This window comes from Spirosoma spitsbergense DSM 19989 (assembly GCF_000374085.1).
In the GTDB taxonomy this organism is placed as follows: domain Bacteria; phylum Bacteroidota; class Bacteroidia; order Cytophagales; family Spirosomataceae; genus Spirosoma; species Spirosoma spitsbergense.
In genome coordinates this window covers 1-46,368 of record NZ_KB893578.1, presented here as the reverse complement: position 1 = coordinate 46,368, position 46,368 = coordinate 1, and the positions used below count along the sequence as shown (strand labels likewise).

The window sequence follows — 46,368 nt, the reverse complement described above, 5'->3', positions numbered from 1 at the left end:
TTGGTAAAGGTGGTCACGAGTCGCTTATCGAGCGACTGATTCAGTTGGTTTTCAATGGGTTGGAGATACTGACGGACTTTTTGGGTGATGAAGTCGGCAGCGGTTGCATTTGCGGTTGCATTTTTTGCTGCGGTATGGTTATTTTGTTCTTGTGCTTGGCACATAATAAGGCCTCCTTTCTGGCTTTGGCGTTGTGGTGATGCTCAAAGCTAAGAAAGGAGGCCCCTTGTTGTCAACCCCCTAAAATTCGGGATGACTCATGTTTGCGTTTTTATGGGGATACCAGCTCAATTAATACGTTTTCATCAGGGTGGGCAATTTTGCCATTTCGTACGGCACCGTCCCCGGGAAATCCGTCACTTGGAACCTTCAGCCTAAAAATAGTCTACATTTTGTACGTTTCCTCGACCTGTTCTGTAACTGTTATTTTCAACATAAACCGCTGGCCGGGTTAACGAAAGTTGCGGCAGTAGGGGGTGTCTATCTTCCAGTGACCGCCTACCCTATACAAGCGATATCTTGAATCATATACCATTCTTTTTCCATTATCCCGGTTGCCACCCGAAACCGTACTTCCTCCCTGGTCTTTATCAAAAATATGGACCTCTCCATCGGTTGTGGTGACTTTCATCGCTAAAAGAAGCGAATCCCCAACGTGTTGTAATTGGCCGATTTCATAGGATTTAAGATTTGAATAAAATGCTATCTGGACAGTTTGATTAATATCCATGTCAGGTCTAAGCTTGGCGAGCTTGATTTTACAAGAATCGGATAAATAGCTTGCGGCTCGTGGGTAATTTTTGTCAATCAAAGCACCATAGTAGTTTTTAAAGGTATGGCGGGCTGAGCTACAACCGATATGTAGTCCAGCAATCATTATCAGTAACAGTTTCGCCGTGAGTCTATTCATAAGGGTAAAAGTCAAAATTTACATTTCGCTGCTATACTAGAGTGTTTAGGGGTTAAGAAGCTTTGAACCGACAATATATAAAGTAAGTCCCGGATTTTCCGCGCGGTAGCTGCCATCCGGAACAGCGCAAGCCCCCTGGTGTACAGAACAGGCAGGTTGAGTCGTATCGAACGCGAAAAAGCAGCTGCAACAAAAGTGAATGGTGAAAAATAAGAAAGCTCAGAGTTGACTGATGGCCATTGGATTACCAGAAAAGCCTTAACTTTTCCCGCTTTAAGTTTTCCTTTGGTCCGTTTTTCGCCTACCTTTATATCCCGTAACGACCTAAACAGGGTTTAATCATGGCGTCTACGGGACTTAAATCCGCGAAATATATTTTTGTTACCGGCGGAGTAACTTCATCACTTGGCAAAGGCATTATTGCCTCTTCATTAGCCAAACTTCTTCAATCCAGAGGGTTAACGGTAACGATCCAGAAATTCGATCCGTACATCAATATCGACCCCGGAACCCTCAATCCGTACGAACATGGCGAATGCTACGTGACCGACGATGGGGCCGAGACGGACCTCGATCTTGGTCACTACGAGCGGTTCCTGAACCGGCCGACCTCACGGGCAAACAACATCACCACCGGGCGTATCTACAACAATGTTATCACCCGCGAACGCCGGGGCGATTTCCTGGGTAAAACGGTGCAGGTAGTGCCCCACATCACTGATGAAATCAAACGGAACATCCGACTACTGGGTGATACCGGTGAATACGACATCGTTATTACCGAAATTGGCGGTTGTGTGGGCGATATCGAGTCGCTGCCGTTTGTGGAAGCCGTTCGCCAGTTGAAATTTGAACTGGGTGAAAAAGATACGCTCGTTATTCATCTCACGCTGATTCCCTACCTACGGTCGGCGGGTGAGTTGAAAACCAAACCCACCCAGCACTCGGTCCGGATGTTGCTCGAAAATGGAGTTCAGCCCGACATCATCGTTTGTCGTACCGAACATCCCCTGCCGCAGGAAATTCGGAGGAAGATAGCCCTGTTCTGCAACGTACAGGTCAGTTCGGTGATCGAAGCGATTGATGCCGAAACGATTTACGATGTTCCCCTGCTCATGCAGAAGGAGCGGCTCGACCAGCGGGCGTTGTACATGCTGGACATCTACAATGACAAAGATGCCGATCTGGATATCTGGAAAAGTTTTCTGGGACGGCTGAAAAATCCGGGTGATATAGTTCGTATCGGGCTGGTGGGCAAGTACGTTGAGTTGCACGACGCCTACAAGTCGATTGCCGAATCCTTTATTCACGCGGGAGCCACCAATGAATGCAAAGTGGAACTGGAGTGGATTCAATCCGAAACACTAGTCGATGAGCACCACTGTGCCGAGGTACTGAGCCAGCTGGACGCGGTCCTGGTAGCACCCGGCTTTGGAGAGCGGGGAATTGATGGGAAGATCAATGCCGTGCGCTACACGCGGGAACAGGGTATTCCGTTCCTGGGTATTTGTCTGGGTATGCAGATGGCTGTCATCGAATACGCGCGCCACGTCATGGGCATTGAGGATGCCCATTCTACGGAAATGGAGCCGCACACACCCAACCCGGTCATCAACATGATGGAAGATCAGAAGACTATTACCGACAAAGGGGGGACTATGCGGCTGGGTGCCTACACCTGTAAACTCAAGCGGGATTCACTGGCCTATCAGGTTTACGGACATACTCAGATTAGCGAACGGCACCGGCACCGGTACGAATTTAACAACGAGTACGCCACAGCGTTTGAAAAAGCGGGTCTCCGGCCAACGGGCATTAATCCCGAAACGGGGCTGGTCGAAATTGTGGAGTTAGCCCGGGAAATTCATCCGTGGTACGTAGGCGTGCAGTTCCATCCTGAACTGAAAAGTACGGTACTGAACCCGCATCCGCTGTTTGTACATTTCGTAAAAGCGGCCCTTGCCTATAATCAGCAAAAACGACGGGAGCCTGCCGATAGAACCACCGTTCCTGTAGAAACAGCAGACGCGGTTGATTAAGCGGCCGGATTGCCGTACTTTTGTAAAAAAAAGTCAGCAAGTCGTAAGTCAGCAACGGGGCCGCCCGTGCGGTCGTAAGTATCTTTTCATCTTATCACCTACGACTTACGACCGCACGGGCGGCCCCGTTGCTGACTTACGACTAAAAACTAAATGGATCGTAATCAACTCATCGGCATTGTTCTAATCATGGCAATGTTGGTTGGCTACCAGCTTCTGGTACCAAAACCTGCGCCCGGCGTGGATTCGCCTGACCCGGCTCAGACCGCACAACAAGCCAAGACTACCCCACCAGCGGCTGTTACTATAAAAGCAGAACAACCCCTCGATTCTGCTGCTGCTAAAGCTAAGTTTGGTGATTTTGCCGCCGTCGCATCCGGGGAAACCCGCGACATCGTTGTCGAAAACAAAGACGTCAGCGTAACGTTCAGCACGCTGGGAGGCCAGGTGACGGAAGTAGTCCTGAAAAACTACAAAACGTACGACGGTAAGCCACTGGTCCTCATTGACCCAAAAAGCAGCCGGACCGGGCTGGATTTGCCCACTACTGGGGGGAAAGTCGATTTACGCAAACTGTATTATCAGACGACGGCCCAAAGCGGTACCGTAGCCGGACAGCCCCAGCAAATCACGTTCCGGGCCGAGATAGCCCCTGGTGAGTCGGTAGAGCAGGTGTACACCATGCCGGTTGAGGGATACGTGCTCGATTATGCGTTAAAGCTGAATGGGCTAAGCAGTACGGTTACCAACGATAACATCCGGTTCTACTGGGTGGATGAGATGCGGCAGTACGAAAACGACCTGAGCAACAACCGCCGGGCGGCCACCATCAACTTCCTCACTGCCGACGAAAGTTTTGAAAACCTGAAGGAAGGAGAAGCCAATGACGATATCAAAGCCGAAAAGCCCGTTCAGTGGTTTACCATCAAACACAAGTATTTTCTGTCTGGCTTCGTGGCGAAGAACGCGCCCTTACCCACGGCTGAGTTCAAAACGATCGTTAACCCCGCTGATAGTAGTGTGGTGAAGACGGCCACGGCGGATGTAACGCTGTCGATGGCCGATGTAAAAGCGGGTAAAGGCCAGTATAAGTTTTATTTTGGCCCCAACGATTTTCAGCGGCTGGGCAGCGTAGCCCCGGAATTCGACCGGAACGTGTACCTGGGTTATTCCGTACTGAAGCCCATCAACAAGTACTTTTTCGTACCGGTTTTCAACTTTCTGGAGAAATTCATTTCGAACTACGGCTTACTGATTATTGCGCTGGTCGTGTTCGTAAAGCTGATTTTAACACCGTTAACCTACAAATCATACGTCAGTATGGCTAAAATGCGGGTATTGCAGCCAGAACTGAACGAGATGAAGGAACGCGTGGGCGATGATATGACCAAGCAGCAGGCCGAGCAGATGAAGCTGTATCAGGAAGTAGGCGTTAGTCCGCTGAGTGGCTGTGTGCCGGTGGTGGCTACCATGCCCATTCTGTTTGCGCTGTTTATGCTGTTTCCGAACCTGATTGAGTTGCGACAGAAATCGTTTCTGTGGGCCAGTGACCTCTCTACCTACGATGCGTTCATCAAATTTCCGGCCATCCCCTTTATTGGTAGCCACCTGAGTTTATTTACCGTGTTGATGACGGCTTCATCCATTGCGTACGCCTATTATAATAACCAGACAACCCCCACACAGCCGGGGCCGGTGAACATGAAGGCGATGAGTTACGTATTCCCGCTGATGTTTATGTTTGTACTGAACTCGTATCCGGCCGGTCTGACATTTTACTATTTCGTCTCGAACGTAGTAACCATTGCGCAGCAGCAGCTCATCCGCCGATTTGTGGATGAAGATAAGATCAAGGCAGTGTTGGACGAAAACAGGCGGAAAAATGCGGCTGGTGAAGGGAAAAAGCCGGGTGGCTTCCAGGCACTGTTGCAAAAGCAACTGGCAACCGCCGAGGAAGCCCGGAAGAAAGCCGACGAAGCCCAGCGGAAAGCGAAATCGAAAAAATCATAGAGGCTACATACCACTGAGTAATAATACGCAGTAGTATAGGGAAATAATTTATTGCATTTTTTGTTAACAGAAAGCAACGCAATGGCGTTGCTTTCTTGTATTGGCAAACGAAACATGACAACTAAATCGTGTTGGTATAAAGGAGGGAGTATCTATCTGCTTTTGTGGTTGATGGCTCGGGTAGCTACGGCTCAAATTGCGCCCGATGCACAAAAGCGGTACAACGCGGCCGTTAAGCTGTTGCAGGCGGGTAATTACGAACGGGCGAAGACAGATCTGAATGCAATTATCCTCCAGCGCGGGCCATTGGCTCCCTACGCCAGCTATTACTACGCACTGGCCGCCTTTCGGCAGAAAAATATCAGTCAGGCCCGGCTGATGCTCCTGCAACTGATGGAGGTATTTACAGACTGGCGTAAGATGGATGAAGCCCGTTATCTGTTAGCCGCCAGCTACATGGAACTGGGTCAGTACGAAGAAGCCCTGAAGGTGAGTCAGTTGATTAGCGATTCGGGGCTATTGACCCAGCTGCCGAAACTCGAACAGAATTTCATTCCGCGTATTACCGATCTGGACCGGTTGAAGAAGCTGAATAAAGCCTACCCGAGCAATCGAACGATTGGCCTGGCGTTGATTGACCTGATCCAACGGAAGTCCAGCGATAAAGATGATCTGGAACTGTCGGACCAATTAACCAATCGGTTTGGGGTGCCCGGCTTAGCTACTGCAACAACGCAACCAACACCCAGCACCGCTGGGGCACCCAATCGCCCGTCGATGCCCGCCCGTACTAACCGTCCGAAAGGGTACTATAACGTAGCGGTCATGTTTCCGTTTCGACTGGATGGTTTCGAGAATGACAAACGCGGGCGATCAAACCGGTACGCCTACGATTTGTACACTGGTATTAAAATGGCTAAGGCCAAGTTGCAGGAGGAAGGTATTACGGTCAACCTGTTCGCCTATGATCTGGACAATGACCCCAACAAAGCGTTGGAAGTGGTCAACAGCCCGGCTTTTGCCCAGACGGACCTGATTATCGGGCCCTTGTACGTAGAGCCTAACCGGATTGCGTCGGCTTATGCCAATCAGAACGGCATTTTGCTTCTGAACCCAATGGCCACCAGTAGCGAGCTGGTGATGAACCAACCCATGTCGTACCTGGCTCAACCCTCCCTAAACCAACAGGCATGGAAAGCGGCCGCACAGGCCAACAATCTGGGTGGCAGTCGTAAAGTAGCCATTTATTTTGGTACATCCCGCAAGGATTCACTATTGGCGCAGGCTTATCTGGATGAAGTTCGGCAGCAACGCTATCAGGTTGTCGACTTTCGAAAAGTAACCGGTAACGCGCAGTCGATAGCCGACGCCATGGTTCTTACTGCCCCTGGCAGCAAAACGCTGCCAATCAGCACGACTACGCCTGCGGCTCCCATTAGTCTAGGGCATATTTTCTTTGCCAGCAGTAACGAAAACGACGGTGCCCGCCTACTGGATGCCCTGAGCCGCCGGAAAGTAAACGCCCCCCTCATTGCTACAGCCTCGTCTTTTGACTTCTACCGGAATTCAGCGAATACGTTTAACCGGCGGGATTTGTATCTGGTTTACCCCGACTTTATTGATGCTTCCCGTGAGCCGGTCGTCGAGTTTGAGGAGCAATACCTGGAAAAACGCCATACTATCCCCTCTGTTTTTGCCAGTGAGGGCTACGATATGATGCTTTTCTTCGGCCGTCAACTGGCCAGAAACGGCTTACAGCCCGGTAACCATGCTTCCCTGCGCTCTGATACCGACGATTATCTGCTATCTGGTTTTGATTACACTCAATCCAATGAAAACCAGGTTGTTCCCATCGTAAAGTACGAAGACGGGCGACTGGTAAAAATTAATTAGTGAATGGATGAATGAGTGAGTGAATGAGCGAATAGTGAGCAACACTAATCCACTAATCCAGCCATTCACTCATTCATCCATTCGCTCATTCACTCATTATGAATAAGAGCGAACAGTTATTTGACAAAGCGAAAACGCTGATTCCCGGTGGCGTAAACTCACCCGTTCGGGCGTTTCGGTCCGTGGGGGGTACGCCCCTTTTTATTAAATCAGCCAAAGGGCCTTACCTCTACGACGAGGATGGACGGCAGTATATCGAACTGATTAACTCCTGGGGTCCCATGATTTTGGGGCATGCCTTCGAACCCGTTGAGAAAGCTGTCAGGGATGCTATTCAGTATTCGTTTTCGTTCGGTGCTCCTACCCGTAAAGAGGTAGAAATGGCCGAATTAATTACGAACATGGTCCCTTCCGTCGAGCAGGTTCGGATGGTCAATTCTGGTACAGAGGCTACGATGGCCGCCATTCGGGTGGCCCGTGGATTTACGAATCGCGATAAGCTCATCAAATTTGAAGGGTGCTACCATGGCCACGGCGATTCTTTTCTGATTGCGGCTGGCAGCGGTGCTATGACGATGGGTATCCCGGATAGTCCCGGCGTGACCAAAGCGACAGCGGCCGATACGCTGACGGCTCCCTACAATGATCTGGCTGCCGTCGAGACGTTACTGGCCAATAACCACAATCAGGTGGCAGCCATCATTCTGGAGCCAGTGGTGGGGAACATGGGCTGCGTGTTGCCCGAACCGGGTTTTCTGGAAGGGATTCGTTCCCTGTGCGATCAGCACGGCGTAATTCTGATTTTCGACGAGGTGATGACGGGTTTCCGGCTGGCCAAAGGCGGAGCGCAGGAGCGATTTGGTATCAAACCTGACCTGACTACCCTGGGTAAAATTATTGGCGGAGGGATGCCGGTTGGTGCCTACGGTGGTCGCGCTGATATTATGCAGATGGTGGCTCCCGCCGGTCCGGTTTATCAGGCTGGTACGTTATCTGGTAATCCGATTGCCATGTCGGCAGGGCTGGCTATGCTGCACCACCTGAATGAGCATCCGGAAGTGTATACCCGGCTGGATGCCATTGGCGAGAAGCTGACAGCGGGTTTTAAAGCCGGTTTGCAGAAGGCGGGGTTGCCGTATACCATCAACCAGATCGGCTCCATGTTTACGCTGTTCATGACCGGGCGGCCGGTGTCGAATTTTTCGGATGCCAAATCATGCGACGTTGCTTTGTTTGGCCGCTATTTTCACGCCATGCTTGAGCGGGGCGTGTATCTGGCCCCCTCGCAGTTCGAAAGCCTGTTTGTGTCCGTTGCCCTGACCGACGACCTGATCGATCAGGTTATCCAGGCGAACGAAGAAAGCCTGCTGGTAATGAACAATGTAGAATGAATAATGGATAATGTTGTTCTACCAGAGTAGTGATACAGCCTCTATTGTTCATTCTACATTGTTTATTATCCATTAAAAGTATGCTCTTCTCCGTCATCATACCCGTCTACAATCGACCCGACGAACTGCGCGAATTACTGAGCAGTTTAACCCGGCAGACGTATACGAACTTTGAGGTGGTAGTCGTGGAGGATGGGTCGACGATAAAGGCCGACGAGGTTGTGGCTGGCTTTGCCGATCGACTGGACATCCGGTATTTTTTTAAGGAAAACTCAGGGCAGGGATTCACCCGAAACGTTGGTTTTGAGCAGGCGAGGGGCGATTACTTCGTTATTTTCGATTCGGACGCCCTGATTCCTCCGCACTACTTCGCCGTGGTGGAGCAGGCGCTGACGGGGAAGTCGGGCCGTGAGGATGGTCTGGCGATTCCGGTACTCGAGGCCTACGGTGGTCCTGATGCAGCCCACCCGGATTTTACCCCTATCCAGAAAGCCATTAGCTATTCGATGACGTCCACGTTCACCACCGGCGGGATTCGGGGAAAGGGCAACAACCTCGGCGGTACGTACCATCCCCGCAGTTTCAACATGGGGCTGTCGCGAAAGGTATGGGAAACGGTGGGCGGCTATAAACTGACCCGCATGGGGGAGGACATCGAGTTTGCCATCCGGGTTATCGAGCATGGGTTCAAAACCGGATTGATCCCCGATGCCTTCATTTATCACAAACGCCGGACAAATTTTGGTCAGTTTTTCCGGCAACTACGTTTTTTTGGCCGTGCCCGTATCAATATTGCCCGGTATTATCCCGGCGAGTTGAAACTGGTGCATACGTTCCCGGCCCTGTTCACGGTGTTCCTTTTGCTGATACCTGTTTGGGCCTTGATTAGCCCGTTGCTGTTTGGTCTGGCGTTGGGGATGATCGGGCTGTTCGCTATACTGATTCTGATTGATGCTACCCGGAAAGAGAAAAGCGTGAATGTTGGCCTGTTAAGTGTAGGAGCTGCCTTTGTGCAGTTGACTGGTTACGGAATCGGTTTTATGCGTGAAGGCTGGAAACGACTGCGTGAGCCAACCCAGTTTCGGGAAACAGGGGCCCATATCGACTATCCTTCCTGATGAGTGGAGAGGGGGCGGGAAGAGGATTTAATGTTAATAAATTGTTAACCAAATGAAGTGACCACGTGTTATTCCAGTAACCGATAGTCAACGTACCCGTATGACCAAGCTTGCCAAGCCACCCGGCCAACAGTTAGTAAAGCGCATGAGTACCCGAACAAAAGCCCTGATTGTAGGGCCACTGGGCTTACTGCTTTTTAGCGTGGGTCTGTGTGTTTTTGGTACAGCAGTAGCATCCTATCAGGTAGGGGCTCCGTTTAGGCAGTGGTTCCTGTGGGGCGTGTATGGTTTGATTCTATTAAATGGAGGCCTGCTTCTGTTTGGGCTGGCAGTTCGTTACCGGGTTCAACTGGATTACCGCCGGTTTGTCCGGCAGGAGCTTAAAAAGCGCGACAGGGAGTGGGCCCGGTTCCGTCCGAAACGAAAAATCCCGTCGGGTAAGGACGGGATTTAATGCGAACGCCAGTCTATAAGTGATTACGGGCTTACGCTGCTTTTTTCTCCGCAAACGAGGCCTTGATGGCTTCTACATCCACGTTTTTAATGGTTGGTTTCCGTAGCAATTGTTTGATTGCATTGACCTTGTTGTTTGCAATGGCCCGGTTCCGACGTGCCTTTCGCTTTAATTCTGTTACTGCCATGACTATATACGTGTTTACTATGTTTGTCTAATGGGGGCGCTGGAACGCCGGTCGCCAAAGCGATTAGTCCGCAAAAGTAGGGTTTTTTACCGACAAAGTAAACGGAAATGCTTGTTTTTCGGTCTACTGCGTAATTTTGCACCATGCAAAAACCAACCTTGCCCAAGGGTACCCGCGATTTTGGCCCGGAGCAGATGCGCAACCGGCTTTTTATATTCGATACCATTCGCCAGACGTTCCAGCGTTTTGGCTTTCAACCCCTGGAAACACCCTCCCTGGAAAACCTGTCTACGCTGACGGGTAAGTACGGGGATGAAGGTGATCAGCTTCTGTTTAAAATCCTGAACTCCGGTGATTTTGCCGCCGACCTGACCGAAACGGATTTACAGGCAGGGGCTAAAAAAATGACACCGAAAATTGCCGAAAAAGGGTTGCGCTACGACCTCACCGTTCCCTTTGCCCGGTACGTAGTCATGAACCGAAATGCCCTGACTATGCCCTTCCGGCGGTATCAGATGCAACCCGTCTGGCGGGCCGACCGGCCCCAGAAGGGGCGTTACCGGGAATTTTACCAGTGCGATGCCGACGTGGTTGGAACGGATTCGCTAGTATGTGAAGCCGAAATTGTTCTCATGATTCACGAAGTATTTCGCAATCTGGGGATAGACAACTTCACCCTAAAGATGAATAACCGCAAAATTCTGGCGGGTATTGCCGAGGTCATTGGTGTGCCGGGTGAGGAAGCAACGCTCAGCGTAGCGATTGACAAACTGGATAAAATCGGGAAAGAGAAGGTACTGGACGAGCTTCGGGGACGTGGGTTTTCGGAAACAGCCATCCATAACCTGGAGCCATTATTCGGCTTTCTCAATCAGGAAACAGGTTTGGTGCTGGAACAACTGCAAAACTGGCTTTCTGGATCGGAAACGGCCAGCCGGGGCATGGCCGAATTGACGGAAACGCTTCAGTTCGTGCGGCAGTACGGCCTGGCAGATAGTCGGGTAGAGATTGACCCAACCCTGGCGCGGGGACTTTCTTACTATACCGGGGCCATTTTTGAGGTAAAAGCCAATGACCACGACGGCGTACCGGTATCGATTGGCAGCGTCAGCGGGGGCGGGCGGTACGATAACCTGACGGGGGCATTCGGGATGCCGGGCCTGTCGGGGGTGGGGATTTCGTTTGGCGTCGACCGGATTTACGATGTTATGGCTGAACTGAATCTGTTCCCGGCTGGTACCGGTCAGGGCACCCGGGTGCTCATCGCGCCATTTGATGCGGAAGCCCGTACGGTAAGTTTATCCCTGCTGAGTCAGTTACGGGCTGCTCAGGTAGCGGCCGAACTGTACCCCGATCTGGTTAAAGTGAAGAAGATGCTCGATTATGCCAATGCGAAGGCCATTCCCTACGTCGTACTCATTGGGTCGGATGAGGTGCAGACGGGCCAATTATCCCTAAAAAACATGCTTACCGGAACGCAGCAGCAGCTATCGGCGGAGGAGATTGTCGCTTTGGTGAAAAGGGAGACTAGCGTATAAGCTATTACTGAAATGCATCCGTCAGCTGGTTCTTCTGCTAGCTGACGGGTGGGGCTTCTATTTCCAGATCAACAGTATCTGGCCAATTTCAATGGTCGTGGACGTTAGATTATTCCAGGCTATCAAATCCTTGACGTCTACTTTGTTCTGGAGTGCAATACGGTACAGTGTTTCTCCCGCGTGAACGGTATAGAAGGTAGCTTTCCGGGTAGAGGGCGTACCCGTCGGCCTGGTCGGTGGTGTAGGGCGGCCCGGCTTCCCCTGGGCTTTGGGCATAGTGGCGATGACCGCTGGTCTTTCCTGGCTATAGGCCACAATCAACTGCTGCCCAACCCGGAGCGGAATTTTCTCCGACAGGTTGTTCCACGTATAGAGCTGCCGGAGGGTGATGCCGTACAGATTGGCAATGGCGTAGTACGTCTGACCCGGCTTGACAATGTGCCATTTTCGCTTCTCTGCCATCTCGATCCGTATCGTATCCCGCTGCATCAGCGAATCAGGAGTCATTGACTTCCGGATAGGCTTCGTTTTTTCTGCCCCCCCCGAATCCACAGCTGGTTTATCGACTGCTTTTACCTTGTCTACGGCCACTGCTACTGCCGGTCTGTTGACCGGAGCCGTTACGCTATCCGCTGTCTTATCGGCTATTTTGGGGATTACCTGCTTTGGTTCAGGCCGGGCAGATACCGTGTCCCGAACCGATGGTTTGGTGACGATGGGTTGCGGTATGGGTATGGATTCTTCGGGGGGGAGTTGTACGTATTCTACGGGTTGGTTAAGCGGCCGTTGCGTTTGCAGCCAAACGATCCGTCCCCGTTGCAGCCGCTGGGCCGTCGTCATCCGGTTGAATTTGGTAAGTGAGGCCAGCCGAACCCCGTATATGTTGGCTATTTCCAGCAAAGTCTGATTCTTCTGCGCTACGTGAAAGGGGATTTTAGCTCGTTTGGCTTTTCGCTCGAGGTAATAGATCAGGCCGGGATGAACAATATCCTGATTGGCATTTAAATCGTTGTACTGCAGGAATTTGTCAATGGAAATGCCGCCGTAGTAGGCCAGCGTAATAAAGTTATCGCACTGTTGGGCCTGGATACCCTTTCGCTCGTTTATTTCGTAAAAAACGGCTTCTGACCGAAAGCCATCTTCCTGTTTGTTGATCTTGATCAGAATCGGAAACCCAATTGCCAACTGGCGCAGGTTCCTGAGGCCCGGCTCGGCCAGTGCCTGAACGGTTGTAAATTCGTCGGGGGTTACCCGAATCAGTACTGTGTACTTTCTATCCGTCGGGACAACCACCGTTTTGAGCCACTGATTGAAGGGTGTCAGGCGCTCGATGTCGACGCGCAGTCGATTGGCAATGTTTTGAAGGGATTGTCCTTCGCCGTACTGGTAGGTATACAGAATGTAGCTCACCGCCGGGCGGTAGGTTGGTTCTTCGTATTGGATCACTAATTTACGGGCCAGAATTTTCCAGAGCAGGGGTGGACTCTGCGGACCTGGCATGATATACCCAGGATCCGTCGGCTCGATAACTTCCTGACTGGTATTTCCTTTGAGGTAACGAATCAGGGCCAGTACGTAATTGTTTTTCAGGGTTTGTAAACGCGCTAAGTCCGCTACGGCTGCTTCGGCACTAAGGATGGGGTGGTAGCGTTCATCCACATTGGAATCCATTCGAAGCCGAAGGTCAGTCGCATACGAACGCGACAACCCCCAGTATCCCAGCGTATCTATATCGGAAAAAGGCAGGGCCACGAAGCGGAAATCATCGGGTAGGGTTGCTTTGGTAAACAGTGGTTTCAATAACGGGTTCAGTTGCCGGAGGGCACTGATGTCAGCCTGGATAATCCTTGGCTGCGCGTACAGACGCTGTACTTCCTGCTGAATCTGGATCCGGCCCTGCTGCGTCAGATGAACAGGCACGCCGGCAAAGGTCATTTCTTCCGGTACATCGGGTAGCGACTGTCCGGACAGACTACTGAATTGACTTAGCCACAGTAGTAAACCAAGAGTACTGCCAACCCAGCGTCCTATATCGTTCAGCATCAGTAATCTGTAGCGGGGGAGGGGGGAGAGATTTCTCAGGCCATCTATTCCTGCTTCACTGGAGCAGGAAGGAAGGTCTTTTTCAGGGTAGGTAAGGGAGCCGGAAACGGAAATCACGCGGTGCATGAGGGTTAAATTAGTTTTCTGCCACCTGCTCGATGGCGTATACGTCAGTAGCGTTTGTCCCATATCCTTGCCTTGTGGGGGTATACACGGATTGTATATACGTTTGATAGTCAGGTATGGCCGTTCTGACGCCGGTGCCGGTTATATACAGGCAGAAGGGCTAAACGCAGCAGAACCACGCTGGTATCAGCACTAACAAACGGGTTATTGAACGGATTGACAGGTAGAAGTGGGTAATCTCGAATGGAAACCGGCGTAAAAACGAAAAAACGTTTCATGCTTAAAAGAGTATGTGGTGTCATAACGCTACCCATATCAGCGTTGGCTGTTAACTGGATGAGTATACTTCATCAATGAAAAAGAATGGCCAAAACTACTGCATTAAACGGTTGGAAACAAATCAAATAGGTTGGAAATCAGTTAGTTACTGTTGGCTATAATGACTATAGCTCTACTTAGTAAATTTATTTGATGATTAATCACCTGTTCATATATAGTGTCTGAGTAGTTACTTTCCCGTAAAAGTACTGTTTTTGCGCAGATAAAATGCATTTTACCACTTTTATGCCTGATAAAGGGGATAGCATGAAAAGCGGATGGACAGATTCCGTTTAACGCAAAAGCCCCTGTCAGTCTTGACAGAGGCTTTTGCGTTAAACGGAACTCAATTGCTCAGGCAGGCATAAATAGGTGTTATTTTCCCTTTCCACCACCCAGTTTTCCTGCTTTATTGACCTGACCATCAGACGTTGGATTCTTTACGTACTTGTCCAGCCAGCCGTTCATTTCCCACAGCATGTGCAGTAATGACTCTTTAGCCGTGTACCCATGGCTCTCGTAGGGCAGGAATACCAGTCGGGTGGTGGCGCCAAAGCCTTTCAGCGCGTTATAATACCGTTCCGACTGGATGGGGAACGTACCGGTATTGTTGTCGGCTTCCCCATGAACCAGGAGCAGGGGTGTCTTCATTTTGTCGGCATTCATAAACGGCGACATTTTGTTATACACATCGGCGGCCTGCCAGTAGCTGCGCTGCTCGTTCTGGAAACCGAACGGGGTCAGGGTCCGGTTATAGGCACCGCTTCGGGCAATGCCCGCTTTAAACAGGTTGCTGTGGGTGAGCAGGTTAGCCGTCATGAAGGCGCCGTAGGAGTGGCCGCCAACGCCTACCCGGCTCGAATCGACCACGCCCAGCCGAATGCCTTCGTCAATGGCCGCTTTGGCACTCGACACCAGTTGCTCTACATAGGTATCGTTCGGTTCCTTGTCGCCCTCGCCCACAATGGGGATACTGGCGTTGTCCAGAATGGCGTACCCCATGGTCACAAAGGCGGCACCCCCCCAGTAGCTAACCCGGTTGAACTGGTAAGGCGAACCGTTTACCTGACTGGCTGCTTCCTTACTTTTGAACTCGGCCGGGTAGGCCCATAAAAACGTCGGGAGCGGTCCCTGGTCTTTGGTGTATCCAACGGGCGTATAGAGGGTAGCCGTCAGCTCGACCCCATCGGTTCGTTTGTAACGGAGCTGCTGCTTCTGAATACCTTTGAGTTGGGGGTAAGGATGCGGAAAAAACGTAACCTGAACAGGAGCGATGCGGGCCTTTACGTTACGTACGTAGTAATTCGGGTTCTCTTCGGGGGTTTCGCGGGTTGTCAGAATAACCTTCTTGACCGCGTCCAGCACGGCAACAGGCCGCTCGAAATACGGCGCTGCCGACCGCCAGAGTTCAGTGCTTTTCTTCGTTTTCAGGTTGAGCAGACTCACGAAGGGCCGATCTCCTTCGGGCGATGCTCCCTGCATGTTCAACAGCAGAATTTCATCGTTGGGGAGCAGATTCAGCACGTCGCGGCCGTACTGATTGTGTTTCGTGTCGGGCTGACCCGGGTACGAGTACCGGTCCTCGTACGACCGGTCGAAGAGAACCGATGTTTGCCAGGTCGTCGGATTGACGAGTTTAGTGATGGATTTGCGGCTCTGCCACCATTGTTCGGTTGCCAGGGCGGTTGTGCCATTACCCCAGGTAAAATTCTCGAAACGGAACTGGGCGGCATAAATTTCTTTGGGCGAAGCCGAGAAAGGGGCTTCCAGTTGAAAGACTTTATCCCGGATATCGGCATTTACCTTTGGATCACCCTTGTCCTGCGCCACCGTGTAGTATACGGTAGCGGGCATGTCGGCCCGCCATTCGAAATCGCGTGGGCCGGTGGGCGCTCCGTCCCGGCTGTAGGGGACGCTCTCCTGCAGAGGGCCATCGTTCAGTGTTTTTACCAGCGAGCCGGACAAGGCGAAAATGTCCGTTTTGAGCGGAAACCGATTGACGGGAACCAGGTACGAAAACGGCGTGTGCACGGTTTGTACCATAACGTACCGGCCATCGGGTGATGGTTCGGCCGAGCGAATGATACCCGGTTCGCCAATGGCCGTTACTGACCCATCCGTACCCATCCGGACAACCTGCGAGGTCGTGTAATACGCAAACTGTTTCTCGTCGGATGGGTTCTTTAATAAATCCTGATACGTGGGTGCCTGCCCCCGTTTCCCGCCTACATTCTCCTGGGTGGTGGGTCCGGCTGGTACCGCGCTGATAGCGGGTGCCGGACCACGGCCAGCCGCAATCGTTTTCACAACCAGGCTTTTGCTGTCCGATACCCAGTAATAGGGAGCACCCAGCGTAGCATTGAGCGCAACGGCCCCTACCTTCTGAGCCGCTGCGGTCGCTACATCCGCTATGTACAGGTCAATTCGGCTATCGGTCGAATGGGTAAACGCAATTTTGGTTCCGTCGGGCGACCATTGAACGAAGCTGATCAGCGGAGCGGCCGGAAGACCCGTCAGCGCTTTCTCGTCTTTGCCCATTACCTTTTTGAGTTTAAGACCCGTTATGTAACGGGCCCGGCTGGGGCCGTTATTGGCTGGGTTTAACCGGAGCCCGGCCAGTTTGAATTCGGGCTGGGCCAGTTCATCAATACCGGGCGCTGCCGCCTGTTCGAGAATGAGCATCATATCCCCCTTGTCCGACAGGCTGACGGTGGGTGTGAGGGGAGCGGTAACCAGATCCGCTAACGCTTTGGGGGGCGTTTGATAGGTTGGCGCATCCTGGGCGTGCCCGGCGAGCGAGCAGGTAAGCCAGGAAATAAGGAAAAGCCACTGGCTTCGGTGAAGGGTTCTTGAGTTAGTAGATTTGGTCATTGACGTATGTGTAATGACTAAAGATAGGTATCTGTAAACTGGTATTAAAAAAACTGACCCTATTTTATTGCGTAGTCTTGCTATAATATAAACTATTATTCTGTAATTTATACTTCTGGCTGGGTAGAAACGTAGTAACGCAGGTGGGTATCGCTTAATACCAGACCAGTACATCGTCCGTTTCTTTCCGGTGAATATCCGGTACGGTGGCATCGTCGGCGGGGTACCCGATGGGAATGAGTAAAAATGGCTTTTCGTTGGCTGGGCGGTTCAGGAGTTTAGTCAGGAAGTCCATCGGACTGGGTGTGTGGGTCAGGGCTACCAGACCCGCGTTGTGGACGGCCGTCAGCAGAAAGCCAGCCGCCAGCCCAACCGACTCCATTACGTAATAGTTCGGTCGCTTGCGGTCGCTGTCGGTTTCGTAAATACGCCGGAAAACGATAATCAGCCAGGGGGCTGTTTCCAGAAATGGTTTGCGCCAGTCGGTTCCCAGCGGGGCCAGGTCTTCTAGCCACTCGGCCGACATCCGACGGGTATAACTTCGGTATTCTTCGGCTTCGGCCGCTTCCCGGATCTGGCGTTTCAGATCAGGGTTCCCCACCACGCAGAACGTCCAGGGCTGCTTGTGCGCACCCGACGGAGCCGTGGAGGCCGCCATCACGAGTGCTTCGATAACTTCGCGCGGAACGGGCCGCTCCGAAAAATCACGGACGCTACGGCGGGTAGTCAAAAAGAGGTAATAAGCCCGGCTGCGTTCCAGCAGGGTCGCATCGTTCGGGACAAACGTTGGGCGGTACGGAATAAAGGCCATCGGGCGAAACTACGCATTCCTGACCAATTCCCCGACTGCCTTTTCGTTTCTATTGGCCCGTGTTTTTCCGGCCGCGCTTCTGACCAGCCGTTGCCGATGGCTTCGTCGCCTGTTTGGTTGTTGTAGTACTGTCAGACCCATCGGGCGATGCAGCCTTGTTTTTTTTCCTGCCCAGGCCTTTACTTCGCTGACTGGGTGGTACGTACATATACGAACGGGAGGCACCCTCATCCGCAATGCTCATGCTGGCGGCTTTGCTGGTGGCCGGTCTTTTGCCCGGAGTCAGGTAGCCCGTACCGGTTGAGGCCGTGGAGCCGCCACTTTGTCCGCCCGTTGTGGATTGTGCCCTGCTTTCCTGTGCCCAGCCAATGGATACCAGCAATCCTATTGTTAAAAACATCGTTTTCATATACGTCTTGTTTAGTATGAATTCGCCCGTAACCGTGTGTAACCGTTACGGGCGAATGATTCATTTCGGATTGATCCGATTAGTTCATCATCTTATCAATGGCATTGATTCGGTCCAGATGTTGCTGCAGCGTTGGCAGGGTCTTGGCGGCAAACGCCTTTATATCGGGATCAACGCTGTTATCCTCGGCTGCTTTCTTAAACGCGTCAACATCTTCCTTATGATCGTCGACCATCATGCTCACGTATTTCTTGTCGAACTCTTTACCCGATAGCTTGGCGAGCTCATTGACATCTTCCTGGGCCTCTTCCCCGAGTGTAGAAGGGAGAGTGATATTTTTAGCTGTGGCCAGCGTCTTCAGTTCATCATTCGCCTTTGAGTGGTCGGCTACCATCATGGAGCCAAACTCTTTCACGTCCTGACTCGTGCCCTTTTCCTGCGCCATACGGCCTAGTTCTACCTCCATCATGCCACCGTTGGCTGCTTTCATGGCAAACTCATTCGTGTCTTCGCTTTGGCCCCTGCCGGCATCCTCTTTGTTTTCGTTTGCTTCTTCGGCATTCTCCATGCTGTCCGACTCTTTCTTCTTGTTGTCACAGGCCTGAAAGCTTAGGGTGCTGACCGCCAGCAGGATCATTAGGCTAACTTTTTTCATAACATTAGTAATTAATTTGGTGAATTACTTACTAAAACGATACACAGCCGGTTAGGTTTGGAAAAGGGGAGATGTTTTTGACTGCCAAGACAAAATTCTGTGTTAACGGGACAAAATTCCTATATTTGCGCTATGACTGCTTTCAACCTGACATCCCTTGTTTCTCAGGCCTTAAAGGGCGTTTCGGCTACCCGTTTCTTTGAGGTTGCCGAGTTGACTGGCTACAAACGCGAGCAACTGGCCGAGGTGTTCGATACCTCGCTCAAAACCTTTCAGCGGTACGAGCGGGAGCAGAAAAAACTCAATCCGCAGGACAGTGAAAAAGTCCTTAAAATAATAACCCTCTTTCAGGCGGGCGAATCGGTTTTCGGGTCAGCGGCTGCCTTCCGGCGGTGGATGGATAAACCTGCCTACGGGCTGGGTAATCAGGTGCCCTTTGCCTTGCTGCATACATCCGGCGGCATTGACCTGGTAATGGATGAGGTAATACGCATCGAATACGGCGACCTGGCCTGACAACAAGGATAACGCAGCCCGAATGCTTGTTTATCGTATTACAAAGACTATGTACGCCAACCGCCTGGTGGCATCAGGCGGGGCTGCCCGCTGGAACAGGGCTGGTCAGTTTGTGCTGTACACGGCTGCTACCCGGGCATTAGCCTGCCTGGAAAACGTGGTTCACCGGAGCGGGGAGGGGCTTACCGCCGATTTCCGGGTGATGATTATCGACGTGCCGGATAGCCTTTCTATGGAGACCGTTTCCGTTGATACCTTGCCGACCGACTGGTATGATTTCCAGCGGTATGCTATCTGCCAGCAGATAGGAGGGGAGTGGCTTCAGCAAAGTCGGTCGGCCGTATTGAAGGTACCATCAGCCATTATCCCCCATGAAAGTAATTACCTGCTTAACCCGGCCCACCCCGATTTCAGCCGGATAGACCTGTTTCGTACCGAACGATTTACCTTCGATCCACGCATTAAATCATAGGAAAATCGGACGGGGAATGCGTCTTGTCAAGCGGTTAGATTTTACTTGAAATAGAATTGTATTTCAGGTAGATTATATCGTTAAGTAGCTACCTGATAATATGGTTTTATGCCTATGCATTTCCGGGTTTGTTTAGCCCGCTTGGGCGCGCCTTTACGGGTTTATTTCTGTTTTCTCCTGAAAATTTTGTATATTTGTATATAGTGAGGCTTATGCGAACTGTGTAGGCCAGAATAGTAATTTTCTGCGAAACTCCTTTATCAAATGGCGGACGAAAATCCCGACCTCGAAGCTCCCAGTAACATCATTCCTATCAACATTGAGGACGAAATGCGCGGTGCCTACATTGACTATTCAATGTCGGTTATCATCTCGCGTGCGTTGCCTGACGTTCGCGACGGCCTGAAGCCGGTTCACCGGCGGGTATTGTTTGGTATGGCTGAACTGGGGGTCAGTTACAACAAACCCCACAAAAAATCAGCCCGTATCGTGGGCGAAGTACTGGGTAAATACCACCCGCACGGCGACTCGTCGGTGTACGATACGATGGTTCGTATGGCCCAGGACTGGTCACTCCGTTACCCACTCGTGGATGGACAGGGAAACTTCGGCTCCATCGACGGTGATTCGCCGGCGGCCATGCGGTATACCGAAGCCCGGTTGAAGCGTATTGCGGAGGAACTGCTGAATGACATCTATAAGGAAACGGTTGATTTTCAGCCCAACTTCGATGATTCCCTCGAAGAGCCAACCGTTATGCCTGCCAAGCTGCCAAACCTGTTGCTGAATGGCTCATCGGGTATTGCGGTAGGTATGGCTACGAACATGGCCCCCCACAATCTGACCGAAGTTGTCAATGGGATCATTGCGTACCTGGACAACAACGATATTACGATTGAGGAGTTGATGCAGTACGTGAAAGCTCCTGATTTCCCGACGGGAGCTACCATCTACGGCATGGAGGGCGTAAAGTCCGCGTTTATGACCGGGCGTGGCCGGGTGGTGATGCGGGCCAATGCTACCATTGAAGAAAACAAGGGCAAAACCCAGATTATCGTATCGGATATTCCGTACATGGTCAATAAATCGGTGATGCTTGAAAAAACGGCTGATCTGATCAACGATAAGAAAATTGAAGGGATTATGGCGTTCCGGGATGAATCGGACCGGGACGGGTTGCGGGTGGTCTATGACCTGCGCCGGGATGCCATTCCGAACGTGGTGCTGAACAATCTCTACAAGCATACGTCGCTGCAATCGTCTTTCAGTATAAATAACGTGGCGCTCGTTAAGGGGCGGCCCATGATATTGAACCTGAAAGATATGATGAAGTACTACGTTGAACACCGGTTCGACGTGGTTACCCGCCGGACGCAGTACGAACTGCGCGAAGCCGAGAAACGGGCGCATATCCTGGAAGGGCTGCTAATTGCCCTGGATAACATCGACGCGGTCATTACCCTGATTCGCTCGTCGCGGGATGCGGAAATAGCCCGGACCGGCCTGATGACGCAATTCTCCCTGAGCGATTTGCAGGCCAAAGCCATCCTGGAAATGCGTCTGCAGCGTCTGACGGGTCTGGAGCGGGATAAGCTACAGGCGGAGTTTGATGAGCTGATGCTTGAAATTGCTGACTATAAAGAAATTCTGGCCAGTGAAGAACGCAAGCGGCAGGTCATCAAAGAAGAACTGACCGACATCCTGGCCCGCTATGGTGATGAACGCCGGACGCAGATCAACCCGGTAGGGGATGGCAACATCAGTGACCTCTCGCTGATTGCCGATGAGGATATGGTGATTACCATCTCGCACGAAGGGTATATCAAGCGGACACCCACTACTGAGTACCGGTCGCAGAGTCGGGGAGGAGTGGGGTCGAAAGCGGTGGTGACCAAGGAGGAGGACTTCACCGAGCACCTGTTTACGGCTACCATGCACAATACCCTCCTGGCATTTACCCAGAAAGGTCGGCTGTACTGGCTGCCCGTCTATGAACTACCCGAAGGATCCCGTACGTCCAAAGGACGGCCACTGGCTAATTTTATCAATATTGAATCGGATGATAAGGTCCGGGCGGTCATTAACGTGACCGATCTCAAGAACGAGGACTATATCAACAATAATTACATTGTGATGTGTACCCGTCAGGGCACCATCAAGAAGACCATGCTGGAGCAATTCTCCCGGCCCCGTCAGAACGGTATCATTGCCATTACGATTGATGAGAACGATCAACTGATTGGTGTATGCATGACGAATGGTGATAACGAAATCGTTATTGCATCCAGTGCGGGTAAAGCCGTTCGTTTCCACGAAAGCCGCGTCCGCCCAATGGGCCGCACGGCGGCCGGGGTTCGCGGTATATCGCTGGACGAATCAGATAAGACGGATCATGTTATTGGTATGGTCTGTATTCTCTCTTCGCAGGCTCAGCTGCTGGTTGTTTCCCGAAACGGTTACGGCAAACGATCCGATATTGATGGCTACCGGATCACCAACCGGGGCGCCAAAGGCGTTGGTACGCTCAAAGTCACGGAGAAAGTGGGCCGACTGGTTGCGGTACTCGACGTAGCCGATAACGATGATCTGATGATCATTAACAAGTCCGGTATTGCTATTCGGACTCCGGTCAATGCCATCAGTGTTATTGGCCGCAATACGCAGGGGGTGCGACTCATCAGCCTTCGCGATGGAGATGAAATATCGTCCGTAACCAAAATAAAACAGGAAGAAGGGGAAGAGGTAATTCCCCTCGATTCGGAACCGCTACTCGTTGAGTAATAAGTGAATAAATAGTCCAGTTTTGAGCCGTTCGTATTGACCAAAAATCAGTAGGGCGGCTCAAACAATTTGTAGATGGTCATGCTTATACGGACAGAATCCGTAATTTCGTTACTGAATTAAAAAAAACAACCCCGATTACACATGAAACAAATTTTTGTTATTCTCGTCGCGTGTTGCCTCTCAGTAGGGGCGTACGCACAGCAAACTGGTTCCGCAGCAGTGGACCAGGCTGCCCTTGACGCTTTTAAAAAGGAAAAAGAAAAAAGCGATAAAGATATTACCGAAGAAAAAGCAGGTAGCAAAGCCAGTACCTGGATGGACCGGGCTAAAACGTATCAGAATATTGCCATCAGTGGTAACATCAAGCTGGACTCTGCTGCAGCAACTACTGCCTATGAATCGTACAAAAAGGTTATTGAACTGGATAAAGATAAGAAAGGCAATCCGGGTAAATTAGCTAAGGAAGCAGAAGAAGCGTTGAAAAGCCAGAACCTGTACAATGCCTTCATGCAGCAGGGGGTAGCTAAATTCCAGTCGAAAAATTACGCAGATGCCATCAAGTCGCTAAGCGTAGCGGGTGATATCAACCCAAAGGATACACTGGCGCCACTGTATTCGGCGATTGCGGCCCAGCAGGTGAAAGATAATGTAACGGCCAAAGCGCAGCTGGAAAAATACATTGCCGGTGGGGGAAAGGACGTAGCTATTTATGGTTCACTGGCGATGCTTTACCGGGCAGATAACGACATGGACAAGGCTCTGGCAACGCTGGATAAAGGTATTGCCCTGGATCCTTCGAATAAAGATCTGGCCAATGAGAAGATCAATATCATGTTGACTTCCAACAAAATGGATGAGGCTATCGCCAGCATGAAGCAGATGGTAGAGAAAGATCCGAATAATGTTCAGAATCTGGTTAATCTCTCGATTGTCTATAACAATATTGCCCATAAAGAAGACGAAGAAATCAGGAAACTGGAAAGTTCTTCCAAGAAGGGGGATAACACGGCAAAACAACTGGCTGATTCCAAAAGCATTATTGATGCCTATAATAGTGAGATTGCCCGTCTGAATAAGCAGAGTAAGACGGCAGAAGTGAAACGTCAGCTGGCTGATGTGCAAAAGCGGTTGGCGGAGCAGAAAGTTGAGTTAGCTAAACTGGATGCGGCTGCTAAAGAAGCGGCAGCCAATGCGTCATCCGTTGCGGCCGGTGAGAAAAAACTGGCCGATCTGAAAAAGCAACAGGAAGACAATCTGGCACTTGAAAAACAGTATCTGGGAAAAGCACTGGCTGTTGATCCTAATAACTACGATGCCAATTACAACATGGGTGTGTACGTTTTTAACGAAGCGGTTAAAATGAAGCAGGGTGTCGATAAGATGTCGATGGCCGAATACACCAAGGTAGGTAAAGAAGCGGATGGCAAAGTATGTGGTAAATTCAAACAGGCGTTACCGTACTTTTTGAAAGCTAAAGCAGTAAAAGAAGAACCCGATTTGATGACCAACCTCGAAACGACGCAGCGTGTGTTGAAGGAGTTTGAAGAGAAGAAGGTGGCTTGTATCGAGCCTTAGTAACTGATAGAGAAGGGCTGGTATAATACCAGCCCTTCTTTTTTGTTGATCTACTTAACATAATATAAATTATACAACAAAGTGTATAACCCTGAAATAGCTTGACCATAGAATGTATTGTATCAAATAGAATGTATTGTATCAATTAGTACAAAGAATTAGTACAAAGTCAGAAGGAAACCGATGATAGGGCCTAACTGTACTAAATCTTGTTATCCTGGTCCTGCAGGATGACTCCGCTGAGGTTGGCATTAATTATTAATCTTACCCGTGATTATCAAATCAAGTCGGTGATCAGTGGCAACCAGATCCTGGTAATCAGCGAAAAGTTGATAGCGAAAATTAAGATTGATATTACTGGCTATAGCATGGGCGTAATTAGCCACTAATTGAAACGTTATCTCCGTTTGGCTGGTCTGATCAAGTGGTACACCATAGTTCTGAGGAACGTAGCCCTGTAGGGTTGGATCGGTTACGATCGTTTGCTGAATCGTTAACAAACCCAGTTGAAGGTTGAAATCACCCGTTAGTTCGTATCCTAAACCAAATGACTCTGAGTAACCGGTGGCAAACTGCGACACTCTTACGTAGTGTCTGTTATGCGTTTTAACGATACCGTTAAGTGGTTCCTATAAGAAGTAAGAGACGAATGGTAGCCAGCCAGCACAGGGACCGTACGGGTAATGGAAGTAATTGACATCGGTATTCCTTTGCCTGGCAATTAGGTGTACTGTAAGCGAAAATACGGTTATACGTACATTTTTTCGGGTTTAATTAATAATTATCCACGTGGAACACTAAAGTATTGCTTTACAGGAAGTTAGCCGAAATTGGGGATAAAAATGCAGTTTTAACGCATTAGAGAGCACTTTACTGAACAAAGTGGGAATAATTAGCAAATCATTTTTAGCTTCAAAATACCTGAATTTTTCCTTTACTTATACCGTTGGGGTGAATTCCCGGAAAGAGCCGTCTGTATAAAAAATTAGAATTCGTTCTACCTTTTTCTCCCCCGTTGCGCTGGCAGTAAACGGTTCACTGGATTGATTATCATCCGCTTGTACTACCATATTTTGGGGTGGAATTTCATTTCGTTGACTACGAATACCAGCAGCAACAGATTGGGGGGGATTCGCATAGGAAATGCCGGCCTGTACCGTGTTAAATTGATCAGGGCGGTTTTGCGCCGGTCGACCAACTCCCCTATTACTGTAATTTGACCCTGGTGGTGGCATCTGTCGGTCATTGCCTCCAGCTTGATTCTCTTCTTCCATAATCCATTCGTAGCCCAATTCGGGAAAGCGACGGATTATTTTCTGAATAATATCAAAACTGGGGCGGTTTCGACCCGAGAGAATGTGCGAGATACTGGATCGTTGAACGCCTATCTCATCTGCGAAATAAGATGGAGTCAAATTTTTCTCAATAAGTATCTGTTTAATTTTGTCATTTATAGTCATTGACCCCTTTGATTACAAGTTATAGAAACGATGCCTATTTTCAATGTAAACAGGCATGTATCGTTACAAATATATATGTAAAATGACATTAATCACAATTACCTGTTTTGTCATTTATAAATGATATTGTAAATCGTTGAACATAAAAAATGGCAATTGATTTATATCAATTGCCATTTTTTATGTTCAATAGGTATAATGTATATAGATGTTAATATACATTATTAACTATTTATGTTAAACAGATATGTTGTTTTCGCGTAGCGCGTCATTTAAGGATGTTTTAAGATCGGTTGAGGCTTTTCGTTGACCGATTATGATTGCACAGGGAACATGATATTCTCCCGCTGGAAACTTTTTAGCATAACTTCCCGGGATGACAACTGAATTAGCAGGAACGTAGCCTTTATATTCGACTGGTTCGTTTCCTGTCACATCAATAATTTTTGACGAGCCCGTGATTGTGACGCCTGCTCCTAATACAGCCCGTTTACCAATGTGTGCTCCCTCAACGACAATACAGCGTGAACCAATGAAAGCACCGTCCTCAATAATAACGGGTGCCGCCTGGGGTGGTTCCAGGACCCCCCCTATTCCAACTCCCCCACTCAGGTGAACGTCTTTCCCAATCTGGGCGCAGCTCCCAACCGTTGCCCAGGTGTCGACCATAGTACGCTCGTCTACATAGGCGCCAATGTTCACATAGGATGGCATGAGAATAACGCCCGGTGCCTGGAATGATCCATAACGTGCAACCGCTGGTGGAACAGCTCTAACTTTAGCCTCAGCAAAATTTGTCTTTAGAGGAATTTTGTCATTGAAGGTAAAAATGCCTACTTCTTCAGCTTGCATCTTCTGGCTGGAGAAGTATAAAAGAATAGCCTTTTTTACCCATTCATTCACTGTCCAGGAATCGGTTTCATTCGCTGGCGGAGTAGCCACCCGAAGCTCTCCCCTATCTAATAGATCAATTACTTTCCGTATAGTATTGAGAGATTCCCCATCGGTTAATAATGAGCGATTCTCCCAAATTGCCTCAATTTCCTGTACCATTTAAATAAAGTAAAAGTTAAAGTAAAGGTATATAAACCACTGAATATGAGCAATATAAAAATTACTACAAAATTTTATATTGTTATACATCAATAGTATAAATACTGACTGCTATGTTTTACCAAAGGTACAAAGAAGGCGATTATAGTTATCGTATAAGCATTGGAAAATTTGTAGCGAGCGGAGTAGTTACAGAGATGATTTCTGATAGCGACTCCCCTACCGAGGCAGATAGAATGATTAGGAGTAGCTGAATCATGTAACTTAAATATCAAAATGCTTGCCAATTTATCAATCTTATCCTTTAATTTAAAAAGATTGTACTTTTTTTCTAACAGGTGCCAAGGCGATAACTTGTCACCACCTGCTTACCCATTATTATTAGCGTGTATGGTCTAGGTCTTGACGGATGATAGGATAAAATGAGTTGGGATTAATTTATTCAGCGCTTTATTAACAGCTCCCTTTTACCTGTTTCGAGGAAGACATTGTTGGATTGCCTAGCGTATATGCCTAGAGGGTATGAATCCAGCTTTAGGACTCACTTATAACCCATATCGAGTATATGGAATGTAATAGTTTAACAAAGAGACTGGTGGTTCAATCCTTCCCTGCTAAAAACGAGCCAGTGAAAAGTAGAGAAGAAACTACCTTTCACTGGTCATCACAAGAAGAAATGAAACAGGAAAAATTTACCGAATCGTAAATAGTGACGATTATTAAGCAGCAGGACAGTGGATAAATGGTTTGTCAGACCAGTCGTGAACACGGTACTGTAAGTAAGACTGGAAGACCTCATTTGCAACACGAGATCGTGATGTGAGTGCAGAGCATTATCAAGTGGATAGTCGCTGATAACGCAAAATGTCCTGCAAGACCGTTTTAAACAGGTGGTTAAACGTAAAATAAATAAGCTAGCAGTCTGGTTATGCATATAGTGCCTAATCTGGTAGGCTAGCTAATTAAGCATAGAGTAAATAATAGGATCATATACTAAAAAGATATACTACATTATTTAGTTCAGGATTACAATTTAGTAAAGATAGAAATTAGTAAATAATCTTAGTATAACTATTAGCATTTACTAAGATTATTAGTAATTAATGCTAATAATACTACTCATATTTAGTAAAAGACTATTATAATACTAATTTTTGTCCGTTCTTACTACTAATTACTAAAATATGATCTGACTATTACTAAAACCTCCCCTATCGGTTATTATGTATCCGCTCATTTAATACGTATATTTGGACCCGAAAACAAACCAATTTTCTCTGTTCATGGATAAAATACGTGTTGCAATTAATGGCTTTGGCCGAATCGGACGGTTATCGTTCAGACGGCTTCTAGAAAAGGAAAATATTGAAATAGTCGCAATAAACGACCTTACGGACAATGCGACACTCGCTCACCTGCTGAAATACGACTCGGTACACGGTAAGTTTCCTGGTACTGTTACTTCCGACGGCGATAGCCTGACCGTAAATGATATGCGTATCAGTGCTTACGCCGAACGCGATCCGAAAAAACTACCCTGGAAAGAGTTAAGTATTGATGTTGTACTGGAATCGACGGGCCGTTTCGTTGATGAAGCCGGTGCGAGTATGCACCTGGAAGCCGGTGCAAAAAAGGTAGTAATATCTGCTCCTGCTAAAGGAAACATTCCTACGGTTGTTCTGGGCGTAAACGACGATACGCTAACGGGTGATGAAACAATCATCTCGAACGCATCCTGCACAACCAACTGCCTGGCGCCAATGGCTAAGGTGCTGGACGATGTATTCGGTATCGAAAAAGGATACATGACAACGATACACGCCTATACCGCCGACCAGAATCTACAGGATGCCCCCCATTCTGACTTACGTCGGGCAAGAGCTGCTGCCTTATCCATTGTCCCTACCTCAACCGGTGCTGCCAAAGCAGTTGGGCTGGTATTGCCACAACTAAAGGGAAAACTGGATGGTAACGCGCTGCGCGTGCCAACTCCAGACGGGTCGCTGACTGATTTGACGGTTATTCTGAAACGAGAGGTGACTGTGGAAGAAGTTAACGAGGCTATAAAGCAAGCATCAGAGACTACGTTGAAGGGCTATCTGGAATACACTACAGATGAAATTGTTTCTATTGATATTGTCGGTAATCCACACTCCTGTATCTTCGATTCTAAGCTGACAGCCGCCAATGGTACACTTGTTAAAGTAGTTGGCTGGTATGATAATGAGTATGGGTATTCAAGTCGTATAGCTGACTTAATTGTTAAACTATTCAATTAGGGCAACAATATAACAATGTAAATTTTAGCCCTAATGAGGTAGTTTACATTAATAAAGTTAATTAATTACAAATGGGTGTGGTAAGTTAAACCGCACCCATTTTACATTGTAAATAGTTAATTGTAAACCCCTTATCGAAGAACAATTGTTCGTATTTTGTCTTTATACCAATGTGAATTTGATTCAACGGGGAGTTATATAAGTCTGTTGTGTATTGTAAACTATCACTCAGCAATTTAACTTGTTCAAGGCTGTAAGAAAACAATTCGGGGTTATCCGTTTTCAAGTGGAGCGTCCCTCCTTCTACGAGCAAGTGTCTGTAAATCGATAAGAACCGTGGATGGGTCAACCGGTGCTTCTCCTGCTTGGGACGCGGTTGCGGATCGGGGAACGTAATCCATATCTCGTTCACTTCATTCTCCACAAAGAACTCCTGTAGAAAATTTATGTCCGTTCGCAGGAAGGCTACATTCGATAAACCGAGCACCTGAGCAGCTCGGGCGCCCCGCGCAATTCGATCCCCTTTTATATCGATACCAATAAAGTTTGTATTGGGAAATGCCTGGGCCAGGCCAACCGTATACTCCCCCTTTCCGCAGGCCAACTCTAAAACGATTGGGTTTTCGTTCCCAAAATACGCCGACCGCCATCGGCCACGAATCGTTTTATACAAGGGTTTACCGTTTTCAATAACATTCTGGCTTTCGGCATTTTGCAGAAAACGGTGGGTTTTTCTTCGTGTCACGTTTATAGATTAGTTAATTCGGCAATGGTATAGTTGCTCCCCGTTACGAGAATCAGATCGTCGGGCGAGGCCTCGGCAAGTGCCGCCGTCAGGGCAGCGTTGACATCGGGGAAGGCGGCTCCAATCAGGTTACTAAAGGCAGCTTCCCGTTGCAACATGTCAGCCGAAAGTGAGCGGGGTGTCTGAGCCTGACAGAAGTAATAAACAGCATATTGAGGCAGCGTATTCAGTATTCGGGAACGGTCTTTGTCAGCAACCAGGCCCAGTATAATACGCAACGTTCGGTAAGGAATCGTCTCAACGGTTTCCACTAAAGCCGCTAGCCCAGCTTCGTTGTGGGCTGTGTCGGCAATGACGATCGGACTGGTTTGCAGGGTCTGAAAGCGTCCCTTTAATCCCGTCAGCCTACTCACCGTAGCTAACCCGTTTCGCCGGGCTTCCGCAGAAACGGGCCATACAGCCTCAAGGACATTGATAATGGCCAGTACAGCCGGCAGATTTTTTAGCTGGTATAGGCCAGCCAAATCGAGCTGGTACACCTGCTCTTCCGTTTCCTCCGGTTGTTTTACCAACACCTCCCGTTTACCGGCGTGGATTCCTTTATCCTGAACCGTATAGCGTAAATCGGCGAAGTAAAGCGGTGCCTGCAATGCCTCCGCCGTTTTACTAAATACTAACGATGTGTCCGGGTTTGATTCACCCACAACGACCGGTACGCCTGCTTTGATAATACCCGCTTTTTCAGCCGCTATCTGCGGGAGCGTATCCCCGAGTATATCCGTATGGTCGTAGGCAATATTGGTAATAAGGGATGCTTCCGGTATAATAACGTTCGTCGAATCCAGTCGCCCCCCCAATCCTGTTTCAATAATAGCCAGGTCAACCTGCTGCCGGGCAAAGTAATCGAAGGCCATAGCAACGGTCACTTCAAAGAAAGACGGCTCGATGGATTCGATCAGGGTCTGGTACGTAGTAACAAAGTAGGCTACGGCTTCCTCCCCGATGGGTTGACCGTTGAGCCGGATTCGCTCGGTAAAGGATTTTAAGTGAGGAGACGTATAAAGACCAACCCGGTACCCCGCCGACTGATATACAGCCGCCAGCATGTGTGATGTACTTCCCTTCCCATTCGTACCAGCCACGTGAATGCTGCGAAACTGCTGCTGCGGATTCCCCATGGCTGCGCATAAAGCCAGGGTATTATCTAATCCGGGCTTAAGCGCCTTGGGACCAATCCGGTGAAAAACCGGGAGCCGACTATAGAGATAGTCGAGTGCTTCCGCATACTGCATTTACTTCGCCTTGATAATAAAGGTAATGGTACCGGTAGCCGTAGGGGGGGTAGCTCCCCCTTTAGGCCGCAGCCGTAACTGCCGCACGGCTTTTCGGTACAAATCACTGACGGCAGGACTCACCGTACTTTGCACCTGACGCACATTGATGATATCTCCACTCCCGTCTACGGTAAGCTGGAAAACAATCTTACCCGTCTCATCCGAGTTGTCATTCACGTTTGGGCTACCGGCCATCGACCAGCCCGATACGTCAAACGCCACGCCGGTAGCGCCCCCCCCTGGGGTACCATAAAATTCTTTCGCGTTTAGCTTACCATTGGGGTTGCCTTTATCCCCCACGCCACTGGCATCATCGCCGTTGTTATTACCACCCGTACCGGAAGCTTTTCCTACCGTTCCGTTAGAGCCACCCCCACCCGATGGGGAGGACCCTCCTGATTTTTTAAACAGGGCATCGTTATTGACCGTTTCCACTTTTTTGGCGGGTGTTGGGGGAGCAGGGCGTTCGACGGGGGCCGTGGCTTTGGGCGACTCTGCCCGTTTGGGTTCGGGCCGTACGGGCGCCGTGACCGGGCTTTCGTCAGCCTTACTGGTAATAATGGGCTTCTCCGTGGGCGTTTTGGCTGGTTTGGCATCGACCACGTTGGGAGAAGGTGTCACCCGCGCTTTTGCCACACGGGCGGTTGTTTTCACGCTGGGCGGTTCGACGCTTCGATTCGGGCGCTTTTCAGCGGCTTTTACATCCTCGGTATTGGGCGAGTCAGATGCCTTGTTATAGGTCTGTATACGGCCGCTCCCCCGCGCGTCCGTGCCGAAGTTGACTTCGATGAATTCAATCGGGGGTGGGTCGGGTACTGTCTGGGTTAGTTTCACCAGGAGCAGTAGGGCAATCAGGATACCGTTGATAATGACGGCTCCCGCCAGGGATTTTACCCGGATTTCTTCCTCGTTCTCAAAAGTTATACGGTTCATACGGGATACTATTGACTGAGTGAATAAGCGATTGACCAGGCCGACGGTGCAGTGAACAGATGATTTTTAGTCATTATAACGCTCAGGCACCCGGCTTCGTTTATGAATGGGACGGATTATGCCCTCCACCGGGACAAAGTAACTAAAAATCTTTGCCGATAAGAAAACAGGGCATCCCCTTTCAGACTTATGTTTGCATAACGAAATTACCCTGGCACCTTCACTTAGTAACACAGTCACTCCGTCCGTTTTATCCATGCCCGTTCTCCAGCCCATCGTCGACATAGCCGAATTGCTTTACCAGAAAGGTATTTCCGATGTGGTTGTTTCGCCCGGTTCCCGCTCCGCTCCGCTTACGTTGGCCGTTGCCCGGCACCCGCATCTGCGGGTTCGGGTCATGGCCGACGAACGCTCGGCGGGGTTTGTGGCCCTCGGGATGGCCCAGCAGAGCCGGAAACCAGTTGCCCTTATCTGTACATCGGGCAGTGCAGTCTATAATTTATCCCCGGCGGTTACAGAAGCTTTTTTTCAGCAGGTTCCCCTCCTGCTGCTAACGGCCGACCGGCCCCACGAATGGCTGCACCAGCAGGATGGGCAAACGATTGACCAGCAGGGGCTGTTTGGTTCACACGTCAAGCGCAGTTACGATCTGCCCGCCGATTATGCCCATGCGGATGCCCGCTGGTTCATCAATCGGTCCATCAATGAAGCGGTTGCCCTCTGCGCCCTGGCTCCGGCTGGCCCCGTTCACGTGAACGTACCCCTGCGGGAACCCTTTTACCCGGCCACTGATGAATCGTTTGCCTATGAGCCGGTTCGGGTGATCGATACGCTACGCCCACAGCTGTCCATTCCCGCCAGCACCTGGAACAGTTTGCTGGCCGAGTGGGATGAAAGTATCCGGACAGTGATTGCGGTTGGGCAGTTTCCCCGAGACCCTGCCCTGCTGGACGTACTCAATAAGTTAAGTGATGAATTTGGCATTCCGGTTGTTGGGGAGATCATTAGTAACCTCCCAACGAATGACCGGTTTATTACCCGTACCGATACGTTTCTGTCCGGTATCACAACGGAAGAGGCCGAAAGAATACGACCTGACCTGCTGATAACCATCGGCAATTCATTCCTGACCCGGAACCTCAAAACATTTTTCCGTGGTACAGCATCCGGGGGTATTGCCGGGATGCCCTACCACGCCCGTCGGCACTGGCATATTCAACCCACGGTAGACCGCATTCCCGACTCGTTCCAGAGTCTGACCACACTTATTCCCGCCGAACCAACTGGTTTCCTGCAACAATTATTTACCGATGTCGATTACCAGCGCTTTTTACAGGGCGATGAGGATGACGGGTCTGCTGACTTTTTAAACCAGTGGCAAAAGCTGGACCGGAAAGCCGCCCGGCAGGTAGAGTCGGTTCTGTTTCGGCCGGATGCTCCTTTAACCGATTGGCTGGGTACCCGGGCGGTACTGGATCACCTGCCCCAGGGATCGATTCTGCACCTGGCCAACAGCATGCCGGTGCGGTATGCCAATCTCTGTGGCATACCCGCCGAGCAGCAAATCAGTGTAGAAGCGAACCGGGGCGTGAGCGGGATTGATGGCTGTTTGAGTACGGTAGTGGGAGCCGCACTCATGACCGACCGGATCGTGACGCTGCTTATCGGGGACGTCGCTTTCTTCTACGACCGCAACGCGCTCTGGTCCGCTCCAGTCCCGCCCAACCTGCGTATCGTCCTGCTCAATAATGACGGTGGGCATATTTTCAGGATGATCGACGGGCCTAACCGACAGCCGGAATTGGAAACCTACTTTGAAACGCCCCACGGGTACACCGCTAAAAACACAGCAGCCGATGCCCATATCGACTACGGAGTCTGCAACTCGCTGGAAAGTCTATTATCCCTCCTACCCGACTTCTTTGCGCCCGGCCCTACGGCCAGGCTCCTTGAATTAACCACGGATAAACAGGTTAACCAGGACCAGTTTCTACTTTACAAAAAAGCCCTGCAAAAAGAAAACGAAACAAACTAAAACTATATTTATAGTTTGTTTACCCCCTAAAATTGACTGTTTTATCAATACGATCCCTTTACGAACATGAAACGAACACGCCTGATTTTTACACTAGCAACCCTACTGATGGTCATGGGTACTGTAGCTTCGGCCCAGACAAAAAACCCGACCACGTCCGCTTCGGTCGAAAACGAGAAATTTGTCTTTCTCAACAATGGCGCAACGGTGGGTATGATTATCAAGTCTGTCCTGAAAGCGGACCGGCAACGGCTCAAACTGACCGATCAGCAACTACCAAAAGCCAGGGTCGTCATTACCAATGCGGTAGTTGCTTACAACGACGGGGTTAAGCAACTGAAGAAGGCGGGGATGAATCAGAAAAAGCTGCGGACGCTGGCCGTGGGGGTAGAAACGGATAAAGTACACAACTACAAAGCCATTCTGACCCCGCAGCAGTACGCCATCCTGGCAGCTCAACAAATGAAGATGTACCCCGAAAGTAAATTATAGCGGTCTCCCCTACCGGCACTGCAGCTCCCGTTCCTTTTTAGCCTGTTCGTCACCCGCTGATTCGCCCCGTTGCCAGGCGTCACAGGCCCGGGCTTTGTTTCCCGCAGCGAGTTCAGCCAGACCAATGTAGTAATAGAGCTGATCCACGGAGGCATCCAGGGATTCGGCCTGCCGGAGTTCGGGCAGTGCTTTTTGGGGTTGTTTCTGTCCCAGCCAGTACAACCCAAGCGTTTGGTGCGCCCAGGCATTCTGATTGTCGCGCCGGAGCGATTCCTCTACCAGTGGCAGCGCTTCCGCCGGGCGGTTTAATTTGAGCAGTAAGTAGGCTTTGTTATTCAGGTAGTACGGTTGGCGGGGTTTTAGCGTTAACGCCTGTTGAACATAGTTCAGGGCTTCTTCAAATTTACCGGCACGGGCCAGCAGCAGGCTCTGGTTATTGAGGGCAGCATCCTGTTTCGGGTTTAGCTGTAAGGCCTGGCGTACATCCTGTCCGGCGGCATCGTACGCTTTCTGGCTAAAGTAAAACGCGCCCCGGTTGGTCAGTGCTTCCACATTGGTGGGGTCCAGTTGCAAAGCGCGGTCGTAAGCGACCTGCGCCTGGGCTGTTTTGTTCAGCCGGACGTAAGCATCCGCCAGGCGTGTCTGATAAAAGGTAGAATCATTATACTGTTTACCGATACGTTCCAGGTCGGCCACACTGCCAGCCGCATCGCCAGTCTCCAGCCGGACTTCGGCCCGATTAAAATAGGCCGTTCCGAAATCAGGGTCGGCATCGATTGCGCGGGTATAATCCGCCAACGCTCCCTCCCGGTCATCATTCCTGAATTTTGCCAGCCCCCGGTTATTATAGGCATCGGCAAAATCGGGCTTTTTAGCAATGGCTTCCGAGTAGTACCGGATGGCTTCGGTGTATTCCCGCTTCTGCAACTGTACATTTCCCTTCAGAAAAAACTGAGCCGCTTCATCCCCGGAGTTGGAACAGGAACTAATGATGAGTGATGACTGATAAATGATCAATACCCGGATGAACAAACAAATTATTCCTCTTCCTACCTTTACAGACCTGCCCGTACTAACCAGAAAATCATTCATCATTTATCATCTATCATTCACAACACATGCGTTTCGTTCAGGACATACCCCATCAGCAGTACCCCCAGTTCCGCATCGGCTTGTACGCCTGGAATGGCAAATATATCGTCAAAATCGAAGCGGGTCCCTATGAACAGACGTATAAGATCAGCGAAATGGACATACTGGTTCCGGATGCAGTGCCCAGTATGCTGGATACCGAGTTTCTGACGCGCGTAGCCGAAAGGTTCCGGGCGATGGATACCGACTGGCAGGCAACGGGTGAGCGCAATGAGGTGTTTTAAGGCCTATGTCATTGATAGTCAGTCCTATGCCATTGATGGTCATGTATTGTTAACGTTTTACCTATCAGCTGTTTACAAAAAATGACGATTGAATGACACTACCTGATTACTACGATTACCTACTTATACGAGTTGCTGAAGGCGATCAGGTGTCAGTTGCAGGTATTTACCGGGTCGGTCAGGGTCCTGAACAAACCACGCCGGATTTCCGGCTGCGTCGCGGCCTAATTTGGCGTTAGGCACGGGCGGACGATTCAAATCGATAAAAGCGATTTTCGGGATTTCCTTCATCACGGGTTCCTTTTTCAGGGGGCGGCCTGAGGGTAGGATACCGGCTTCAATCAATTCATGGATACTTTCCATAAACCGGTCGGCAATAAGGCTAATCTCTTTATCCGTATGGGCTTCGGTCATAAAACACGGAAAACCATCCCAGATGTGGATACCCTTGTCCCGCATCAGCGTGAACAGCAAATCGCCATACGGCACCTCTTCGGTAAATTTCACCTTCCAGAGTGATCCGAACTGCGCCACAAACAGGGGCAGGTGCTGCCGTTCTAACGACCTGTTAATACGATCTGCCAGTCGGGTGGCTTTATCAGTCAGGCTTTTTTGCAGAGCTGGCCCCTTCTCTTTCATGTACTGCAGGACGGTTTTGGCGGCTGCCAGTGCCAGGGGGTGCCGGACGAAGGTGCCCGCAAAAAAGGTAATATCCGCCTGTGGACAGGAGGTATCGCCGTATTCCCAGAAGCCCCCGTCGAGCGCATCCATGTACGTTGCTTTGCCCGCCAGTACGCCAATCGGCAGCCCTCCCCCAATGACTTTCCCGTACGTGGCCAGATCCGCTTTGATTCCGAACAGTGCCTGAGCGCCACCGGGGTGCATCCGAAAACCGGTAATTACCTCGTCAAAAATAAGTAAAGCTCCCCCGGCTTCGGTCAGGGTGCGTACCTGCTTTAGAAAATCGACTGGTCTGAATTCGGGACGACGGCTCTGTACCGGCTCTACCAGTACGGCAGCAATCTCCGCCGACCGTTCCCGGATAATCTGCAGGCTCTTGTCCGTGCCGTATTCCAGCACCAGTATATTCTGAACGGATTCGGGCATGATACCCAGGGCACCCGGATACGATTGCCGGGTGCTGGACCCGCGCACAATCACCTCATCGAAGGTGCCGTGGTACGACCCGGAAAAGACAACGACCAGCGACCGGCCGGTTACGGTACGGGCAATCCGAAGGGTACCCATTACGGCCTCTGAACCGGTATTGCAGAGTGCCGCCCGCTCAAAACCGGTAAATTCGCACACCAGCTTACACACCTCACCCGCCAGTTTGTGCTGGGGGCCCAGTTCGTATCCTCTTTCGATCTGGTCATGCAGGGCTTTGGTGATCATGTCGGGCTGGTAACCGAACATGGTCGAGCCAAACCCGTTCAGGACGTCGATGTATTCATTCCCGTCGATGTCCCACAGACGACTGCCTTTGGATTTATCGATAACAATCGGGTACACCACTTCTTTGGTGAGCGGCTTGAAACCCGTCACCACGCGGGGATCGGCCATCCAGGTCCGGTATTCCTGCGCGTAGTCCTTGCTGCCTTTTGTTTTTTGGGTATACCGGTCAGTAAAGTCGGCAATGAACTGTTTCTGCCTATCGCTCAGCACCGTAACCTGCCGTTCAATCCGGGCACCAGCCCCGAACGGTTTAGTCTCCGGTGCTTTCGGATCGGCACCGGAAGGTTGAGCGGGTACCGGTGCTTTGATAGTAGCGGGCATAACCGGCGCGGTAGCCACGGGAGGTTCCGGTTTACGGGCTGGCTCGGGCTGGGCTACCGGTGCCGCCTGATCAGCCGATGGTGTCGTTCCCTGCAGGTAAGCCATCTGCTGGGCAATTATCTGTAGTTGCTGGGCAAATAGATTCGTTACCGCATCATTACCAACCGAAACGGGGGGCAGTTGTGGCCTGGTACCCAGCGGCCCGAGCGCCGGAACGGGCGTTACCGGTGCCGGAACAGTTCCGGCTGAAGCGGGAAGCTGGGAGGCAACTACCGACGCCGGAACCACGATAGGCTGGTAGGCATCGGCCGGTAAATTATCGGCCAGGTAATCGACCAGCCGTTCCGGGGTACTGTATTCGCTGTTTAACTGCCGGAACGAAATGGGCAGGTCGAATTTCTTTCTCAGGGTATAAGAAACCTGCGTAAGAGCTAAGGAGTCAAGGCCAAGTTCGATAAAACTTATCGCAGGCGATACGTTATCCGATTCGATACCAGCCGTTGAGGTCAATACCGCTCGTACGGCATCCATTATACCCTTTTTTCTCATGGTCGTACTGGTAATAAGTGACATAGCGGTTTCCTCCGTTGGTTTATATTGGTTTGTTGGTATCGATACCACTGGTTTTTCGGGCAGTGGCTCGATCCAGCAGCATTTTCGGTTGAATGCGTAGGTGGGTAAATCTAGTTTGTTCAGTGGCTGTCCGGCGTTAAAAGCCGCCCAGTCCGGCTCAACACCGGACAGCCACAGTTGCCCCAGTGCATTCAGGATTGCCTGATACTCGGAGTTGGCTCCCTGCCGCGAATCCAGACTCACCACGACGGGAACAGACCGTCCTTTTAGTTGTTGGCGGGCCAGCGTGGCCGTCACCGTGCCGGGTCCTGCTTCGAGCAACAGGGGTCGTACAGTCGTAAACAGCGTTTCCAGCGCATCGGAAAACTGCACCGTTTCCCGCATGTGCGTAGCCCAGTAGTGCGGACTGGTAGCCTGCGCATCGGTCAGCCAGGTTCCGCTGACGGTCGATACGATTGGCTTTTGAGGCCGGTGCAGTGTAACCCGCTCTACCACAACCCTGAACGCAGTAAGAATAGGATCCATCATGGCCGAGTGGAAGGCGTGGCTGGTTTCCAGCACGCGATTGGGCAATTCCAGTCCATCGAGCTGCCGCGAAAATTCCGCAATATCCTCATCGGGCCCTGCTACCACGCACAGGGTATGGCTATTGACAGCGGCAATTGACAGCGTTGAGGGCAGTAGCCTCTGCACGTTCTCCCTGCCCAGCCGCACCGAAAGCATGCTCCCCCTCGGTAATTCGCTGATCAATTTCCCCCGGGTAGCCACCAGGGTCAGTGCGTCCGTGAGCGAGAATACCCCGGCCAGATGAGCGGCCACGTATTCGCCGATACTATGACCACAGTAAATGGTAGGCTGAATCCCCCAGCTTAGCCATAAACTAGCCAGCGCATACTCCGTAATAAATAGTGCGGGCTGGGTATACCGGGTGTTTTTCAGCCGTTCGACGGCGGCCGCGGTTTCGGTTGGCGTATCCACGGCCGCCGGATACAATACCTGCCGGATATCCCGGCCCAGCAGCGGCAGCAGAAAGTCGGCACAGGTATCTACTGCCTGTCGGTAAACGGCTTCGTGCCGGTACAACTCATGGCCCATGTTCAGGTACTGTGATCCCTGACCGGGAAACATAAAGACCACTTCACCAGGCTTTTCCAGCAGCGTACTGGTTCCGGCGGATGCGCCAGCCGGAGCCCCGTGGGGGGTCAACAGCCCCTTAATGAGTTCGTCTGTGGTGGAAGCAAGCAAAAACCGCCGGTGGCTAAACGCCGGGCGCGTCGTTTGCAGGGTAAACGCAACATCGCCAGGCGTTAGTGAGGGTTGCTGGCGAAGCCGTTCTTCCAGTTGAGCAGCGTATCGCTCGAGACTGTTGCCTGATTTGGCCGACCAGGTTACCAGCTGAACCGGGCGCGATGCGACCACTGGTTCCGGTTGGGGTGTAACAGATTGGGCTTCGTATTCTTCCAAAATAACGTGGACATTGGTCCCTCCCACCCCGAACGAACTTACGCCTGCCCGGCGCGGTCGGCCTTCCGATGGATTAGGCTGGCCCGATACCCAGTCGGTTAACGTCGTATTGACTTTAAACGGACTGTTGGCAAAGTCGATAGCCGGATTGGGGGTTTGAAAGCCCAGCGACGCCGGAATTTTTTTGTGGTGCAGGGCCAGCGTGGTTTTGATGAGACCCGCCACCCCGGCCGCAGCCGTCAGATGCCCCATGTTACTTTTTATGGAACCGATGGCGCAGAACTGGTTGTGCGGTTGCTCGCCGAATGCCATGGTCAGTCCTTCAATTTCTATCGGGTCGCCGAGGGGTGTGGCGGTACCATGGGTTTCGACATAGCTGATGGTAGCCGGGTTGACCCGGGCATCGTCGAGTGCCCGGCGGATGGCTCCGGCCTGCCCTTCGGCATTCGGAGCGGTAAAACTGCCTTTTCCGCCCCCGTCATTGTTAACACCCACCCCTTTGATGAGCGCAAAAATCGGGTCCCCATCGCGTTCGGCGGCCTCCCGCAATTTGAGCAGCACCACGCCAGCCCCGTCGCTGAACACCGTCCCGCCCGCGTTGGCATCGAAAGGCGTACAGTGTCCATCGCGGCTCAACATAGCCCCTTCTTCGTACAGGTGACCGCTGTTGATGGGGGCCGTAACACTGGCGCCCCCGGCAATGGCCACGTCGCACTGACCACTACGCAGACTCTGAACGGCCTGGGTAATGGCCAGCAACGAGGTGGAACAGGCCGAATACACACTGACAGCCGGACCAGTCAGGTTGAGCTGGTAGGCCGTTCGGGACGCGATAAAATCCTTCTCGTTCACGGTCATGGCCTGAAACGAGCCGATTTCGCTGACCGCCTGCCGGTTGGCCAGTACATTATTCAGGTAGTACGTATTATTCCCACAGCCCGCCCAGACACCCACATTCCCTATATATTGCTGGGGCAAATGCCCCGTTTTTTCGAGTAACTCCCAGGTTATCTCCAGGAATATCCGTTGCTGGGGATCCATCACCGAGGCCAGTTTTTCATTCAGTCCGAAAAAGTGGGCATCGAACTGATCGGCCTGATCAATAATGCCCCTGGCCTTTACGTAAGCCGGATCACCCGTTACATCGGTGGGCAACGTAGGATCCAGTTCATTATCCGCAAAGAACCGGGTGGTTTCCCGGCCTTCAGTCAGTACCGTCCACAACGCATCGATGGTATTGGCCCCCGGAAAACGCCCGGCCATACCGATGATGGCTACATCACCCGTTGTTGTATCCGACTTATCGGACCAGTCCCGCTTATCGGCCTGCGTTCGCCCCTTTTTGTGCCCATTCAGGAAGTCCGCCAGTCCAATTACCGTCGGAAACTGGTAGAGCTTGGTAATCGGGATGTCCAGTTGATGCGTTTGTTTCAGTGCGGCTACGGTTTTGACGGCCAGCAGTGAATTTCCCCCCAGCTCAAAGAAGTTGTCATTCGTACCCACCCGTTTCACGTTCAGCACGGCCTTCCAGACAGCCGCCAGCTTCTCTTCGGTTTTTGTACCCGGTGCCCGGTAGGTATCCGTCAGCAATTCCGAGGCATCAGGATGGGGTAGTGCTTTCCGGTCGACTTTCCCATTGCTGGTCAGCGGTATCCGATCGATGGTCATCAGCAGAGCCGGCACCATGTAATCGGGCAGGGTGGTCTGCAAAAAACGTCGGATGGCTTTCCGGTCGAATCCGTCCACCATCACCACATACCCAACCAGCCGTTTACTGCCTTCTTCATCCTCGCTGGCTACCACTACGGCGTGTTTTACGCCCGGATACTGAAGCAGGGCGTTCTCTACTTCGCCCAGTTCAATCCGGTAGCCCCTTAGTTTAACCTGTTCGTCGATACGGCCTAAATAGTCGAGTCCGCCGTCGGGCAACTGGCGGGCCAGATCCCCGCTTCGGTAGAGCCGGTCGCCGGGTTCCTGACTAAAGGGATTCGGGATAAACCGGCTGGCTGTCAGTTCCGGCTGATTCAGGTATCCCCTGGCCAGCCCGGCGCCCCCGACGTACAACTCGCCCGGCTCACCGACCGGTGCCAATCGCTGTTCGCTATCCAGCACGTAGGTGGTCAGCGTAGGAATGGGTTTGCCGATCAGGCTGGACGTCTGTTTGAGGTGTTCGGGCTGGAGGGTCAGGTAGGTGACGTGTACGGTCGTTTCGGTGATACCGTACATGTTGATGAGCTGGCAGGACGGGAAAGACTGGTGCCAGGGGGTTAGTTTGGCAGGATTCAGGGCTTCACCACCGAAAATAACGTAGCGAACCGGTAGGGTATCAACCGTACCGACAAGGGCATCCTGAAGCGTATAGAAGGCCGACGGCGTCTGGTTCAGCACGGTAACCCCCTCCCGAATCAGCAGCGCACCAAACTGAGCGGCATCTTTGGCGGTTTCTTTCGGCACGATAACCAGCCGCCCGCCGAACAGCAACGCGCCGTACATTTCCCAGACCGAAAAATCGAAGCAGAACGAGTGAAACATCGTCCACACATCACGGTCGGAAAAATCGAACAGGGGCGAATCGGTCATGAAGAGCCGAACCACATTTTCGTGTTCGATCAGTACCCCCTTTGGTCGACCGGTTGAGCCGGACGTATAAATAACGTACGCTGCATTTTTGGGTGTCAGGCTGGTCGGTACCGTTTCTTTCGACTCCCATTGCCCGGTTGACCAGTCTTCGTCAAGGCAAAGCGTATGGATTGATTCAATGGAGGCTGGTAAAACCGGACGCGACAGCGCATCGGTTAACAGGACGCTGCTTTTCAGATCATCCAGCATGTACGCAATCCGGTCGGCCGGATAGTCGGGGTCAATGGGCACGTAGGCGCCACCCGCTTTGAGGATACCCAGTATTCCGACGATCATCGCCAGTGACCGGTGCAGACAAATGGGAACGAGTGTTTCCTCAGCCACGCCCAGGTGCCGCAGGTAGTGAGCAAGCTGATTGGATTGCTCATCCAGTTCCCGGTACGTAAGATGGGAATCCCCGAAGACGACAGCCGTATGATCGGGGGTTTTTCGGGCCTGAGCGACGAATAAATCAACGAGTGTTTTATCCTTCGGGTAAGAAACGGGTATTGGTATCGGCGGTTGGTTATCCATCACTGCACTATCTTGGCACGTTATTATCAAACTTTCTATCCGGATAGACTCCGGTTATCCATCAACTACGGGCTACCTGAGCGGCCAGCCAATCGTCGGAGGTATAGGAATAGACTACTTTGTCCAGTACGATCCCCTCCTTCACGGCACTCCAGCGCAGCAGACCTTCCCGCTGATACCCTGCCTTTTCGAGCACTCTGATCGATGCGGTGTTGCGGGCAAACGGCATGGCCTCAACCCGGAGCAGCGAGAGGTCAGAAAAGGCAATGTTGGTAATAGCGGTCAGGGCCGCGGTGATGATTCCCCGGCCCCAGTGCTGTTCTCCCAGCCAGTACCATACTTCGGCCGAATAGCGGTCAATATCCTCTCCTGTTCGCAGACCGATATTTCCCACGGCCTCCCCCGCCACGTCGATGGCGAAGTTGGTTTCCAGCACTGGGTCAACGACGTACTGAATCCAGCGCTGGGCATCGGCCTGGGTGTACGGATGCGGAAATGTGTCGCGAAGATTCAGCCATATAGCCTGGTTATTGGCGTGTAGGGGGAGGTTTTCCTCATCGCCATATTGCCACGAACGCACCATACAGGATCCACAATCAATCGTCATTATTCGTCACTGGTTTTCAATAGAGGCAAACAGGCGGCTACAGTTCTTTATTTCTGACTTATTTATTGCGTTCAGGTAACCGTTACTATTAAAATAAGATTAAAAATATTCCATGTAGCCATTATCCAGAGCAACCAGCGGTCTTCTGACCGCGTTAAGAAGAGAACGAAACTGGGTGATAGTAAGTCATTATCAACCAAACTAACCTATTCGCAGGCTGTCCCTGTCTTAGAATCAGCCAGCGCAGTACAAACCTGCAGGTCTTACCGATTCCGTGAAGTACAGGAACAGGATGTCCGGTTATTCATAACTATTTATTATAGTCCATAAGCATAAGTTGGGCAATTCCAGCACGTAATACGGGGACGCGGGTTATATATTTGTATGAATAACAGGCGCCGGGGCTATCCGGCGTTTCGTTTTACTGAATTAGTTGATTAAATCTATAGACAATATACCTACCAATGGCTATTCAACTCACTGATACGATAAGTAAAGCCGCCCGGCGCGATATTCTGGACCTTGAACAGAAAATCAGTTCGTTTGGCCAGGGGGACATAGCGGACGAAGCGTTCCGTAAGTTCCGACTCACGCGGGGTGTATACGGCCAGCGGCAACCGGGCGTGCAAATGATTCGCATCAAACTCCCGCACGGACGTATTACGGCCGACCAGTTGATTCGTATCGCCGATTTGTCCGATACATTTGCCACGGGTAATCTGCACGCCACTACCCGGCAGGATATTCAACTCCATTACGTGAAACTGGCCGACTCCCCCCAGCTCTGGGCGGACCTGGAAGACGCCGGCATTACGCTGAAAGAAGCCTGTGGCAATACCGTTCGGAACGTGACGGGTTCGGCCCGGGCGGGTGTCGACCCGGAGGAGCCGTTTGACATCACGCCCTACGCCCACGCCATTTTCGATTATTTTCTGCGCAACCCGATTTGCCAGGATATGGGGCGGAAGTTCAAAATTTCGCTTTCCTCCAGCGAAAAAGATTCGGCGTACGGCTACATGCACGATGTGGGTCTGGTAGCCCGGATGCAGGATGGCCAGCGTGGGTTTAAAGTCATGTTGGGGGGCGGACTGGGTGCCCAGCCCTTTTCTGCCCAGACCGCTTTTGAGTTTCTGGAGGAAGACCGGGTCATTCCATTTATTGAAGGGGTTATCCGCGTTTTCGACCGCTACGGCGAACGGCAAAAGCGGCACAAAGCCCGCATGAAATACCTGCTCAACGATATTGGTCTGGAGGAACTGCTACTACGGGTGGCGGAGGAAACCACGGCTCTTCGGGTGAAATCGTATGCCGTTGACGAAACCGCGGGCAACAGTCTCTTTTCAGCGCCCCCCGCTCCCCGGCCCGATGCGCCAAAGGCTCAGCCGGTTGCGGGTCATGATGACTATAACCACTGGTTAAAAACCAACGTGTTTGAACAGAAACAGGCTGGCTGGTACGCTGTGCAGCTGCGCGTGCTGCTGGGCGATATGGATGCTGACACGGCCCGCGCCCTGGCGCACCTGGTAAAACAGTACGCAGCCGACGATATTCGGATAACGGTTAATCAGGGGTATCTGCTCCGGTTTATCAAACCCGGGGATTTACCAGCCTTATATGACGGCCTTAAAGCACTGGGACTGGCCCAACCCGGTTTCGATACCACCGCGGACATTACGACCTGCCCCGGCACCGACACCTGTAATCTGGGTATTACCAGCAGCTACGGCATTACCCGGGCACTGGAACGGATGATGCAGGATGAATTCCCGGACCTGGTTTTTAATGACGACATAAAAATCAAGATTTCGGGGTGCATGAACGGCTGCGGCCAGCACTCGGTAGCCAACATTGGCTATCATGGCTCCTCGCTGAAGAACGGGGCGTATGTGCTGCCGGCTCTCCAGGTGCTGCTGGGGGGCGGATTCAACGGCAAAGGCGAAGGGCTGATTGCCGATAAAGTGATCAAAGTACCCGCCAAACGGGGTCCCGACTCGTTACGCTTTCTCCTCCGCGATTTTGAAGCCAACGCGCTCGATGGCGAGTATTACAGTGATTACTACGCCCGCCAGGGGAAAAACTACTTCTATCAGTTACTAAAACCCCTAGCCGACCTGAAAACCCTCGTCGACAGTGACTATATCGACTGGGACCATACCGAACAGTACGTAACGGAAGTGGGCGTGGGCGAATGCGCCAGTGTGCTGATAGACCTGGTCGCTACGACCCTGACCGAAGCCAGCGAAAAGCTCGGCTGGGCGCGGGAAGCGCTGAGTGAAAGTCGCTGGGCCGATACGCTGTATCATACGTATAACGTGTATATAACCGGCGCCCGGGCGGCCCTGATGAGTCGCGATATTCCGACCAACACGCAGCACGGCATCGTTAGCGACTTCGACAAAACCCTTGTGGGCGAACCTGATTTTCACCAGACCGAAGGCGAATTTAAAGATCTGGTGTTCAGTATCAATAAAGAAGAACCCTCCGAAGCGTTTGCCCGTCGGTTCATTGCCCAGGCCGAAGCCTTCCTGCAGGCCATTCAGGTATACCGCGAGCAGCAGATTGAACGGGAAGGTCTGCCCGAACTACAGGAATTAACCCAGGCGCAGGACTCATAACTTAATTGTGAATGAGTGAATGAGCGAATGGGTGAATAGCTGGCGCAGACAATTTATGGCCGTCAACTATTCACTCATTCACTCATTCACTGATGTTACGCATGGTTGATCTATCTGTAGCAACCTCTTTCTAAATTTACTCAAAAACACCACAAAAAGCGCTCATGGAGTTTATATCCCCTATTTTTGACCTCTACTCGGACTATTTGCTGGTCAATCAGAACCAGCCAACAGCCACCCGACTATCGGCACTGGTGGATGGGAAACTCTCCCATGATGCCATTACCCGCAGTTTGCACCAGCAAGACTACGACTCACGTCACTTGTGGCAAGTGGTCAAGCCCTTCGTTCAC

The 46,368-nt window shown here is 51.1% G+C and carries 33 protein-coding genes and 1 pseudogene; 17 read left to right on the top strand and 17 right to left on the bottom strand.

The annotated features are described in order from the left end of the window. Positions 1-451 precede the first annotated feature (451 nt). Positions 452-910 carry a hypothetical protein gene (locus tag B157_RS0125755; RefSeq protein ID WP_157618590.1) on the bottom strand — a complete coding sequence of 153 codons (459 nt, stop codon included), beginning with the start codon at positions 908-910 and terminating at the stop codon, positions 452-454. Between the two features lie 341 nt (positions 911-1,251). Here B157_RS0125755 and B157_RS0125750 point away from each other — a divergent pair, with 341 nt between their 5' ends. The 6 genes from B157_RS0125750 (at position 1,252) to B157_RS0125725 (ending at position 9,815) form a co-directional block, all read left to right on the top strand. After that, positions 1,252-2,949 carry a CTP synthase gene (locus B157_RS0125750; protein WP_020606196.1) on the top strand — a complete coding sequence of 566 codons (1,698 nt, stop codon included), beginning with the start codon at positions 1,252-1,254 and terminating at the stop codon, positions 2,947-2,949. 153 nt (positions 2,950-3,102) lie between these two features. Beyond that, positions 3,103-4,959 (top strand): membrane protein insertase YidC, encoded by a 1,857-nt coding sequence (gene yidC, locus B157_RS0125745; protein WP_020606195.1) that lies wholly within the window; start codon positions 3,103-3,105, stop codon positions 4,957-4,959. A gap of 114 nt (positions 4,960-5,073) precedes the next feature. Continuing rightward, a complete protein-coding gene (locus B157_RS0125740; RefSeq protein ID WP_169521789.1) occupies positions 5,074-6,852 on the top strand; it encodes an ABC transporter substrate-binding protein in 1,779 nt (592 codons plus the stop codon). A 98-nt stretch (positions 6,853-6,950) separates the two neighbouring features. Next, positions 6,951-8,243, top strand: a complete 1,293-nt coding sequence (gene hemL / locus B157_RS0125735; protein ID WP_020606193.1) for a glutamate-1-semialdehyde 2,1-aminomutase — start codon at positions 6,951-6,953, stop codon at positions 8,241-8,243. Between the two features lie 80 nt (positions 8,244-8,323). After that, entirely contained in the window at positions 8,324-9,361 is a 1,038-nt protein-coding gene (locus B157_RS0125730) for a glycosyltransferase family 2 protein (RefSeq protein ID WP_020606192.1), read from the top strand. A 100-nt stretch (positions 9,362-9,461) separates the two neighbouring features. After that, the gene (locus tag B157_RS0125725; protein WP_020606191.1) at positions 9,462-9,815 is read left to right on the top strand and encodes a hypothetical protein; all 354 of its coding nucleotides are present in this window, start codon (positions 9,462-9,464) and stop codon (positions 9,813-9,815) included. A 31-nt stretch (positions 9,816-9,846) separates the two neighbouring features. Here the strand turns inward: B157_RS0125725 and B157_RS39130 are convergent, their stop codons facing one another. Continuing rightward, positions 9,847-10,002: a hypothetical protein gene (locus tag B157_RS39130; protein WP_018621093.1), complete on the bottom strand. Its 156-nt coding sequence runs from the start codon at positions 10,000-10,002 to the stop codon at positions 9,847-9,849. Between the two features lie 143 nt (positions 10,003-10,145). Here B157_RS39130 and hisS point away from each other — a divergent pair, with 143 nt between their 5' ends. Further along, on the top strand, positions 10,146-11,540 hold the full coding sequence (hisS, locus tag B157_RS0125715) for a histidine--tRNA ligase (RefSeq protein ID WP_041952278.1): 1,395 nt from the start codon (positions 10,146-10,148) through the stop codon (positions 11,538-11,540). A gap of 57 nt (positions 11,541-11,597) precedes the next feature. Here hisS and B157_RS0125710 read toward each other — a convergent pair whose 3' ends face one another. From B157_RS0125710 to B157_RS0125685, 6 genes are all read right to left on the bottom strand, one after another. Next, positions 11,598-13,772, bottom strand: a complete 2,175-nt coding sequence (locus B157_RS0125710) for a LysM peptidoglycan-binding domain-containing protein (RefSeq protein WP_020606189.1) — start codon at positions 13,770-13,772, stop codon at positions 11,598-11,600. A gap of 47 nt (positions 13,773-13,819) precedes the next feature. Further along, positions 13,820-13,987 (bottom strand): hypothetical protein, encoded by a 168-nt coding sequence (locus B157_RS38545; protein WP_020606188.1) that lies wholly within the window; start codon positions 13,985-13,987, stop codon positions 13,820-13,822. A 415-nt stretch (positions 13,988-14,402) separates the two neighbouring features. Further along, positions 14,403-16,898: a S9 family peptidase gene (locus tag B157_RS0125700; protein ID WP_020606187.1), complete on the bottom strand. Its 2,496-nt coding sequence runs from the start codon at positions 16,896-16,898 to the stop codon at positions 14,403-14,405. Between the two features lie 154 nt (positions 16,899-17,052). Next, positions 17,053-17,709, bottom strand: a complete 657-nt coding sequence (locus B157_RS0125695; protein WP_020606186.1) for a nitroreductase family protein — start codon at positions 17,707-17,709, stop codon at positions 17,053-17,055. 49 nt (positions 17,710-17,758) lie between these two features. Then, entirely contained in the window at positions 17,759-18,118 is a 360-nt protein-coding gene (locus tag B157_RS0125690; RefSeq protein WP_020606185.1) for a hypothetical protein, read from the bottom strand. Between the two features lie 79 nt (positions 18,119-18,197). Next, a complete protein-coding gene (locus tag B157_RS0125685) occupies positions 18,198-18,773 on the bottom strand; it encodes a DUF4142 domain-containing protein (protein ID WP_020606184.1) in 576 nt (191 codons plus the stop codon). Positions 18,774-18,905: 132 nt separating this feature from the next. On the opposite strand from B157_RS0125685, the gene parS reads away from it, so the two are divergent. The 4 genes from parS to B157_RS0125665 all read left to right on the top strand — a co-directional run bounded on the left by parS (position 18,906) and on the right by B157_RS0125665 (position 24,120). After that, complete coding sequence (parS, locus tag B157_RS0125680; protein ID WP_020606183.1) at positions 18,906-19,289, top strand: type II RES/Xre toxin-antitoxin system antitoxin; 384 nt, start codon at positions 18,906-18,908, stop codon at positions 19,287-19,289. A gap of 22 nt (positions 19,290-19,311) precedes the next feature. Further along, positions 19,312-19,761, top strand: a complete 450-nt coding sequence (locus B157_RS0125675; protein ID WP_020606182.1) for an RES family NAD+ phosphorylase — start codon at positions 19,312-19,314, stop codon at positions 19,759-19,761. A 264-nt stretch (positions 19,762-20,025) separates the two neighbouring features. Further along, positions 20,026-22,542 carry a DNA gyrase subunit A gene (gene gyrA / locus B157_RS0125670; protein ID WP_020606181.1) on the top strand — a complete coding sequence of 839 codons (2,517 nt, stop codon included), beginning with the start codon at positions 20,026-20,028 and terminating at the stop codon, positions 22,540-22,542. 144 nt (positions 22,543-22,686) lie between these two features. Then, positions 22,687-24,120, top strand: coding sequence for a tetratricopeptide repeat protein (locus B157_RS0125665; RefSeq protein ID WP_020606180.1), 1,434 nt, complete (start codon positions 22,687-22,689; stop codon positions 24,118-24,120). Positions 24,121-24,371: 251 nt separating this feature from the next. Here the strand turns inward: B157_RS0125665 and B157_RS0125660 are convergent, their stop codons facing one another. The 3 genes from B157_RS0125660 to B157_RS0125650 all read right to left on the bottom strand — a co-directional run bounded on the left by B157_RS0125660 (position 24,372) and on the right by B157_RS0125650 (position 26,633). Beyond that, entirely contained in the window at positions 24,372-24,701 is a 330-nt protein-coding gene (locus B157_RS0125660; protein ID WP_020606179.1) for a hypothetical protein, read from the bottom strand. 357 nt (positions 24,702-25,058) lie between these two features. Further along, entirely contained in the window at positions 25,059-25,580 is a 522-nt protein-coding gene (locus B157_RS0125655) for a helix-turn-helix transcriptional regulator (RefSeq protein WP_020606178.1), read from the bottom strand. Positions 25,581-25,817: 237 nt separating this feature from the next. Further along, complete coding sequence (locus B157_RS0125650; RefSeq protein ID WP_020606177.1) at positions 25,818-26,633, bottom strand: 2,3,4,5-tetrahydropyridine-2,6-dicarboxylate N-succinyltransferase; 816 nt, start codon at positions 26,631-26,633, stop codon at positions 25,818-25,820. Between the two features lie 1,283 nt (positions 26,634-27,916). Here B157_RS0125650 and gap point away from each other — a divergent pair. Next, positions 27,917-28,912 carry a type I glyceraldehyde-3-phosphate dehydrogenase gene (gap, locus tag B157_RS0125645; protein ID WP_020606176.1) on the top strand — a complete coding sequence of 332 codons (996 nt, stop codon included), beginning with the start codon at positions 27,917-27,919 and terminating at the stop codon, positions 28,910-28,912. An 85-nt stretch (positions 28,913-28,997) separates the two neighbouring features. On the opposite strand, the gene trmB is transcribed toward gap, so the two are convergent. The 3 genes from trmB to B157_RS0125630 are packed head-to-tail and all read right to left on the bottom strand — an operon-like array spanning position 28,998 to position 31,924. Next, positions 28,998-29,657, bottom strand: a complete 660-nt coding sequence (gene trmB, locus B157_RS0125640) for a tRNA (guanosine(46)-N7)-methyltransferase TrmB (RefSeq protein ID WP_020606175.1) — start codon at positions 29,655-29,657, stop codon at positions 28,998-29,000. A 2-nt stretch (positions 29,658-29,659) separates the two neighbouring features. Next, positions 29,660-30,949, bottom strand: coding sequence for a bifunctional folylpolyglutamate synthase/dihydrofolate synthase (locus tag B157_RS0125635; RefSeq protein ID WP_020606174.1), 1,290 nt, complete (start codon positions 30,947-30,949; stop codon positions 29,660-29,662). After that, positions 30,950-31,924, bottom strand: a complete 975-nt coding sequence (locus tag B157_RS0125630; RefSeq protein WP_020606173.1) for a hypothetical protein — start codon at positions 31,922-31,924, stop codon at positions 30,950-30,952. Positions 31,925-32,180: 256 nt separating this feature from the next. Between B157_RS0125630 and menD the strand changes: the two genes are divergently transcribed. Next, positions 32,181-33,959: a 2-succinyl-5-enolpyruvyl-6-hydroxy-3-cyclohexene-1-carboxylic-acid synthase gene (menD, locus tag B157_RS0125625; RefSeq protein ID WP_020606172.1), complete on the top strand. Its 1,779-nt coding sequence runs from the start codon at positions 32,181-32,183 to the stop codon at positions 33,957-33,959. Positions 33,960-34,025: 66 nt separating this feature from the next. Continuing rightward, positions 34,026-34,451: a hypothetical protein gene (locus B157_RS0125620; RefSeq protein WP_020606171.1), complete on the top strand. Its 426-nt coding sequence runs from the start codon at positions 34,026-34,028 to the stop codon at positions 34,449-34,451. A 9-nt stretch (positions 34,452-34,460) separates the two neighbouring features. Here B157_RS0125620 and B157_RS0125615 read toward each other — a convergent pair whose 3' ends face one another. Next, positions 34,461-35,543, bottom strand: a complete 1,083-nt coding sequence (locus B157_RS0125615) for a tetratricopeptide repeat protein (protein ID WP_084761873.1) — start codon at positions 35,541-35,543, stop codon at positions 34,461-34,463. A 26-nt stretch (positions 35,544-35,569) separates the two neighbouring features. On the opposite strand from B157_RS0125615, the gene B157_RS0125610 reads away from it, so the two are divergent. After that, positions 35,570-35,827 (top strand): hypothetical protein, encoded by a 258-nt coding sequence (locus tag B157_RS0125610; RefSeq protein WP_020606169.1) that lies wholly within the window; start codon positions 35,570-35,572, stop codon positions 35,825-35,827. Between the two features lie 123 nt (positions 35,828-35,950). Here B157_RS0125610 and B157_RS0125605 read toward each other — a convergent pair whose 3' ends face one another. Continuing rightward, on the bottom strand, positions 35,951-42,793 hold the full coding sequence (locus B157_RS0125605) for a type I polyketide synthase (RefSeq protein ID WP_020606168.1): 6,843 nt from the start codon (positions 42,791-42,793) through the stop codon (positions 35,951-35,953). Positions 42,794-42,854: 61 nt separating this feature from the next. After that, positions 42,855-43,400, bottom strand: a complete 546-nt coding sequence (locus B157_RS0125600) for a GNAT family N-acetyltransferase (protein WP_026308970.1) — start codon at positions 43,398-43,400, stop codon at positions 42,855-42,857. A 464-nt stretch (positions 43,401-43,864) separates the two neighbouring features. On the opposite strand from B157_RS0125600, the gene B157_RS0125595 reads away from it, so the two are divergent. Beyond that, a complete protein-coding gene (locus tag B157_RS0125595) occupies positions 43,865-46,015 on the top strand; it encodes a nitrite/sulfite reductase (protein WP_020606166.1) in 2,151 nt (716 codons plus the stop codon). Between the two features lie 164 nt (positions 46,016-46,179). Further along, positions 46,180-46,368 (top strand): annotated as a pseudogene (locus B157_RS36015) (IS701 family transposase); the annotation flags it as partial.

Bases quoted from the DNA above. Each gene is read 5' to 3' on its own strand.
- B157_RS0125620 (WP_020606171.1), top strand. From the start codon at position 34,026: ATGAAACGAACACGCCTGATTTTTACACTAGCAACCCTACTGATGGTC.
- B157_RS0125695 (WP_020606186.1), bottom strand. From the start codon at position 17,709: ATGGCCTTTATTCCGTACCGCCCAACGTTTGTCCCGAACGATGCGACC.
- B157_RS0125700 (WP_020606187.1), bottom strand. From the start codon at position 16,898: ATGACCAAATCTACTAACTCAAGAACCCTTCACCGAAGCCAGTGGCTT.
- gap (WP_020606176.1), top strand. From the start codon at position 27,917: ATGGATAAAATACGTGTTGCAATTAATGGCTTTGGCCGAATCGGACGG.
- gyrA (WP_020606181.1), top strand. From the start codon at position 20,026: ATGGCGGACGAAAATCCCGACCTCGAAGCTCCCAGTAACATCATTCCT.
- B157_RS0125750 (WP_020606196.1), top strand. From the start codon at position 1,252: ATGGCGTCTACGGGACTTAAATCCGCGAAATATATTTTTGTTACCGGC.
- parS (WP_020606183.1), top strand. From the start codon at position 18,906: ATGACTGCTTTCAACCTGACATCCCTTGTTTCTCAGGCCTTAAAGGGC.
- hemL (WP_020606193.1), top strand. From the start codon at position 6,951: ATGAATAAGAGCGAACAGTTATTTGACAAAGCGAAAACGCTGATTCCC.
- B157_RS0125710 (WP_020606189.1), bottom strand. From the start codon at position 13,772: ATGGGACAAACGCTACTGACGTATACGCCATCGAGCAGGTGGCAGAAA.
- B157_RS0125755 (WP_157618590.1), bottom strand. From the start codon at position 910: ATGAATAGACTCACGGCGAAACTGTTACTGATAATGATTGCTGGACTA.
- B157_RS0125730 (WP_020606192.1), top strand. From the start codon at position 8,324: ATGCTCTTCTCCGTCATCATACCCGTCTACAATCGACCCGACGAACTG.
- B157_RS0125740 (WP_169521789.1), top strand. From the start codon at position 5,074: ATGACAACTAAATCGTGTTGGTATAAAGGAGGGAGTATCTATCTGCTT.
- B157_RS0125650 (WP_020606177.1), bottom strand. From the start codon at position 26,633: ATGGTACAGGAAATTGAGGCAATTTGGGAGAATCGCTCATTATTAACC.
- B157_RS0125690 (WP_020606185.1), bottom strand. From the start codon at position 18,118: ATGAAAACGATGTTTTTAACAATAGGATTGCTGGTATCCATTGGCTGG.
- B157_RS0125685 (WP_020606184.1), bottom strand. From the start codon at position 18,773: ATGAAAAAAGTTAGCCTAATGATCCTGCTGGCGGTCAGCACCCTAAGC.
- B157_RS0125610 (WP_020606169.1), top strand. From the start codon at position 35,570: ATGCGTTTCGTTCAGGACATACCCCATCAGCAGTACCCCCAGTTCCGC.
- B157_RS0125630 (WP_020606173.1), bottom strand. From the start codon at position 31,924: ATGAACCGTATAACTTTTGAGAACGAGGAAGAAATCCGGGTAAAATCC.
- B157_RS0125595 (WP_020606166.1), top strand. From the start codon at position 43,865: ATGGCTATTCAACTCACTGATACGATAAGTAAAGCCGCCCGGCGCGAT.
- hisS (WP_041952278.1), top strand. From the start codon at position 10,146: ATGCAAAAACCAACCTTGCCCAAGGGTACCCGCGATTTTGGCCCGGAG.
- B157_RS0125725 (WP_020606191.1), top strand. From the start codon at position 9,462: ATGACCAAGCTTGCCAAGCCACCCGGCCAACAGTTAGTAAAGCGCATG.
- B157_RS0125605 (WP_020606168.1), bottom strand. From the start codon at position 42,793: ATGGATAACCAACCGCCGATACCAATACCCGTTTCTTACCCGAAGGAT.
- B157_RS0125675 (WP_020606182.1), top strand. From the start codon at position 19,312: ATGCTTGTTTATCGTATTACAAAGACTATGTACGCCAACCGCCTGGTG.
- B157_RS0125635 (WP_020606174.1), bottom strand. From the start codon at position 30,949: ATGCAGTATGCGGAAGCACTCGACTATCTCTATAGTCGGCTCCCGGTT.
- B157_RS0125655 (WP_020606178.1), bottom strand. From the start codon at position 25,580: ATGACTATAAATGACAAAATTAAACAGATACTTATTGAGAAAAATTTG.
- yidC (WP_020606195.1), top strand. From the start codon at position 3,103: ATGGATCGTAATCAACTCATCGGCATTGTTCTAATCATGGCAATGTTG.
- B157_RS0125600 (WP_026308970.1), bottom strand. From the start codon at position 43,400: ATGACGATTGATTGTGGATCCTGTATGGTGCGTTCGTGGCAATATGGC.
- menD (WP_020606172.1), top strand. From the start codon at position 32,181: ATGCCCGTTCTCCAGCCCATCGTCGACATAGCCGAATTGCTTTACCAG.
- B157_RS38545 (WP_020606188.1), bottom strand. From the start codon at position 13,987: ATGAAACGTTTTTTCGTTTTTACGCCGGTTTCCATTCGAGATTACCCA.
- B157_RS0125615 (WP_084761873.1), bottom strand. From the start codon at position 35,543: ATGAATGATTTTCTGGTTAGTACGGGCAGGTCTGTAAAGGTAGGAAGA.
- B157_RS0125665 (WP_020606180.1), top strand. From the start codon at position 22,687: ATGAAACAAATTTTTGTTATTCTCGTCGCGTGTTGCCTCTCAGTAGGG.
- B157_RS39130 (WP_018621093.1), bottom strand. From the start codon at position 10,002: ATGGCAGTAACAGAATTAAAGCGAAAGGCACGTCGGAACCGGGCCATT.